At 56.8% G+C, this 55,477-nt stretch carries 60 protein-coding genes (2 of these 60 running past the window's edge); 19 read left to right on the top strand and 41 right to left on the bottom strand.

All coding sequences use genetic code 11. The annotated features are described in order from the left end of the window. Window positions 1-384 carry the 5' portion of an IS5 family transposase gene (locus tag ACXMDM_RS08405; RefSeq protein WP_499569391.1) on the bottom strand. 1,188 nt of this gene lie to the left of the window's left edge, so only the first 384 of its 1,572 coding nucleotides appear in the window; the start codon lies at window positions 382-384; its stop codon lies off the left edge, out of view. A 345-nt stretch (window positions 385-729) separates the two neighbouring features. Between ACXMDM_RS08405 and ACXMDM_RS08410 the strand changes: the two genes are divergently transcribed. The 4 genes from ACXMDM_RS08410 to ACXMDM_RS08425 all read left to right on the top strand — a co-directional run bounded on the left by ACXMDM_RS08410 (window position 730) and on the right by ACXMDM_RS08425 (window position 3,753). Continuing rightward, window positions 730-1,095, top strand: a complete 366-nt coding sequence (locus tag ACXMDM_RS08410) for a hypothetical protein (RefSeq protein WP_313772233.1) — start codon at window positions 730-732, stop codon at window positions 1,093-1,095. A gap of 265 nt (window positions 1,096-1,360) precedes the next feature. After that, window positions 1,361-1,633 (top strand): hypothetical protein, encoded by a 273-nt coding sequence (locus tag ACXMDM_RS08415; protein WP_499569393.1) that lies wholly within the window; start codon window positions 1,361-1,363, stop codon window positions 1,631-1,633. Window positions 1,634-1,685: 52 nt separating this feature from the next. Then, a complete protein-coding gene (tnpC, locus tag ACXMDM_RS08420; protein ID WP_499569395.1) occupies window positions 1,686-3,197 on the top strand; it encodes an IS66 family transposase in 1,512 nt (503 codons plus the stop codon). A 253-nt stretch (window positions 3,198-3,450) separates the two neighbouring features. Further along, window positions 3,451-3,753, top strand: coding sequence for a hypothetical protein (locus tag ACXMDM_RS08425; protein ID WP_499569397.1), 303 nt, complete (start codon window positions 3,451-3,453; stop codon window positions 3,751-3,753). 338 nt (window positions 3,754-4,091) lie between these two features. Here ACXMDM_RS08425 and ACXMDM_RS08430 read toward each other — a convergent pair whose 3' ends face one another. The 12 genes from ACXMDM_RS08430 to ACXMDM_RS08485 form a co-directional block, all read right to left on the bottom strand. Next, entirely contained in the window at window positions 4,092-5,534 is a 1,443-nt protein-coding gene (locus ACXMDM_RS08430; protein ID WP_499569399.1) for a hypothetical protein, read from the bottom strand. Window positions 5,535-5,733: 199 nt separating this feature from the next. Next, window positions 5,734-6,684 carry a glycosyltransferase family 2 protein gene (locus ACXMDM_RS08435; RefSeq protein WP_313772491.1) on the bottom strand — a complete coding sequence of 317 codons (951 nt, stop codon included), beginning with the start codon at window positions 6,682-6,684 and terminating at the stop codon, window positions 5,734-5,736. 163 nt (window positions 6,685-6,847) lie between these two features. Continuing rightward, window positions 6,848-7,660, bottom strand: a complete 813-nt coding sequence (locus tag ACXMDM_RS08440) for an FkbM family methyltransferase (protein WP_313772492.1) — start codon at window positions 7,658-7,660, stop codon at window positions 6,848-6,850. A 1,164-nt stretch (window positions 7,661-8,824) separates the two neighbouring features. Next, window positions 8,825-9,667, bottom strand: a complete 843-nt coding sequence (locus ACXMDM_RS08445) for a methyltransferase domain-containing protein (RefSeq protein WP_313772493.1) — start codon at window positions 9,665-9,667, stop codon at window positions 8,825-8,827. Continuing rightward, a complete protein-coding gene (locus ACXMDM_RS08450; RefSeq protein WP_313772494.1) occupies window positions 9,667-10,713 on the bottom strand; it encodes a glycosyltransferase family 2 protein in 1,047 nt (348 codons plus the stop codon). The genes ACXMDM_RS08445 and ACXMDM_RS08450 overlap by 1 nt, the downstream gene beginning before the upstream one ends. Beyond that, window positions 10,710-11,669, bottom strand: a complete 960-nt coding sequence (locus ACXMDM_RS08455) for a glycosyltransferase family 2 protein (RefSeq protein WP_313772495.1) — start codon at window positions 11,667-11,669, stop codon at window positions 10,710-10,712. Before ACXMDM_RS08455 ends, ACXMDM_RS08450 begins: the two co-directional genes overlap by 4 nt. 55 nt (window positions 11,670-11,724) lie before the next feature. Continuing rightward, window positions 11,725-12,396 (bottom strand): class I SAM-dependent methyltransferase, encoded by a 672-nt coding sequence (locus tag ACXMDM_RS08460; protein ID WP_499569403.1) that lies wholly within the window; start codon window positions 12,394-12,396, stop codon window positions 11,725-11,727. Window positions 12,397-12,602: 206 nt separating this feature from the next. Next, entirely contained in the window at window positions 12,603-14,783 is a 2,181-nt protein-coding gene (locus tag ACXMDM_RS08465) for a glycosyltransferase (RefSeq protein WP_313772497.1), read from the bottom strand. A gap of 617 nt (window positions 14,784-15,400) precedes the next feature. Further along, the gene (locus ACXMDM_RS08470; RefSeq protein WP_499569380.1) at window positions 15,401-16,435 is read right to left on the bottom strand and encodes an IS5 family transposase; all 1,035 of its coding nucleotides are present in this window, start codon (window positions 16,433-16,435) and stop codon (window positions 15,401-15,403) included. Between the two features lie 499 nt (window positions 16,436-16,934). Then, entirely contained in the window at window positions 16,935-17,528 is a 594-nt protein-coding gene (locus tag ACXMDM_RS08475) for a hypothetical protein (protein WP_499569405.1), read from the bottom strand. Window positions 17,529-18,007: 479 nt separating this feature from the next. Continuing rightward, complete coding sequence (locus tag ACXMDM_RS08480) at window positions 18,008-18,721, bottom strand: class I SAM-dependent methyltransferase (protein ID WP_499569407.1); 714 nt, start codon at window positions 18,719-18,721, stop codon at window positions 18,008-18,010. 415 nt (window positions 18,722-19,136) lie between these two features. Beyond that, a complete protein-coding gene (locus tag ACXMDM_RS08485) occupies window positions 19,137-20,069 on the bottom strand; it encodes an O-fucosyltransferase family protein (protein ID WP_499569409.1) in 933 nt (310 codons plus the stop codon). 209 nt (window positions 20,070-20,278) lie between these two features. On the opposite strand from ACXMDM_RS08485, the gene ACXMDM_RS08490 reads away from it, so the two are divergent. After that, window positions 20,279-21,313 carry an IS5 family transposase gene (locus ACXMDM_RS08490; protein ID WP_499569380.1) on the top strand — a complete coding sequence of 345 codons (1,035 nt, stop codon included), beginning with the start codon at window positions 20,279-20,281 and terminating at the stop codon, window positions 21,311-21,313. 118 nt (window positions 21,314-21,431) lie between these two features. Here the strand turns inward: ACXMDM_RS08490 and ACXMDM_RS08495 are convergent, their stop codons facing one another. From ACXMDM_RS08495 to ACXMDM_RS08565, 15 genes are all read right to left on the bottom strand, one after another. Next, entirely contained in the window at window positions 21,432-21,815 is a 384-nt protein-coding gene (locus ACXMDM_RS08495; protein ID WP_259722911.1) for a class I SAM-dependent methyltransferase, read from the bottom strand. Window positions 21,816-22,576: 761 nt separating this feature from the next. Continuing rightward, window positions 22,577-23,560: a glycosyltransferase family 2 protein gene (locus tag ACXMDM_RS08500; RefSeq protein ID WP_259722910.1), complete on the bottom strand. Its 984-nt coding sequence runs from the start codon at window positions 23,558-23,560 to the stop codon at window positions 22,577-22,579. Next, a complete protein-coding gene (locus ACXMDM_RS08505) occupies window positions 23,553-24,476 on the bottom strand; it encodes a glycosyltransferase family 4 protein (protein ID WP_259722909.1) in 924 nt (307 codons plus the stop codon). The genes ACXMDM_RS08500 and ACXMDM_RS08505 overlap by 8 nt, the downstream gene beginning before the upstream one ends. 262 nt (window positions 24,477-24,738) lie before the next feature. Continuing rightward, complete coding sequence (locus tag ACXMDM_RS08510) at window positions 24,739-25,680, bottom strand: glycosyltransferase family 2 protein (RefSeq protein WP_499569412.1); 942 nt, start codon at window positions 25,678-25,680, stop codon at window positions 24,739-24,741. A gap of 31 nt (window positions 25,681-25,711) precedes the next feature. Next, on the bottom strand, window positions 25,712-26,380 hold the full coding sequence (locus tag ACXMDM_RS08515) for an acetyltransferase (protein ID WP_259722907.1): 669 nt from the start codon (window positions 26,378-26,380) through the stop codon (window positions 25,712-25,714). Between the two features lie 924 nt (window positions 26,381-27,304). Further along, entirely contained in the window at window positions 27,305-27,997 is a 693-nt protein-coding gene (locus ACXMDM_RS08520; RefSeq protein WP_499569414.1) for an FkbM family methyltransferase, read from the bottom strand. 35 nt (window positions 27,998-28,032) lie between these two features. Then, window positions 28,033-29,001: a hypothetical protein gene (locus ACXMDM_RS08525; protein ID WP_259722906.1), complete on the bottom strand. Its 969-nt coding sequence runs from the start codon at window positions 28,999-29,001 to the stop codon at window positions 28,033-28,035. Then, window positions 28,998-29,531, bottom strand: coding sequence for a glycosyltransferase family 2 protein (locus tag ACXMDM_RS08530; RefSeq protein WP_499569416.1), 534 nt, complete (start codon window positions 29,529-29,531; stop codon window positions 28,998-29,000). Before ACXMDM_RS08530 ends, ACXMDM_RS08525 begins: the two co-directional genes overlap by 4 nt. Before the next feature lie 456 nt (window positions 29,532-29,987). Further along, complete coding sequence (locus ACXMDM_RS08535) at window positions 29,988-31,112, bottom strand: glycosyltransferase (protein ID WP_499569418.1); 1,125 nt, start codon at window positions 31,110-31,112, stop codon at window positions 29,988-29,990. A gap of 29 nt (window positions 31,113-31,141) precedes the next feature. Next, window positions 31,142-31,741 (bottom strand): class I SAM-dependent methyltransferase, encoded by a 600-nt coding sequence (locus ACXMDM_RS08540; protein WP_259722903.1) that lies wholly within the window; start codon window positions 31,739-31,741, stop codon window positions 31,142-31,144. Between the two features lie 154 nt (window positions 31,742-31,895). Beyond that, the gene (locus tag ACXMDM_RS08545; RefSeq protein WP_259722902.1) at window positions 31,896-32,936 is read right to left on the bottom strand and encodes a glycosyltransferase family 2 protein; all 1,041 of its coding nucleotides are present in this window, start codon (window positions 32,934-32,936) and stop codon (window positions 31,896-31,898) included. Window positions 32,937-33,336: 400 nt separating this feature from the next. Continuing rightward, complete coding sequence (locus ACXMDM_RS08550) at window positions 33,337-35,259, bottom strand: ABC transporter ATP-binding protein (RefSeq protein ID WP_259722901.1); 1,923 nt, start codon at window positions 35,257-35,259, stop codon at window positions 33,337-33,339. Between the two features lie 214 nt (window positions 35,260-35,473). Further along, window positions 35,474-35,662, bottom strand: a complete 189-nt coding sequence (locus ACXMDM_RS08555) for a FitA-like ribbon-helix-helix domain-containing protein (RefSeq protein WP_499569421.1) — start codon at window positions 35,660-35,662, stop codon at window positions 35,474-35,476. Between the two features lie 117 nt (window positions 35,663-35,779). Continuing rightward, window positions 35,780-36,172 carry a type II toxin-antitoxin system VapC family toxin gene (locus tag ACXMDM_RS08560; RefSeq protein ID WP_259722899.1) on the bottom strand — a complete coding sequence of 131 codons (393 nt, stop codon included), beginning with the start codon at window positions 36,170-36,172 and terminating at the stop codon, window positions 35,780-35,782. Continuing rightward, window positions 36,172-36,417 carry a FitA-like ribbon-helix-helix domain-containing protein gene (locus tag ACXMDM_RS08565; RefSeq protein WP_071801390.1) on the bottom strand — a complete coding sequence of 82 codons (246 nt, stop codon included), beginning with the start codon at window positions 36,415-36,417 and terminating at the stop codon, window positions 36,172-36,174. Before ACXMDM_RS08565 ends, ACXMDM_RS08560 begins: the two co-directional genes overlap by 1 nt. Window positions 36,418-36,598: 181 nt before the next feature. Here ACXMDM_RS08565 and ACXMDM_RS08570 point away from each other — a divergent pair, with 181 nt between their 5' ends. From ACXMDM_RS08570 to ACXMDM_RS08585, 4 genes are all read left to right on the top strand, one after another. Continuing rightward, window positions 36,599-37,213, top strand: coding sequence for an ISAs1 family transposase (locus ACXMDM_RS08570; protein WP_071801391.1), 615 nt, complete (start codon window positions 36,599-36,601; stop codon window positions 37,211-37,213). Continuing rightward, window positions 37,204-37,743, top strand: a complete 540-nt coding sequence (locus tag ACXMDM_RS08575) for an ISAs1 family transposase (RefSeq protein WP_259722898.1) — start codon at window positions 37,204-37,206, stop codon at window positions 37,741-37,743. The genes ACXMDM_RS08570 and ACXMDM_RS08575 overlap by 10 nt, the downstream gene beginning before the upstream one ends. A gap of 387 nt (window positions 37,744-38,130) precedes the next feature. Beyond that, on the top strand, window positions 38,131-38,397 hold the full coding sequence (locus ACXMDM_RS08580) for a hypothetical protein (RefSeq protein ID WP_071801393.1): 267 nt from the start codon (window positions 38,131-38,133) through the stop codon (window positions 38,395-38,397). Between the two features lie 113 nt (window positions 38,398-38,510). After that, window positions 38,511-38,690 carry a hypothetical protein gene (locus tag ACXMDM_RS08585; protein ID WP_071801394.1) on the top strand — a complete coding sequence of 60 codons (180 nt, stop codon included), beginning with the start codon at window positions 38,511-38,513 and terminating at the stop codon, window positions 38,688-38,690. Here ACXMDM_RS08585 and ACXMDM_RS08590 read toward each other — a convergent pair. The 5 genes from ACXMDM_RS08590 to ACXMDM_RS08610 all read right to left on the bottom strand — a co-directional run bounded on the left by ACXMDM_RS08590 (window position 38,665) and on the right by ACXMDM_RS08610 (window position 41,749). Continuing rightward, window positions 38,665-39,069, bottom strand: coding sequence for a type II toxin-antitoxin system VapC family toxin (locus ACXMDM_RS08590; protein ID WP_071801395.1), 405 nt, complete (start codon window positions 39,067-39,069; stop codon window positions 38,665-38,667). The two genes, ACXMDM_RS08585 and ACXMDM_RS08590, sit on opposite strands and share 26 nt — an antisense overlap. Then, window positions 39,066-39,320 carry an AbrB/MazE/SpoVT family DNA-binding domain-containing protein gene (locus ACXMDM_RS08595; RefSeq protein WP_071801396.1) on the bottom strand — a complete coding sequence of 85 codons (255 nt, stop codon included), beginning with the start codon at window positions 39,318-39,320 and terminating at the stop codon, window positions 39,066-39,068. The genes ACXMDM_RS08590 and ACXMDM_RS08595 overlap by 4 nt, the downstream gene beginning before the upstream one ends. 1,118 nt (window positions 39,321-40,438) lie before the next feature. Continuing rightward, a complete protein-coding gene (locus ACXMDM_RS08600) occupies window positions 40,439-40,798 on the bottom strand; it encodes a type II toxin-antitoxin system VapC family toxin (protein ID WP_071801397.1) in 360 nt (119 codons plus the stop codon). Between the two features lie 3 nt (window positions 40,799-40,801). Then, complete coding sequence (locus tag ACXMDM_RS08605) at window positions 40,802-41,050, bottom strand: type II toxin-antitoxin system Phd/YefM family antitoxin (protein WP_083544542.1); 249 nt, start codon at window positions 41,048-41,050, stop codon at window positions 40,802-40,804. A gap of 21 nt (window positions 41,051-41,071) precedes the next feature. Beyond that, window positions 41,072-41,749 (bottom strand): Uma2 family endonuclease, encoded by a 678-nt coding sequence (locus tag ACXMDM_RS08610; protein ID WP_071801399.1) that lies wholly within the window; start codon window positions 41,747-41,749, stop codon window positions 41,072-41,074. Between the two features lie 368 nt (window positions 41,750-42,117). Here ACXMDM_RS08610 and ACXMDM_RS08615 point away from each other — a divergent pair, with 368 nt between their 5' ends. Next, window positions 42,118-42,999 (top strand): N-acetylmuramoyl-L-alanine amidase, encoded by an 882-nt coding sequence (locus ACXMDM_RS08615; RefSeq protein ID WP_071801400.1) that lies wholly within the window; start codon window positions 42,118-42,120, stop codon window positions 42,997-42,999. Window positions 43,000-43,082: 83 nt separating this feature from the next. Here the strand turns inward: ACXMDM_RS08615 and ACXMDM_RS08620 are convergent, their stop codons facing one another. Further along, window positions 43,083-43,562: a protein-tyrosine phosphatase family protein gene (locus tag ACXMDM_RS08620; RefSeq protein ID WP_071801401.1), complete on the bottom strand. Its 480-nt coding sequence runs from the start codon at window positions 43,560-43,562 to the stop codon at window positions 43,083-43,085. 6 nt (window positions 43,563-43,568) lie between these two features. After that, window positions 43,569-44,699: an SLBB domain-containing protein gene (locus ACXMDM_RS08625; protein ID WP_071801402.1), complete on the bottom strand. Its 1,131-nt coding sequence runs from the start codon at window positions 44,697-44,699 to the stop codon at window positions 43,569-43,571. A 139-nt stretch (window positions 44,700-44,838) separates the two neighbouring features. On the opposite strand from ACXMDM_RS08625, the gene ACXMDM_RS08630 reads away from it, so the two are divergent. Then, entirely contained in the window at window positions 44,839-46,260 is a 1,422-nt protein-coding gene (locus ACXMDM_RS08630; protein ID WP_259722897.1) for a hypothetical protein, read from the top strand. Here the strand turns inward: ACXMDM_RS08630 and ACXMDM_RS08635 are convergent. Continuing rightward, the gene (locus tag ACXMDM_RS08635) at window positions 46,233-46,511 is read right to left on the bottom strand and encodes a hypothetical protein (RefSeq protein WP_499569427.1); all 279 of its coding nucleotides are present in this window, start codon (window positions 46,509-46,511) and stop codon (window positions 46,233-46,235) included. The genes ACXMDM_RS08630 and ACXMDM_RS08635 overlap by 28 nt on opposite strands. 145 nt (window positions 46,512-46,656) lie before the next feature. Between ACXMDM_RS08635 and ACXMDM_RS08640 the strand changes: the two genes are divergently transcribed. From ACXMDM_RS08640 to cysS, 3 genes are all read left to right on the top strand, one after another. Beyond that, window positions 46,657-47,094, top strand: a complete 438-nt coding sequence (locus ACXMDM_RS08640) for a hypothetical protein (RefSeq protein ID WP_259722895.1) — start codon at window positions 46,657-46,659, stop codon at window positions 47,092-47,094. Between the two features lie 47 nt (window positions 47,095-47,141). Further along, window positions 47,142-47,399: a hypothetical protein gene (locus ACXMDM_RS08645; protein ID WP_499569429.1), complete on the top strand. Its 258-nt coding sequence runs from the start codon at window positions 47,142-47,144 to the stop codon at window positions 47,397-47,399. 63 nt (window positions 47,400-47,462) lie between these two features. Continuing rightward, window positions 47,463-48,956: a cysteine--tRNA ligase gene (cysS, locus tag ACXMDM_RS08650; RefSeq protein ID WP_259722894.1), complete on the top strand. Its 1,494-nt coding sequence runs from the start codon at window positions 47,463-47,465 to the stop codon at window positions 48,954-48,956. On the opposite strand, the gene ACXMDM_RS08655 is transcribed toward cysS, so the two are convergent. Then, on the bottom strand, window positions 48,941-49,207 hold the full coding sequence (locus ACXMDM_RS08655; protein ID WP_259722913.1) for a hypothetical protein: 267 nt from the start codon (window positions 49,205-49,207) through the stop codon (window positions 48,941-48,943). The genes cysS and ACXMDM_RS08655 overlap by 16 nt on opposite strands. 116 nt (window positions 49,208-49,323) lie before the next feature. Here ACXMDM_RS08655 and ACXMDM_RS08660 point away from each other — a divergent pair, with 116 nt between their 5' ends. Together ACXMDM_RS08660 and ACXMDM_RS08665 are read left to right on the top strand one after the other, a co-directional pair. After that, window positions 49,324-50,565 (top strand): 1-deoxy-D-xylulose-5-phosphate reductoisomerase, encoded by a 1,242-nt coding sequence (locus ACXMDM_RS08660; protein WP_259722912.1) that lies wholly within the window; start codon window positions 49,324-49,326, stop codon window positions 50,563-50,565. Between the two features lie 90 nt (window positions 50,566-50,655). Then, window positions 50,656-51,006, top strand: a complete 351-nt coding sequence (locus tag ACXMDM_RS08665) for a (2Fe-2S) ferredoxin domain-containing protein (RefSeq protein WP_071802252.1) — start codon at window positions 50,656-50,658, stop codon at window positions 51,004-51,006. Here ACXMDM_RS08665 and ACXMDM_RS08670 read toward each other — a convergent pair. From ACXMDM_RS08670 to ACXMDM_RS08680, 3 genes are read right to left on the bottom strand one after another with little or no spacing between them, the layout of a single operon-like run. Then, a complete protein-coding gene (locus ACXMDM_RS08670; protein ID WP_499569432.1) occupies window positions 50,930-51,970 on the bottom strand; it encodes a YheT family hydrolase in 1,041 nt (346 codons plus the stop codon). The genes ACXMDM_RS08665 and ACXMDM_RS08670 overlap by 77 nt on opposite strands. Window positions 51,971-51,974: 4 nt before the next feature. Next, entirely contained in the window at window positions 51,975-52,676 is a 702-nt protein-coding gene (locus ACXMDM_RS08675) for an SDR family oxidoreductase (RefSeq protein ID WP_259722892.1), read from the bottom strand. Window positions 52,677-52,685: 9 nt separating this feature from the next. Further along, a complete protein-coding gene (locus tag ACXMDM_RS08680) occupies window positions 52,686-52,859 on the bottom strand; it encodes a hypothetical protein (protein WP_162922880.1) in 174 nt (57 codons plus the stop codon). A 126-nt stretch (window positions 52,860-52,985) separates the two neighbouring features. Between ACXMDM_RS08680 and ACXMDM_RS08685 the strand changes: the two genes are divergently transcribed. Both ACXMDM_RS08685 and ACXMDM_RS08690 read left to right on the top strand, forming a co-directional pair. Beyond that, window positions 52,986-54,428, top strand: a complete 1,443-nt coding sequence (locus ACXMDM_RS08685) for a DEAD/DEAH box helicase (protein ID WP_259722891.1) — start codon at window positions 52,986-52,988, stop codon at window positions 54,426-54,428. A gap of 168 nt (window positions 54,429-54,596) precedes the next feature. Continuing rightward, window positions 54,597-54,806 (top strand): DUF8673 family protein, encoded by a 210-nt coding sequence (locus ACXMDM_RS08690; RefSeq protein ID WP_145537067.1) that lies wholly within the window; start codon window positions 54,597-54,599, stop codon window positions 54,804-54,806. A gap of 33 nt (window positions 54,807-54,839) precedes the next feature. On the opposite strand, the gene infA is transcribed toward ACXMDM_RS08690, so the two are convergent. Then, the gene (infA, locus tag ACXMDM_RS08695) at window positions 54,840-55,109 is read right to left on the bottom strand and encodes a translation initiation factor IF-1 (RefSeq protein ID WP_071801411.1); all 270 of its coding nucleotides are present in this window, start codon (window positions 55,107-55,109) and stop codon (window positions 54,840-54,842) included. A gap of 206 nt (window positions 55,110-55,315) precedes the next feature. Between infA and ACXMDM_RS08700 the strand changes: the two genes are divergently transcribed. Then, window positions 55,316-55,477, top strand: partial view of a pseudouridine synthase gene (locus ACXMDM_RS08700; protein ID WP_259722890.1) — the 5' end (the start) only. 507 nt of this gene lie beyond the right edge of the window; the window shows 162 of its 669 coding nt (coding positions 1-162); the start codon lies at window positions 55,316-55,318; its stop codon lies beyond the right edge, outside the window.

Raw genomic sequence — 55,477 nt, forward strand, 5'->3', positions numbered from 1 at the left:
CAGCTCATTGATCTTGCGCAGGTCTTCATCTGATAGCCGCTTACGGAAATGAACCATCATCGATGGATCAAAAGGGGCTTTGCTTGAGTAGCCAGAAAAAGCAAGAAAGTACTGCATGTATGGATTTTCCTGGATCTGCAGCACAGTCTCCTCATCACTCAGACCAAGCCGCTGCTTGATGTAAAGAGCGCCAAACGCTAGGCGTACTGATTTGGCAGGAGCTCCGATCGTGGCGCTGAACTGTGGTGCGTAGGACGATTCAAGCTCTTCCCACGGTATCAACTGAGCAAGAACCACCCAGCGGTTATCTGGATCAAGTGTGCCGCCAAAAGGAAGGTGGAACTCCTCGATGGAGAGCTGGCCATTATGATGTTTCCGATACATTCGTGGCCGTTACACGATGTAGCGAGCAAGGATTCGCTCGCTCAAGGCCAGTTTAGCGCCTTTGATTGGCTCAAACCAGCTGCAGGGCAGGGGTTTTGACTTTTTCAGGAAGCCCTCATTAGAAAAACAATTTTTGTTGCCCCGGTACGTAAAAAAGAATGGCTGCAAGACCTCTACAAACAATTCGACCAGAAAGAAGGGGAAGGAACGGTTTCGCTTGATCTGGGATGTGGCGTAAATCCCAGAAATCCATTCAGATGCAGTCAATCACTGGGGGTCGATATTCGCAAGTCCGATAGCGTTATTCGCTGTAATTTAGCGATAGAGCCTTTGCCATTTGATACTTTGAGTCTGCAAGCCATCACTGCCTATGATGTCCTTGAGCACATTCCGCGAGCTGCTTTAGGGATGCCCAATGATGCGGAGGATGGGGAGGGCAGCGCTATGCGTTTCCCATTCATCGAACTGATGAACGAAATCCATCGGTGCTTGAAAGCTGATGGCCTGTTCTTTGCTGCTTTCCCGTGTTATCCATGGCCGATGGCCTTTCAGGATCCAACCCATGTCAACATCATGGCGGAGGATACGATTCGTCTTTACTTCTGCGGTGAGAACCCTTGGGCGCGGATTTACGGCTTTAACGGCAGGTTTCGTCTACTCGATGAAGGCTGGATTGATAGCCATTTCCATGTGTTGCTAGCACGTGGCTGATTCAGCGGGTCCAGCCTATCTAGCCACGCCCTATTTCATGCGTGGGACCGGTTTGGGTAATCGCCTATTTCAGTGGGCTCACTGCCGTGTGTATTGCGACAGGCAAGATGTTCCGATGGTCGCACCGCGCTGGTGGCGCCCTGCCTTGGGTCACCTTGTCCGGGGGACTGTGGGACCAGAACGATTTTTTAGCCAGATTGCCCTTGTGGGCTTATTTCAGCGGGGATCCGCTGACTTGCCCTGGTTTGCAGGGCTGTGGCCAAGGATGAAAGGACAGATCATCCGTGAATCCATGGCGCTACCAGTAGTGTCAGCAGCACCAGGATCACTGCTGCTCTTTGATTCTCTTCAATGTTCTTTTCATTCTCTCAATGCCTATCAGCCAAGCCTGACAAGTGCATTGCTGGACATCACACGCCCGGCCATCAGACGCCGCCTGAGGGCTTTACAAGAGCCTATGATCGGGATCAATGTGCGTTGCGGTAAAGACTTCCGGTACCCATTCAGGGGTCGTGACAGCGAACATCGCTACGGCTGACCCTTGACGGCGGCCTGATTGCCGGTTGTATCTCAGGTAGAGACTGCCTGAGATGAGAGCCCCTCCTGCCGGGATTTCAGAAGCGGACTGGTTGGCATGGCCGGCCAGTGCCCGTTTTCTGATCCTGCATCAACAGCAGGAGATTAAAGTGCTGCGCCAGGAGAACGAACAACTCCGAGCGGAACTCACCGCCCTGGCGACGGAACTGGCCAGCCTGCGCGAGCGGATCGGGCGAACGTCTCGCAACTCTTCCAAACCACCCTCCAGCGACGGGCAGGGTTTTAAGCAGCCCGAACGCCGTAAAGGCAGTGGCCGCAAGCGGGGCGGCCAGCAGGGTCATCCCGGCAGTGGGCCGGAGCTGCTGCCGATCGAGCGTGTCGACGAGGTGGTGGATCACCACCCGGAGGCCTGCCGCCGCTGCGGCACCCTGCTGCAGGGAGATGACTTTGAGCCGTTGCGTCACCAGGTGATCGAGATTCCACCGATCACGCCGCTGGTGATCGAGCACCGGCTGCACCGGTTGGTGTGCCCCTGCTGCTCCACCAGCACCTGCGCCCCGTTGCCGGCCGATGTGGAGCTCAGCCGCTATGGGCCTCGCCTCAGTGCCCTGGTGGGGCTGTTGGGCAGTGCCTTCCCGTTGAGTTTCAGCAAAACCCAGGCGCTGCTCGATCAGTTGCTCGGGGTAGAGATCAGCCGCGGCGCGATTGCGGCGATCCGCAGGCGACTGAGTGCAGCCCTGGAGCTGCCGATGGCAGAAGCACTGCAGGCGGCGCGGCAGCAGCCGGTGGCCTACGTCGATGAAACCGGTGCTCCCACAGGCAATGCCGACGGACGCAATCCCGATAGCAGACGCGGCTGGCAGTGGGTGATGGTGACGCCAGTGGTGACGGTGTTCCTGCAGGGCCTGAGCCGCTCCACAGCGGCGGCGATCGAGCTGCTGGGCGATGCCTTTGGCGGCATTGTGGTGAGCGATCGCTTTTCCGCTTACAACCACCTGCCAACCCATCAACGGCAGCTGTGCTGGGCGCACCTGATCCGTGATCTCACCGCTATCGCCGAACGCACAGGCGCCAGCGGTGAGATCGGTCTGGAGTTGTTGGCTTTGCAGCAGCAGCTGTTTGAGCCGTGGCACCAGTGGAAGGACGGAACGATCGAGTGGCCGCAGCTGCAGCAACGCTGCCAGCCGATTCGTCAATCGTTTGAGGCCACGCTGCAGCGCGCAGTGGATCTGGGCTGCGAGCGGGGTGAGCGAACGCCGTGGGCCCAGACGGTGCGCACCTGCCGGCAGCTGCTGCAACGACGAGAAGCCCTGTGGACCTTCCTGGAGAAGGAAGGGATCGAGCCAACCAACAATGCCGCCGAGCGTGCCCTGCGCCAGTCAGTCATCCAGCGCAAGATCAGTCATGGTGTCCAGTCCGCCAGCGGTGCCGTTTGCCGCAGCCGCCTGCTAACGGCCACGACAACCCTCAGGCAGCAGGGTCGGGATGTCTGGCAGTTCCTGGAGCAGGCCTGGATCGCCCATCACAGCGGCGGAGTGATGCCCTCCTTGCTGCCGGATCCCTGAACTTCTCAATACAGGCTGTTGCTTCTTGGGTCGAGCTGATAATCGAGCGGTGATGGATTGAAACGGCGATGTGTCCCGGCCCCTAAATGGGTACGACTTCCGTTCACCCCCCGAGGAAGGCGCAGGCAGCGAATGGGTGGGATGGTTGCAGCAGACGCCGATCAGTTGGTTCCGTGAAACCCTGTTGACCGTGCGCGGCAGGGCTGGGTACGCGGTGCCGGCCCTTGTGATATCGGATGGTGACCGCTGCCAGTTGGAAGAACTGCTCGCACTGCCGGCCGTTTCCTTGCTTCGCCCTACGAATGCCTTGCTGGACCTATGGATGTTGGCTCGCTGCCGACTCTTGCTTGGTACCGGATCCTCCACATTTTCTGCCTGGGCGGCCTTTCTTGGACAACAGACCGCGATGACGGCTCCCGGAAAACCGATGACGAATTGGGGCTTGGAACCCCAACGTGGGCAGCTGATTGGGGTGTTTAATCCACGAAAACCCGATGATTCTGTGATTGAAGCGATGCTTGGCTCACTACAGACAGCGCCGGGTTTTCTGGCTTGAGTTCGACAGTTCAAGGCTGTTTACTATGATCAAGTCTGAACCGATAATGCTAGCCTCCAGGTCAGTCAATTCAACATCCAGTGTGGCATTGATGTGCTAAGCAAAAGTTACCCATATCGGCTTACTAGTTTAGATTGAAATCAAGATTGATGGCCATGTGCTTGGGAGTTGCCGCTCTCTGCCTATTTGCATCATTAGACAGGCCCTTGCATTGCTAAGAGGAATGCAAGGGCCTGCTTCTATTTGGTTCAGTGAGAAATGGCGTTTAGGCCAAAATCTGGGCCACCATTGTCAGTCAGCACAAGTTGAATCGAATTGAGTGTAAGTGCGGAATACCCTTATAAAACCACAATAGAGCCTTTTGCAGTTTCTTCCCTGCATATTGTTTCCAGCTCCGCTTTCTGTGCCTCTTGTGCATACATCAAAGTGGGAGGAGCCAAGAATGAACCCAAACTCAGCCCCACCAGGATCAGTACGAATGGATCGCCATACACCCCGCTGGCGGCCATGAAGAAGGGCACATTGGCCAGGGCAAAGGAGACCAAGCCCATGTAAAGGTTGGCACTAGACGGTTCAAAATTGCGCATCAGGCCGACGTTGCGTACAAGAAGCCGAGAGAACTGAACAAAAATCAAAAGCAATACCACCACGCCTGGCACACCCAGTTCGCTGATCAGCTTGCCCACTCCAGACTCGCTCACCCAAGGGTTGGCCACTTGGCCTGCTGCATTGAGACCAAGCTGACCTGTCTGGGCCAAGGCTCCGGCACCAAGACCAATGACCTGAGAGTTTTCGATCGCTGGCCAGATGGCATTGATCCCCAAGCTGCTAAAGCGCTCCCACAAATCACCTGGGATCGTGGAAGCACGCCAGAAGAAGGGATTGAGGTCGACAAGTAGATTGGGGAACAGGGCCAACATTCCCAGCGTGCCAAGGCCGATGGGCACGAGCACACCAGTGAGGATGCGGTCGCGCATGCGAGTGTCGCCGCGCAGGATCTGTAGCAATAGCATCACCAGCACAAAGATCACGACAAGCACCAGTGCTTTTCGGCGGCCTGTGAGCAGGGTGAGGAAGGTGCACACCAGGGCACCTAAACCATAAATGTTGTTGGTGGAACGGCTGGGGCTTGACCAGCCATAGACCATCAGCAAGCAGGCCGCGGTGGCCAGATGCGTCGCCGCCAGCTCGCTGCTGCGCCAAAGACCGGATGCGCCTTGCTGGCTGATCGAGCCATCAGCAGTGGAGAAGTGGATCAGGATCCCTCCCCCCACTTCGCTGAGAAGGTTGCCCCATTCCACACCTTGGTGGGTAAGCCAGACGCTGAACGACCATGGAACAGAAAACAACAGATAGATGCCAACCACGCGTCGCAGGGTTGCCGGCGCGAGACCGAGCTGATAGCCCATCCATAGGCCGAGCAGAGGAGCAAGGTAAAAACCCACACCAATCATCGTGAGCGTGGGTTGGCCGAAGCGCAGCAGAGAGTTGAAAGCCTGGAAGCCAAGAATTCCCAGGAACACAGGCACCAGAGCTGCCAGCTCCTTGCTGCCGAAGAACATCCAACTCAATTGAAGGCTGCCTCGCCGCTTGAAGCAGAGCACAGTGGTGATGACGAAGAAGATGAGCACAATCCCCACCATCAGGCCCGGCTGTCCCTGGGTGATTTTGCGCAGGGGATCCTGCAAAAAACCCAAAGCAATCGTGATCGTCAAGGCCGAGCGCCAATCGGAGCTGAGCACCCACACCGCTAACGGCACTAGAAAAAGAGCAACCAGCATGAGACTCATAAGAAGCCCTCTCTTGGCGCAGTACAAAATACTTTTAACAACATAGCAAAGCCATCGCGTAGTAGCTTGTTAGATGAAACACAGAATACATAGCAAAGGATGGCTGGCGCTCATTAAATATGGCTAGCAAATAATGTATGCCTTTGGGCATTATCTGCTATGCCAATGCCGAGGAAACCATGTTGTCCTCTCAGGTCTTGATGTTTCGACTGATTAGTTTTGGTGGAGCCTTCATGAGTAATAATGCTTGAACAAGAGCCCGCAGTTCACCTATGAATTTTACCGGAATCCACCAGGGATGGCGCAAGTGAAAGCGTGTGCGAACTTCTCGAAATGGCTTTCGAAAAAGATACCAGAATCTATCCCAGCCCCGGCCACAACGCATGGCGTAGTAGCAGTCGCCTACGCCGTAACGGGGCGAGGCGCTGGTGAGATGGGACCCGCGCGAACGGGTTCCGCCGCTGGGGGAAGCCAGGTGGTGGATGGAAGCTTCGGGAGCGAAGCGAATAAGGCCGCCTGATGCCACCAGGCGTTTGGCAAATTCTGATTCGAAGCGTGCTGCTACTGGCGGTGGAAATTGCTCATCGAAACCACCGAGTTCTGTCGCTTCCTTTCGCTTAACGCTGAGGTTACAGGCGATCACGTTCTCGATCCAGACCGGCTCGGTGCCATTGAAGGCGAAATCAAGATCACGCCAAAGAACTGAACCGGTTGGACGATGTCTGTGGTATTCAGGAGACTCGCCCGGCTGTAGCACCTGTCCAACCACGGCCCAGGCTTCTGGCTGGCAGGCGTGGGTCTCTAGATGGCTGCTCAGCAACGTCGTTGAAGGAATGATGTCGTCGTCGAGATAAAGTATGATCTCACCATGGCCTTCAATTAGACCGCAATTCATAGCGCTGGTGAGATGTGGCTTGGGTAGCCGCAGCCAGCGCAGTTGGCCGTTGGCAACAAGTTCGCTGAGCTGCATTTCAGTTGCTTGCTCATGGTGCGGAGTCTGATCGATCAGCAGCAGCTCCGCTGTTGCTGATCCGAGGCGCGGTAGCGCTTTAATCAGGGGCAACAGGGCGTACACCGTATCCATCAGCACCTGTTCACGGTTGTAAGTGGGGATGACGATGCTTAGGTATGGAGATGGCATCGGGTGTTAGCAACTAGTTCGATTTTAAGTTCGCGCTAACCGTATAGACACGGCTGGCGATCAATGAGAAGGACCATGACCAAAAGGGCTATTGGTGAAATGAATTGTGATTCGTGAGGACTGCCTGCAGGAACAGCTGGTTATTTAATCTTGCTGCTTGGCCTTACGCTGGTAGAGAAACAAGGTTGCCAAAGAAATCACCGCAATCGGCTTTGTCTGTGATTTTCCGAAGAGAGCCAGAAGCTTCAATCATGTACAGATGGTAGTGAGAATAAGACAGTATTTCAAGAACCTGCGGCAATCTATTGGTTTGAATTTCTATCAATAATGCGTCAATGCGCTTGCCGTCGAGCAGCTTGCGCGCGCCAAGAAGAGCCTGAACTTCATGGCCTTCCATATCCAGCTTCCAGAGTCTTATTCTGTTGATATTGTGAGTTTCTGAGTAACTGTCAAGAGTTGTCAGCTCAATTTGCTCTTCTGCAAGTTGCGAGGATACATACCAATCGGTGCGCAAAGTTGAGCGACTCCCTGCCAGTCTAATCATGAGCTGTCGCTTGTGATCACTTAATCCAAGTGGTATCACGTTTACTTCCCAGTTTGGGTACTGCGTTAGGCAACTTTCGAGCCAGGCTCTCTCGCTGACAACTGGCTCAAAAGCAATGACTTCTACGCTTGGTAGGTATGCCAGGCTGACAACCATCTGGCCAATATTGGCTCCACTATCTACAAATAGTCCGCCAGTGGATAACCAGCTTTTGATCCATTCCATCTGAAGCGGGCCTTCATAGTCTCCATAAACTAGCCAGCGATGAGTTACTTCCGTAAGGTCTAGCTTCCACACGAATCCATTGGAGAGACTTACTGTGGCAACACCGAGGCTTGAAAGTTTTTGGCCATAGATGCGCTCTAAAAAACCTAGTTTTCGCGGCAGGGGAAGGGCGCGAAGAAATGCGAGTCCAAATGGTAAGGTATTCATTATTCTTGGTTTGAGTTGTTAATCATTTTGATTGGATTTTTAGAGCTTGAATTTTGGGCAGCACGCAAGCAGTGTTTCTTGTCAAGGGTATTCAGTGATCAGCAGCTGATTGAGCAGCCGCTGAGGCGTGAGGCCACCAAGAGCAGGGCTTAGTCTCAATGGGCTACAGATCCTGCTTAGAAAGTCGGCAACGACACGTGGTACGTACGTTGCCCTGTTCCTGCAAAGCAATTGGCCGTTGACTTCTGGTCATAGGAGAGCCCCGCCATTGATTGACATCAGCGCACTCCCCAGTGCGTTGGACTTTCTGGTGGCCAGGGATGGTGATTGCATGATTGGGATACCGTTGACCTTACGACCCTGATAAGCTCGAACTTCCTGGTGAGTTGAATATCTTGCTGGCACTACATCCTTAGGGCGTAGAAGTTCAATGGCAGCAAGTTCGGAAGATTGTTTTGTATCTTAATCGAGCGCCCTGAAAAGCCAGTTTAGGCATCAATGGTTAGGCCACTAAAACTGTGAAAGCTTGAATTAATGTGGCGGTAAACTGAAGAACTTATCGAAACCGTTGAGGCCATTTCAAGAAGAGATAAAGCCAGGGGGGAGACGCGCGAGCTTGGCTCCTTCGGTTGCTGCGAATGTCCCCTTCATCTGATTGAAGGGATTTCAAGAGATCACCGAGATCTCCAGGCACATAGGCCAACGAAGGCCAATCAGTTTCATTGAGCGGATGAAAATCTCGGACGTAGGGTTCATTGTAACGGCCTATAGACATCCAAAGCTTTAGATATTTGTCTGTGTCTAATTCATTACTGTGACCCCAGCCCATGAGCTTTGTATTCAGTCCTTGATGGCTTCGTGCCCAGCTTTGGTGCAGGAGGAGCGAGTCACTACAGATCGACAACCGGCCATCTTCGTTGCTGCGCCGATGGAAACGATAGTTGGGCTGATTGGTTGCAATCGGTGGAGTGATCTCACTGGGGGGGGGCAATGAGAAAATACCCCTCTTCAGCTTATTTGAACAGGGTTTCCCAGGTGGGATAGACATCAATCGCCTGTTTTGGAAACTTCAGTTCCAGGCAATGGAGAAAGGCAAGAAATGAACTGAAATCTGCAAAGTATTCATCCGAGTCAACCTGACCATGCCAACCTTGATGGGCCAGATCATGGACGCTTCTGATCCACTTCAATGGCTTCGGTTTGCTGCTTATCTTTGTTATTCCTAAGGTTTCGAAACAGCTTGAGCAACGTGAGTGGCTGCCTCAGGCTTAGACCGCTTTTCTGATGGTGAAGCCTTAAGTTGTGGTAGCGCTGCTCCCCCAGGTTGACAGCCACCAGTTGAAGGGTTCGATAGCGAAGCAAGGATAGTCCGTTGCTGAAAAAGCTCCCCTTGGCTTTAGGCTGAGACATCGCCGCTTCCCGGCTGATTTGGGTCAATATTTCCTGTATTGAATCAGGCAATCCTTCAGGGGATAAGGTGATTCCAGCAAAATACAGGTCACAGCTCTCTCGATTCTCAGAAAAAGTGTAAGTCGCTAAAGATCCGAGTAAGCCTGTCTTGACAAAGTCTGAAGGTGAAAGATTGCTGTAATAATCATCACCTAGTGCTGTGGCTGTCAGGGAGCCACTGATCGAAGTTCGTGATGTTCCGTGCTCCGGTCTAGCCAGCCCGGCGCAGGTAACCAGCAACGTGCCTCCTGGCCTGCACATACGGATCATATTGGCCAGGGTTTCACGCCAGAACTGATTATGCTCAAAACATTCGGTGGAGATCACCACATCAAAGGAGTTTGTGGGGAATTCAGCGTCTTGACCAGGGCACACATGATCAACACCTGGTCCTTGGCTCACATCAATTCCGATATACGTTGCATTCGGGAAGAGATAGCGGTATCCGCCCCCACAGCCAGCCCAGCTGCCAACCTCAAGCACCCGACTGGACTCTGCAGCGCCTGGGATATTTTCAACGCAAAGCGCTATGAACTTGGTTTGTTGCTCGTGAGCCACTAATTCTTAGCCTCAACAAAGAACTTTATCTGCCCCGGTAGCGGCCTGTATCGGTCTTGCGGCCACTTAAGCGTGCGGTAGGTGAATAACCATGCCCGAAGCCCCAAAACAGAAACCAATGCCCGAATCCAACGATTGGGTTCACTGCTTTTATCGGGCCGAAAAACGGGATCCAATTTGTGGATGCGAACCAGCACTTCGCGACAAGTCAGCCTGTCGAATCTGGAGAAGCAGCGCAGACCCGTATAGAGCTGGCGAACCAGCAGGCGTGCTCGCTCGGGTGTGAGGCTCCCAGTGGCCAGAAGCCGATCCATCACATCGCTGTACACATGATTCCTGATGTAAACCGCTTCAACAAAACTCATCGGGTTGTCCTTTTGACGGCCTTGTATCGAGTCGCTGTGCAGCCGCCAGAAGTAACTCACGTGATCAAGGCGGATGATTGTTCCACCACGCAGGGCATTTCGGCAAAACCAGTCGAAGTCATCATTGATGGTGCAGCAAGGATCCCAGCGTTGATCGACGATGTAGCTGCGCCTGTAAAGTACACCTGCGGTGTAGGGAACCTTTTCCCCCTGCAGGATTGCCTCGATCAGTCTCTCGGGTGCTGGAGGAACGAATACCCGGCGGCTGCCCTCCATGAAGGAGCCGGCAGGATCCACCTGGACGTCCCCCCAGCGGCACATCACCATGTCTGCTGCTGTGGCCTCTGCTGCTGCCACCTCCAAGGCAAGGGTTCCCGGTTCAAGCAGGTCGTCGTGATCGAGGAATTTCACATAAGTGCCATGCGCCTGCTGCAGGCCTGTGTTTCGCCCGTGGGCCCCGGAACCGCTGTTTTTGGGTTGCCTGATCAGCTGCAATTGAGGGTAGCGATCGGCCACACGAAGCGGTGTGTCGTCGCTTGAGGCGTCATCCACCACTATCAGCTCCAAGTTCACATCGCTCTGCTCAAGGCAGGAAGCAATGGCTTCCAAGAGCCAGTCACCACCGTTGTAGGTGGGGATGACCACCGTGACTTGTGCTGCTATCTGTGCTGTTGCCGTCATTCTGGCCAACGACCGGTACGAGCGAAATGGGCAAAGCGTGCCCCCATGGAAGGCCCCAATAGCCTGCTGATGAGGCCATACTGGCGGATTAAATTGCCGTTGCCTGGAGAGCTGAGCTCGGCCAGCTGAAGAAGTCTGTTGCCCCTAACTCCGTCGCCCAGCTGATGCAATAGCCGCGCTCGAACGAAACATTCGTCGCTGAATTGTTGCCATTGCGGCGCCTCTAAAGATACATCGGCCAGCAGGGCAGCAGCGTAGAGGCGTGGGTAGAAGATTGCAGCATCGCGCAGGGCCGCCAGCCCTGGGCCCCGGGTGACTCGATTGTCTGATTCATGGTCTACCTGGACAGAGACGGTGCTGCCGCAGTGGATCAGTCTTGGCTTGAGAGCGCCCATGCGCGCCTCCAGGTCCCAGTCTTCAGGGCGGAATGGGGGCCAGGGACCAGCGGCGTCGCTGATCCAACGGCGGAATAGGGGTGTGTGGGTATGCCACCAGCGCTCCACCAACAGCAGTGGGAACAGGTGGTCGATCTTCTGGGCTGTGCGGCGGCTGGGGTTTTCCAACACGCGGCCGTCCACATGCACATGACGTGAGGTGCCGTAAGCGATGGCGCATTCGGGATGGGCCTCCAGTGCGGCTACCTGATCGGAGAACTTATTGCTCAGCAGGAGATCATCGCTATCGAGATACTGGATGAAACCGCCGCGCGCGGCCAGGCGTCCAGTTTCACGGGCGAGGCCTGCACCAGCGTTGGCCTGGTGTATCACCCGGATCTCTTCGCCATGGCCAGCAGCAAGCCCTGCCAAGACGGTGGGGGTGTGGTCAGTGGAGCCATCGTCGACCAATAGAATTTCAATTGGCCGATGGCTTTGGGCCAGTACCGATTCAACTGCCCGAGCAACCATCTCTGGCCTGTTGTAAACGGGGATGATTGTGGAGACAAGGTTGTTTGTCATTCAGCTCAGTTGTGCCTCGTTAAGGCAAGGAAAAACCGAAGAGATACAGCCAAAGCTAAGATTTTTTGGCAACAAATCCGATTGAACCAGCACGATGCAATGCGTCAATTTGGCGTGCCTTTAGAGGCAATTTGGCTTTTTGCGGCGAAAGTTGCGGGAAGGCCACATGCAAGCGATGCAGGCTCGAGAGGGCTTTGCGAATCACTTTTGGATACCTTCCCATCCTCGCCAGCGATGCAATGGTGTCGATCGCGGCCCAAAGGCGTAGTGTTTCTAGTTCTGGATTCGCACCAAAGAGCGATAGCAACCCCCAAGCCGTGTGGTGAAAATACGAAGCATGGAATGGCTCACCCTGGGACACCGTTCCTAGATAGATCCCACCAGGTTTGAGTACACGCACGATTTCTCTTAGCGCAACTGTGGGGTCGCGGAGATGCTCAAGAACAGCGTAAGACAACACAGCATCAAAAACCTGATCCTTGAAGGGCAGGCTATGGGCATCCACGAGCAGATCAGCCGCTGAGGAATCCACGTCAACGCCGATGTATCGAAAACTCAGTGATTCAATTGGCTGTTGTTGATCGCCTGGGCCACAACCCAGATCCAGCACTGTGGCACCGGGCTTGAGTCTAACCATCAACTCGGAGAGAAAGGCGTTGGAATCCCGTGCGGCGCTTGGACCTGTGTAGTTGATCGGCGGCGGACCTGTGTCGATGATCCCCAGCAACTGGTCAGGGTCTGTGGGTGTAAGGCGTTGATGGGTGATCAGCACATCGCGTGGCGATACGGGTTGGAGGCTACGCTTGTTCTCTGAGCACCAGCTGCACTCTGTGCACCGAAACCCCTGGGAATAGGTGGTGAGGTTTGATGCACAATCGGGACAGCAGATGATTTCTTCCATCCAGGGGAGTTCTTGTCTTGTCAAGGTTGCGATCACAAGTGTGGCTGCTTTGCGGATAGAAGTTGGTTGATCTGGGTGTGTAAGGCATCACCGCAGGCCGCCCAGCTGAACCGTGAGGCCTGATGGGCATGGGCCATCGCTCCCAGCCTTGCCAGCTCGGCTGGCTCTTCGGCAAGGTGCCTGAGTGCCTGCGCCAGCTCTGTTGGGTTGTCGGGCCTGATGAGAACGCCTGCAGCACCATCATCCAGAAGAAACGGCAGACCGCCCACACGCGTTCCCACGATGGCGCGGCCAGCTGCCATGGCCTCCAACGCCACCGTGGGCAACGGGTCGCTGCGCGAGGGAATCACCACCACATCGGCCCAGCGGTAGTGATGACCGAGTTCCAGCCGGGGTACGAGCGTGCGCACATCCGGCTTGCCGGGCCCTTTGGGGATGGTGCCGCAAAGGCGGTTGAACTCACCCAGCCAGGCGGGTGCCACCGGGCCGATCAGTCGCAACTGCCCATGCCAGCCCTGCTGCATCAGCTGCCGCCAGGCTTCCAGAAGCACATCCACTCCCTTGACTGGCTCGATGCGGCCGACGAACAGCACCCGCAGATCACGACCCGCGGCTAACGGCGCTGCCCAATCGGAATCGAGGCCAATGTCAGCCGGATCGATGCCATTGGGAATCAGGGCCAGCCGCTGCGGTGATGCACCGCCGCGCTCGGCCCAGTCGCGCATGGTGGGCGAGAGGGCCACAATTAAATCGACCTGTCGGTAGGCCAGGGGAGTGGTGCGCCGGTAGAGCCAGGTGAGACCAGGCTCGTAGGTGCCGGGGGGCCGCTCGAAGATGTCGCCATGACACACCATGGCCAGCTGAGCACCGCTCAGCCAGCGGAAGGGAAGGGCCGCCAGGGCCGCCACCGGATGGCTGTGGCAAAGGACCAGATCAACCGGGCAGCGGCGATGCAACCGCAGCAGCGCAAACAGGGACACCAGGTCGAAGGCCACCTCCGCGGGGAGATGACAAAAGCGGCGCAACCAGCGGAACTGGGGGGGCCGCAGCTCAAGCCACTGGTTCCAGCCAGCTTCGGCCATGGCTGGCTGGGCACGGTCGCTCACCAGCGTCACCTGCGCCCAGGCCGAGAGCAGGCGCGCCTGCCGCAGGGCCACAGCGCCAACGCTGCCGGCTCCCCCCACCCCGGCGCAAAGCACCACCAGATGGGGCCGGGCCGGCCGGATCGCTTGTTGCCGCAAAGCCAGGCTCTGGAGCAGGCGCAGCCAGCTCAGCAGCCGCCAGGGAGCCAATTGCACCGCCCGACGCAGGTAAGGCCGGCAGCGACGGTCGCTCCGACGGCGCAACGCCTCGCCGATGAAGTGTTCACCATCACCGCGGCGGATCAGAGCCTCAAGCCAGGGCCTGGGGCCGCGCCAAGCCGAGGATTGGCGATTGGGGCGGATCGCGGCTGCGCGGGCCAGCACCGGGGCTTCGCTGCGGCCTTCTCGGCGAGTGCCATAGGCCTCGAGGCAGCAGCGGGCCAAGCGGCGCTGCTCGCGCCAGTGGCGGGAGGAAAGGCCATTTTCAGCCAGCCGGACCCGGGTCAGGATCTCGGGGACGATCCAGTAGCTGCCTTCGCCCGCGAGGCGATACCAAAGATCCCAGTCTTGGGCGAAATAGAATTGGGATCGGTAACCACCGACCCGTTCGTAGGCGTCGCGGCGGAATAACACTGAGCCATGATGCGGCACATCGCCAGACAGTCCCTGCTCCGGAGGCAGCTGATCAATCCGCAGCGGCTGCTCAGCATTCGGTGCGCCGCGCGCCACCCAGAGCGGCTCCCAGCGTGGGCCATGGATGGCCACATGGGAACTGACCAGTACGCAATCGGGCCAGCGGCGTAACACCTCCAGCTGGCGCAGCAGCCGCTGGGGAGCCATCCGGTCGCCCACATCGATGCGGGCGATAGCCGCCGCCCGGGCCTGGGCGCAGCCGCTGATCAAGGCGTGGGTGAGACCAGCATGGGGAATCTCGAGCAACCGCAAGCGCGGATCCAGGTGGCTGCGTTCCTGCAGCGAAGCCTGTAGTTCTGCAGGCAAGGGTCCATCACACACCAGCAAACATTCGAGATCAACACCCTGGCAGAGCACGCTGTCGAGAGTGTCTATGAGCCATTCGCTATCTCCATGACAAGCCAGAACCACACTCACCTCCGGCACGGAGCTGTTCATGGATTGGCCATTCTTGAAGGCTTCAATTGCCTGGTTCTCCGGCCTGAAGTTCTTTCATATTCAAGGCGTACGCAAATACTATTGTGAAACCTGAGAATGAGAATTCAGCACCATTTTAGAAGCATCATAGAGAATCAATGATAGACCTGACATGCTGAAGCTTCAGCCGACTCTCTGCACGATGCTGCACTCTGGGCAAGCTTCCGCTCCCGCCATCCGATTGGTCAACTTGTTAAGCAACAGAGCAACGTTGCTGACGAAGCATTTAGTACTGGTCACACAGGCATTACGGAAATGCAATCTCGCGATATTCCAAGGCCGCATTGCCACGATACAGCACCAGATTGCTTTTTTAAAGACCATTATTCCAATACTGCTTGCATAAGCACAGAACCAGGAGGAGCTAAATTACTTCGGATTGCCGAGGTTATATCCTCACATAAAAAACAACCCTGAGCAAACTCCAGCCCAGCAATTAACTATCGGGCACCTCGAATAATGGCCAATCTACCTCAGCTCTGAGAGCATGAAAAAGCCGCCAGAGGGCGGCGGAAAATCAGAAGCCGACAAAAAACACTGACAAGTTACCCTGCAATCAGGGTTCGTCCGTCTGCGACTTAGGCCGCTGCCACCACTTGGGTCGTGCGCTGAAGATATCGAAGGAAGTTGAAGGTCAGATTTTTGAGGCCCCACCATGCCTCGTTCTTTGGAAGTCCAATCTTTCTCGTCAGCTTTCCACCCATTGACATGGTCATGCAACCAAAGACATGCTCAACACAGGCCCTAATTGCGGACTTGACACGATTCAGGTCCTTAGCTGCCTCATTGAGCGGGTGACTGCGAGATCCCTTTGCATGGATCAGGCTTTCAAAGCCTCCCAAGCTAAGCAGTTCTTCAAAGCACTGCCCTGAATAGGCTGAGTCCGCCCATACAAAGTCGTGCTCATTTTCTGGATCAAGGAGCCGTGGAAGCATCTGACTATCATGAATATTGGCTGGTGTAATTGCATACCTGCGAATGAATCCATGGTCAACATCGATACAGATGCTGTTCTTGTAGCCGTAGTAGCTGATACCATTCTTCTTGACCCATCGAGCGTCTAAGTCTTTCTGCTGCAACCGATCTGGGCTTTCATCCCAGCCTTCCGGCAGCCTCCCTGCTTTGATTTCCTTGTTCTCTTCGCGGGTATTGCGTTGCTTGGGAACCGGGACAAGAGTTGCATCGATGATCTGACCTCCACGAGCTTGAAGGCCTTGAGTGCGGAGATACGCCTCAAACATCTCAAACAGCTCCTCTATGACCCCTGCCTTGCGGAGACGCTCCCTAAAAAAAGCCACAGTAGTTGCATCCGGAATATTGTTCATCACGCCAAGGCCGACAAACTCCTCGAAGGAGCGTCTGTCATTGACTTGGAATTCAAGCTCTTCATCGCTGAGATTAAAGAGCTGCTGGAGAACGAGCATCTTGAACAGGATCAAGGGATCAATCCTCTTACGCCCAGCATTGCTCCTGCGCTCTTGCACATAGCCCTTATCGAGAAGTGGCCGGAATGATTCCCACGGGATCGATTCAGAAAGTCGCTGGAGAACCGGTTTCTTCTCCTTGAGCTTTGCGACTCTTTGCTGTTCATCCCAGAAGCCTCTCTGACCCACTGCAGAATTAGAATGTCATCAATCTAATCTAGCTCAGACCAGGGCATAGTGCATTGGCTTGTTGATTTTTCGAGGTGCCCTATCACCTATTGCCCAGATGCATTCGACAAGTCCAAGACCAAGTTGCTTCCCTCATCTTATTAGCTACAGCCAGTTGATCGTTTATAGCCACTTCAACAGTTCCCAGCACGGAAATGAGCTCAGAATTCAGCAGGACTCGAAACATTTAAAAGGCTTAAATATGGATTTCCCCTGAAGAGGCTCACTACATGAAACACGTTAGAAGAGGCAGTCCCGAGAAAGCACCCGGAGTTTCGGACAACTTCAATCTCAGCAAGAATATCCAAGATTTCAATGTATTTCATCTTAGTGGATTTAGAATTAAAGTTCTCTTGATTGTAGCCATATGAGCATTTACTCCTTGCCCGAGAAGTGCTGAAAGTATAGATAGTACGCCCAATCGCTTCGGCTAATTGAGCTATTGCATTCATGCTGTCGCTCATCGCAAAATAGGTCGCTCACGCCATCCCTCAATCCGCCCCAAAGCTTTGACATAGCAATCCATGTCGACATAATTCGCCTCGCTGATTTTGTCACCACGACGAATATGGAGAGAAATCCAGTCAGAATTAACTTTTGGCAACTTACTAAGGCGTAAATTGATTGCTGTCGCAGTTGCTAGACTATAGTGATAAATACTCCGAAAAAAGGCATCATAATCCTGACCAGAATTAAGCTGGCTATCAATGGTAGACATCTTTGAGATCCTAGAGCGATCGAAAAGATAATAGTTGTTGGCTTGTGTTTCAAAGTCAAGCAACTTCCTTGAAACCAACCGTTGCGGTGCGCCTAATAAACGACTTAAATAGTAACGGTTACAACCCCCGAAACGTTCAACCCTTACAGTGGGGCAGGAAGGTCTGAAGTAATCATTCCAGCCCTGAAAACAGGCCACTCCTATCGGTCTTGGATCTTCTTGCAGAGCAAAAGCGATCCGAACCCTATTGCATTGATAAAGACCCCAGCTCATATCAAGGATCTCTGCGCCAAATCCCTTCCCGCTACCGAAGCGATGGAGATAACGATCCCTCATAGATTCCTCTTGGCGCAGGCAATCAGCTACAATTCTGCATGGACCTCCTCTCGCTTAGTTTCGCTGGAGCGGTAGGTATATGCATTCACTTGACGAAACACTTGAATCCACTTGAATCCACTTGAAATAGTCCGAGATAATTTCAGCGCCCAATGGAGTGATGCTCCTGTAAATCGACAAGTCATTCCGCCCCTAGTTTGTAGCTACGGTTCAGAAATGGACGTAACGATTAAGAATCTCATCAAATATTTTTTTACTCAGGCAATTAAAAACTTACAGAAATACTTATATTGAGGACCAAGCGGGAACTATGCTGACACAATATTTTTTCGAAATGCATGAATTTAACCCAATAAAAAGCAAGGGCAGAAGAACACTCTTTTAAAACTGTGATGTGGATACATGGGCTGCATGGGAAATCTCTGCAAATAGAACATCAATACGCGTAGCCATATAGCAAATAAATAATTTGATAAGGATCAAGATATCCGCGAGGCAATAGGAGGGAAGACTTTTGATTTATCGAATACGACAATCGAATCATGGATATGAATGCCGGTACACGAACTTGCTATGCTGAGATGCTTCACGCTGGAGGAGTGATGCCATCGATGCATGTCATCCATGAGTTCAGACACAAAGGCAAAGAAGTTGCCCTTTGATCGGTACGCACCACCATATGCTCGCCAGTAACAAGTATGAAGATCCTCAACAAAATAGATGCCGCCATCACTCAGCAAGGGAAATAAGACCTTCAAGGAAAAGAGAATATGTCGCATGATATGACTGCCATCGTCCAAAACAATATCCACTCCTCCCATTTCGGAAATTACTGCTTGGAGGAAGGTCTTATCATCTTGGGAGCCAATTCTAATCTGTGCGTCTTGATCATTAAACTTATAACATTGTGGATCTATGTCAATGCCATAGATAATGGCTTCACTCCCAAGATATTTTCGCCACATCGCTAAAGATCCGCCCCCAGAAACACCAATTTCCAGAAATCTTACTTTTGTTCCACGGAAAGAAGAGAAGTACTTATCGTATAGCGGAATGTAGTGATGATACTTGTGAATAGCCTTGTCCTTACTTTTCACAAATAAGTCAAGAAGCTCTCCCTTGTACCCATAGGATGTAATTATGTGAGAGCGCACGTCAGTATTGCAGTCTAATGCAAGATTGGGAATGCTCATTGGCCTAATTCCTAGGCGACTGAGGAAGGAGGCAGGCAATAGCCTCTTAATAGCGTTTTTAATTGTTTTCAATTTAGAATGGCAGCTTAGGCCGAAGCATACACGAGATTGCCGACAGGAGAAGGGGCCGGGGAACTGGTAAGATTAAATTTAAATTGTTGATTTACATGATAAGAGCCGCAAGGGGTTCACAAACTTAATCTTGTATCCCTGGGGCAATATTATATTCTTATATAATTTAATATGGGCACCTCGAAAAATCTCGGAAATCAATGAATCTCTACAAGCGCGCACTAGTTAGGCCAAGAGTTTCTCTGGGTAGGGTATTTCAAGATTGACAATTTGTCGTGGTGCTTAAGAGAAATGAAAATGAAAGAGCGGCAAGTAGGGCTGATTTTCAGGAGAAGCCCAACCATCAGTTCATGAGTAGATCTTCACTCAGGTAATCCAAGAACACAGAGTCAGGATGCATTGGATCAAATGTTCCAATGAACTTTTCAGGGCCAGATTCAAGGCCCCATTCCGTTAAGGGATGGCCGGGCGCGGTAATGGCAGGCATCTGCCCTAGAAAAGCGGCCCAAGCACTGAACGTACTCGAACCAGAAGCAAGTAGAAGCCGACAACGAGATAACGTGAGGAGATCAGTGATGGCATTGCCAGGCCGCAACAATACTACGTCAGGAAGAGATAGCAAAGGTGCAAGCTGAGCACGAGAGCCATCGGAAACGACAACAGCTGAAAGTGAAGTTCCAAGTTGTCGGCGTATCAAGGTCAGTGTCTCCACAAACCATGATAATGGAGCCTGTTGCAACCAGCCGACCCACTTATAGCCGTTTGTATCGTCTGGAGGCGGAATGAAATCACGGCCACAGCGGATATTGAGACCAATCGAATAGATAGGCTGCCTTTCAATAAAGGATAGATGCTGATGTCGAGTCATGGATCGTAGATCTTGGAGGAGCCGATAATTGAATCCCAGTATCGGCAAAAAACTATATTGATATTTATCAAATTCAATTCGAAGAGGCCCTCGAAGAGAATGATCAAATATATTGTCTTCACTGATCACTGGATAGCTGCGTGACTTCCAAATCCCATGCCAGTGGGATAGGTCGCCAGGTGCAGTCTGAAATAAGCCAGCAAGCGCAATCTGATGGAGATATTGATCTAGATTGACGGTATTCCTGATAAGATGCCCAAGCGAGGGGCGCATCCAAATCGGTGCAATCATCTGCAGCCCGTGCTTATAACAGAAGACCCTGCAGCGCCCCCACTGGAACAGCCGATTTCCCAGCCCCATGCCACGACCGAATCGAGGAATGGCAAATACGTTCGAAGGTGTACTCATCACTTGCGGGCCAGGAAGAAGTAGTGGCTACCACACCACCCCTCATCCAGCAATTCAAAGCCACCGCTGAACCCATAAATTTTACCCCACAAAGAGGGACGACAAAAGTACAGCTTAAAACTATCTTCTGGGCACCTCGAAAAATCAACAAGCCAATGCACTATGCCCTGGTCTGAGCTAGATTAGATTGATGACATTCTAATTCTGCAGTGGGTCAGAGAGGCTTCTGGGATGAACAGCAAAGAGTCGCAAAGCTCAAGGAGAAGAAACCGGTTCTCCAGCGACTTTCTGAATCGATCCCGTGGGAATCATTCCGGCCACTTCTCGATAAGGGCTATGTGCAAGAGCGCAGGAGCAATGCTGGGCGTAAGAGGATTGATCCCTTGATCCTGTTCAAGATGCTCGTTCTCCAGCAGCTCTTTAATCTCAGCGATGAAGAGCTTGAATTCCAAGTCAATGACAGACGCTCCTTCGAGGAGTTTGTCGGCCTTGGCGTGATGAACAATATTCCGGATGCAACTACTGTGGCTTTTTTTAGGGAGCGTCTCCGCAAGGCAGGGGTCATAGAGGAGCTGTTTGAGATGTTTGAGGCGTATCTCCGCACTCAAGGCCTTCAAGCTCGTGGAGGTCAGATCATCGATGCAACTCTTGTCCCGGTTCCCAAGCAACGCAATACCCGCGAAGAGAACAAGGAAATCAAAGCAGGGAGGCTGCCGGAAGGCTGGGATGAAAGCCCAGATCGGTTGCAGCAGAAAGACTTAGACGCTCGATGGGTCAAGAAGAATGGTATCAGCTACTACGGCTACAAGAACAGCATCTGTATCGATGTTGACCATGGATTCATTCGCAGGTATGCAATTACACCAGCCAATATTCATGATAGTCAGATGCTTCCACGGCTCCTTGATCCAGAAAATGAGCACGACTTTGTATGGGCGGACTCAGCCTATTCAGGGCAGTGCTTTGAAGAACTGCTTAGCTTGGGAGGCTTTGAAAGCCTGATCCATGCAAAGGGATCTCGCAGTCACCCGCTCAATGAGGCAGCTAAGGACCTGAATCGTGTCAAGTCCGCAATTAGGGCCTGTGTTGAGCATGTCTTTGGTTGCATGACCATGTCAATGGGTGGAAAGCTGACGAGAAAGATTGGACTTCCAAAGAACGAGGCATGGTGGGGCCTCAAAAATCTGACCTTCAACTTCCTTCGATATCTTCAGCGCACGACCCAAGTGGTGGCAGCGGCCTAAGTCGCAGACGGACGAACCCTGATTGCAGGGTAACTTGTCAGTGTTTTTTGTCGGCTTCTGATTTTCCGCCGCCCTCTGGCGGCTTTTTCATGCTCTCAGAGCTGAGGTAGATTGGCCATTATTCGAGGTGCCCTTCTGTCATGATATTACAATGTGTGGGATCCTGGAAAGCCATTGGGAACGGGTAGGCTGGATAGATGGCAAAAAATAAGCCATCAACAGACAGTATCCGATACACCTCATTAATTAAAGCAATAAAAGGAAAGTAACTTTCGATCACGCCTTTCTCGTTTCGAATTGCAGCTGCCCTGGGAATATGCTCCAGTACATCATAAGCAGTTATGGCCGAGATCGAGCTCGAGTCAAAGGGAAGAGCGCCTGCAAATAGATCACAAGGAATCACTCTGGGATCATTCGATAACTGGATCTCAGCACCAACTACTTCCTTGGCATGGAATGGATTGCGCTTCAATTCAGGGCCACAGCCAAGGTCGAGACTCAAACTACCTGCACTATCCCTCAGGCAATAAGTCTCATACAGTTCCGAGAGATAATGTTGGTCTCTTTGGGGTGCCTGTAGTACAAGCGCCCGAATGGTTCGCCGGATTAATTCTCGGATCGGCGAAGAATAATTACGGGTTGCCATGATGGGTAGAAATGCTTGTTTTTTTCAATCACTGCTGTTGTGGTCTTATCAGCTACAAGAGTTGATCGGCTGAGGCCAACCCACTCACTTCACAAGTAAGGATCCCCGAACAGCGGCTATGAGCTTGAACAACCAGACGGGCGATCCAGCTATGGGAGAGCTTATGATTGCGTTGGGGACTTCCTTGACTTACAGGTTTACCACCTCAAGAAGTTCACTGAGCCAAGGAATCGCCACCTCCAGGCTGGGAGTGGGTATCGAGCGGCAGAGATGCTCAAACTCAAGCCAACAAGCCGACACTGCGCGCCACACTCAGAAGATCACCAGCCCATCCACCTTTATGCTACGAAGCGCGTCGATCCAGGCCACAGACCCACTCAGCTAAAGCGGCCTGGAAGAGACGGTTTTGGCTACTCAGGCCCGGGTGAGGATCTTTTTGCACAATCCAGGAGGAAATTTCTCCGGCGAGGCAATACAGAAGGTCCCAATGTTGGGTAAAATACGACTACGGTCGATATCCGCCAACCAGCTCGTAAGCCTTACGGCGGTACATCAGCGAGCCGTCATGGGGCATATTCCCCCATATAAATCCTGCTCCAGAGGTAGCTGAGAAGCGCTCATGACGGCAGCGCGTGACATGCCTGCGGCAGATCACGCTGAAGCCAACGGGAGCGGCGCAAGCCTGGAAGCTGGCGAGCCAGACCATAGAGCAGGATCGAGCCCCGATGCCGCTGCGCCGTGTGCAGCGCCAGCTTCAGCAACGGTTTCGCCAGCTCAGGAGTGCCGAGGGCATCAAGCTGCCGCGCTGTGAACAGACACCAGCGGGAAAAGTGCTGCATTTCTGGCGCGTCCGCGGGCACCCCAGCTAACACCGCACAGGCATACAACCTGGGCAACAAGTGGGCTTCATCACGCAGAAATGCAGCCGGCGGGCCGGCAGAGACCCGATCAGGCGAGGGGTAGTGGCACTGCACTGACACCGTGGCGTCGCAATGGATGAGGCGAGGATTTAAGGCAGCCATGCGGGCCTCCAGATCCCAGTCTTCTGGGCGGAAATCCGGCCAAGGCCCGGCAGCATCCGAAATCCAGCGGCAAAACAGCGGTGTGTGGGTGTGCCACCAGCGCTCCACCAACAGGCGGGGGAAGAGGAAGTCGACCCGCTCGGCAGTTCCGCGGCTTTCAGCAGCTAAAACTGTGCCCACGTCGTCGAAGACCATCGAGGTGCCGTAGGCGATGGCACACTCCGGATGAGCCCGCAAAGCTGCCACCTGCAGGGCGAACTTGTCGGGCAGCAGCCAGTCGTCGCTGTCGAGATATTGGATGAACTCGCCCCGGGCAGCCTGGCGGCCCCGCTCTCGGGCGGCGCCAGGGCCGGCATTGGCTTGATGGAACACCCGGATCTCAGCCGGATGACTCTGGGCCAGTTGGCTCAGCACAGTGGGAGTGGTGTCAGTAGAGCCGTCATCGACGATCAGGATCTCGATCGGGCGATAGGTCTGCTCGAGCACGCTGCGCACAGCCCGCACCAGCGCTTTTGGTCGGTTATAGACGGGGATGATCGTGGATACCAGCCCCGATGGCACCGTAGCGGTATCAGCCATGTTGGACCCAGGCCAAAGCAGCCTGAAACTGATCGATGCTGTGGCCGGCATCATGGGCCTCACCCACCAGCGCGGCGGCTCTGGCATAGCGCTTGCGCAGCATCGGGTTGAGGAGCAGACGCTCCAGCGCCTGAGCGAGGGCCACGGGATCGGCGGCCGGGAACTCCACTCCGCAGCCAGCCGGCCGGATCAGCTCGGCGGCCGCACCCACCCCGCTGGAGGCCACCACCGGAAGGGAGGCCGCCAGGGCTTCGTTCACCGACACCCCCCAGGGTTCATCGACGGCAGGATGTACGAAAACATCGGACCGGCCATACCAGCCGGGCAGGCTGCTGTAGGCCACATAACCAGGACAGAAGACAGCCTGCTTGAAGCTGGCCAGTGCCTTACGCACCTGCTCACGCAGCGGGCCATCGCCCACCAAAATGAGGCGTGCAGAGGGGTGGGCAACCAGCAGGAGGCGAAAGGCTTTGATCAAGGTGAGGGGGTCTTCCCGTGGCGTCCACTTGACGATGCCCAGCACCACGAAGGCATCTGCAGGCCACCCCTGCTTAGCTAAGAACTGCTGCCGTTCTTGGCGGGCTTCAGTGGCGCCCCTGGCAAACCAGGCAGTGACGACCGCGTAGGGGAATGGAAAGCTCGGCCGACTGGTGCCGGAGAGGCGCAGCAAATAGGCCTGGGCCTGCTCACCCACGGGGTGCCAGGTGTCAAACAGACGTTGTAAAGCGCCGATCCCCCAGCGCCGCAACCGGCCGCGATACCCGGTAAATCGCGTGTGCTGGAGCGTGTTGTCGGAACGCAGGCCGATGGGCTGGCCACTGGCCTTGAGCAGCAGAGCTAAGAACAGATGGGAGCGGGGGAAGTAGCCGGCGATCACCACCAGTGCGGGGCGCAGCCTGCGGATCTGGCGGGCCATCTGCACGGCTGCCAGTAAGCCTGGACGGGAGTTCCAGATTGCGTGGTAATCGTTAGAGCCGAGATGGTCCCATTGTGGCGAGAGACCGATTTCGGGATCCACAGAAGCCAAACCCTGTGGCCTGGGCTCAGAATAAATCACTGTGAGATTGATCTGACCCTGCCGATGCATGCGCTGGTACAGCGGTGCATCGAACTGGGTTTCGTGGTTCTGAACGATCACGAGGCTGGGAGGGTTAATCTTATTTTCCGGCATAATAATTTCAGCTCGGCGCAGCTACCGAGGAATTCCGTCGTGGCATCACCAATAGCCTCGTCATCCCAATCGTGAACCGATGCTGCCGGAACAGGGCTTGGTAAGGACAGGCCCAGATGGACATGGCAAGCAAACGGGCGGTTTGGCTTTTGGTCTGAAGTCGCAGTGATTCAGCTAGATAACCCATCAAAATGCCATGCAAGGCCAAGTCAAACTTTGAGCGATAAACTTTGGGAAAGTAGCGACAGAAAGTCCTAAAAAGGTCTCGGCTTCGCTTAGCCTTCTCGAGCGGAGAAAGAGGCGCCCAGACACCACCATCATGCAGCCGATAGGCAGAAGTTTCGGCGCCAATCACGCCGGCTGCTCCCTTGGTTGCTGCCAGTAAATACAGAGGACGATCGAGACAGTATTGCTGATAAATCCAATGGGGTAGTTGGACCGCTTCGCGGCGCATTAATACAGAAGAGAAATGGAACGTGTAACTGCCGATCAGGTCCTGGAAATCCAGTTCATCCATCCCGGGTGGTGGGCCGATCCGGCCATCGGCAGGCTGCGAGCCAACTTCAGCCATTCGTCGGCTGCGCTGATCAACCACCCGGGTGTGGGAGCCGCAGAAAGCTAGATGGGGTTTCGCTTCAAGCAGGGACAGCTGTTGTTCGAGCTTGGTAGGATCAATCCACCAATCGTCGCCTTCAAGAAAGGCGACGTAAGGAGCTCGCGCCAAGGCCAGTAAACGGGCGAAGTTGCGGTGGAAGCCAAGTGGACCTCCGGGGCTTGACATCACTTTGATGCGATTGGGATCCCTATGCTGCGCCTGGTCGCAGAGTCTCGCGGTGGCATCACTGGAAGCGTCCTCACCGATCAGCAATTCGGTATGAGAAAAGATGGTCTGTCTATAAACCGACGAGATTGCATCGTTGATGAACTGGGCATGGTTGTGGGTGAGCATCAGTACGCTCACCTTGGGTGGGGCAGCCGGCTCAGAAATAGGATTCATCGTGCCTCCGAGAGCGGACCACCTTGGCGGGGCGACCGTACGCCATCACACCGGAAGGCAGGGAATCCAGCACCAGCGAGCCGGCACCAACCACCGTGTCAGCGCCGACATGTACGCCTTGAAGCAGCTGTACTCCCAGACCGAGGAAGCTCCGCGGACCGAGGATCACCCTTCCTCCGGTGATCACTCCAGGCGCCAAGCTGGCAAAGGAACCCACCTGCGTGTCGTGATCCAGCGATGCCATGGTGTTGAGCAAGACGCCATCACCAAGCTCCGAGCCGGGCCCCACATGGGCTTGGGCCAGTAACACCACGCCGGCACCGATTCGGACTCCCGTTGCCACCACAGCCGTGGGATCGATCAAAGCAGGGAATACTGCATTGGGACAGGATGCCGCAAGCCGTTGGGCCATCGCCTCACGCTGGGTGTTGTCTCCAATAGCAACCATCAAGTGGCGCACCCTGAGCTGTTCACACAACGCCGGTACATCGGCTTCTGTGCCAATGATGGGTACACCATCCAGACCAGGCCCCTGAGGCTGAAAGGAATCGATCAAACCCACGGGGGTGAACCCTCTATGGCGCAGCAGCATCGCCAATACTGAGCGGGCATGGCCACCGGCGCCAATCAGTAAGACAGGAAGGATTTCCACGGATATCAATGTGGTGAGATTTGGGAAGTGCCTTCAGCCAGGCCAGTGAATCTCCTGATTAGGCCATTGGCAAGGGCGCGTATTTGCAGATGTTCCATCCAAACCCTTTCCTGCGGATCAGGAGAACACATTCAACCACGAAAATCTCACCATCCCAGTCCTTCAATGGCAAGTCTAATCAGATATGACTTCCTATTTAGCCATGGGTAGGGACTATCTTGGCCAAACTGTCCAGCAAATCACTTGTCAAAAGAAGTCCTGTGAGACGCTATTTTCCAAGCAAGCAATAGGTAAGCAAGGGGCAATGAGTGACATCGGCAATACGGGAATCACATCATTAAAAAATCTTGATCTAAATCTCTATGGCCAAAAATGCTCAATCAATGCTATCTAGTCCAATGACAACTCAGGAGAAGATTTTATAGCACCGTATATAAGTCACGCATTTTTTTACTTTAGCAATGGCAGCTCTTTTCCATTTACCAAAGCATAGTTAAAACGACACTACTATTAACACTGAAGCTATAAACAAGAATTTAATTAAATAGTAATAAATGCATTATTTTAGGCGGATTTAATTGTGAATCTGGCTATGAAAGCAAAAGCAATCTCAACTTAGAGAACCAATTCTACATGTTGGACGAGAGATGATTTGCGTTAGATTGAATGTACTCACTAGTGTTTCTTGAGAACACTGAGTCTATGGTTGTGCTGCCTTATTGATTTCTAAATATTTCAACTACTGGTTACTTGAAGCCACTTGTGGCTTTGGTGATCGTCCAAAGAGGTAACTGTATTCAAAAATCTTAGATACCTTGGCATATGCCGCTAAAAAAAAGCGTGGATAACGACTTGATTTATTACAACAATCTAGGGGATGAATCAAGCATGATTAATCCTGGCAAAATCGGACAAGTCTTAGCATTACAAGCGTGATAACCACAACAAATCATTCCTGGCAAATGTTAAATCAAGTTGAATGGGTTTTCCGTGCCGAAATAATACTTCATTGACTGCCAGTAAAAAAAATCCTTGCTCATGCAGATAGCTAATCACTTCGGCTCCTAGTGGAGCGCCAAGATTGTATTGGCAGAGGCTGATTTCAATCATTACAAGCTTAGCCTTGGTAAGCTTGCTTGTCCCCCCTGCCAAAACGTCTAATTCAGCACCTTGTACATCCAGCTTGATCAGGTCAAAATCTTCTTCAAACTGATCTAGCGTGGACGTTTCTAGATGAATGATATTGGGACAATCGTAACCTGCTTGCAGTTCTCGGTATAATGAGGCACCAGTGTTTACAGTTTCAATGGTGGGATTAGGGAGGTAGAATTTAAGCATTTCCCCTGTGCGAGCACCCAAGCAGGCTTGCAGGCAATTAGGATTTGTTCTGCGTAATTCAGGAAGATTATGGGCATTAGCCTCAATCGATAATAAACGTGATTGCGGATAACAACGAAGAAACATCTTTGCCCACTGCCCAGTGTTTGCACCAATATCAACAGCCGTGTCAATGATGACCCCATGGCCGCGCAGTAATATAAAGATCTTTTCAAGGCTGAAAACCTCATCGACAAATAGTCGATTATTAAATAGGCGTTCTCTAGCGTATTGCCTCACTAGATCCTTAAAACGGATGACTAACTTATGAACTTTCACTCGCAAGAAGTGGTGCCAGGAGCTTGGCAGTCTATACCATAAAGCAGTGAAATTTGAGCGGCGATCGCAGGATGGCGATCATATTGATGCAAAATCTTAGGCTTAGAACCTGCCACTAAAACAATATTTTCAGCATCTATTTCCAGGTGGTGAGCAGGTACTTCTCCAACAGTTGCCAAGTCTGAATACCATGGAATCTTTTGACATTCAACAGATGAAGGATAGCGTAGAATCATATTATGATAAGCTTGATCCCAGATTGGCACTAAAAGGCTGCAGCGCAGGCAGACGGTCTTGGCAATCTCATCGCAGAATAAGTCAAGGTAGGATAAGATTGATTCACGATCACCGATTGTTACCCCAGAACATAAAACTGTTTGATTGCTTAACATATTTAAGCCATCTTCGCCATAGGTAATACGAATCCATTCGGCATTAATTGTGCTTTCGGAAATTGTTCGATATTCCATTCCCGTGTTGCAACTCTCTCCCATAGAGGCAAAGGGGTCTCCTTGAAAAATTACATCTCGGCTATCAGATAAAAGAATTGAATCCACTTTTTCACTTAGCTGCCGAATGATGGAGCGGGCTATGAAGAAACGGCGATTGAGAATGAATAGCCCTTGGCTACTAAGGCCAAACAGGCTGGGTTGTTCATCAATCAATCTTAGTGGGGCGGCGAATTTACATTGCAGGCGAAGCAACTTGGAATGTAGTCGCGCCATTATTCGCCGTATCTTTGGAACAAATCCTTGGAAATGTTGAAGAGGTTTAAGGGCAGTTTTGATAGGATGAAGTGTTAATGCAGTAAAACGAGCGCAGCATGGTTCGAGATTAATAAGATCCTGATTGCGCACGATGGCGATAATCTCCGCATCAGGGCAGTGGGCTTCCGCGGAGGCGAGGAAAGCCCAGATATCACTAGGCTGATAGCCAACCGCTGTGGTCACGATCAGATTTTTCATCGGTGGTGCCCGATTATATTTGAGTAAAGATATCTGGTTCCATTAGAATCAGCAGCCTTACGGAAAAGCTCAAAATCTGCGAAGTAGGAGTCGCTCCAACCATTGCAGTGAACAACCAAATCACGTCGGATCATTGCATTAAGTGAATCTACTTCACCTACGGTAAATCCAGGAGAAGGCATCAAAATTTGGCTTTGTACACCATGTTTGACATGGTCATAGTTAATCGGACAAAAGACAAGGTCGATATTTTCAGAGTCGAATCCAGTGACCATCTGATCCAAGGCCTCAGGATAAATCACATTATCGTCATCGAGGAAGAGCAGGAATTCTCCTCGTGATCTTACGATACCAACGTTGCGCTGAAGGTTGCCAAAGTTGCGTATCGCAGGTGTAAAATAATAATGGCGGCGGGGGTCTTGATTGGCCAAACTTAGAGAGTGAACCGCAGGAAAATACCCATCACAGACAATTAAATGCTCCCAGAGTGGATAAGATTGTGCATCAACGGAGGCGATGGCATTTTTCAAGCCCTCAATCCGCCCACAGGTAGGTGTAATCACACTTACCTTAGCTGGAAAGATTTGAACAGCCTGAACCTGCCGAAGGTAAAACATTAGAGGTCTGTTCATGGCCTCGAACCGTAGACGCCGCCAAGTCTCCGAATGTCCACTCCACAGCCGTTTGGTAATTCGACGGCTGCGTTGGAATAAATTGGTCATTTGTACGAATTCAGGTGCAGAGACTATAGAATAAAGTATTTCAATCTAAAGATGAAGACAAATATACTGCTTTCCGTGCTAATCTGCGAAAATATGCCATTAGACGGCAATCATGAATCGAAATAACATTGATTGCGCTTGCAGGGATAATCATGAGAATCAAGAAATTTTAGAGATGCTTGCATGTCATAAATAGCCTAATCAAGGCATAAGCAGAACATGAGTATCGTTGGTATCTGAATTAAGGCATTGTTTGAAGAAATTTCAATTTCTTTCATGTATAGCTGGGTGATTCCCTGCTTTTCGAATAATAGATTCCATATTGGAGATATGCAAATATAAAGGAAATAACTTAGTCGCTCGCTGCCGTGCATTTCGTCCCATCGAAGCCGCCAATTGAGGATCGTTCGCAAGTAGCAAGATGTGATTTGCCATTGTACGGATATCAAGCTCTTTACCAAGGAGACCAGTCTCGCCGTGGATGACAACATCAGGAATCCCAGCGTGGTTTGTCGCTATAACTGGCAAGCCGGCCATTTGAGCTTCAATAATTGAAAGAGGAGTACCCTCACTATCACCATCCTCTGAGACTATCGAATGCTGGAGAAATGCTCGTGCACTTTGTAGATAATCCCAAATCTTCTTGGGGGGAAGAACACCGCAAAAGTAAATATTATTTTCTAAACCAAATGCTTTAACGAGGCTTTTGCAAGGATTGAGTAGTGGTCCATCCCCGATGAAAAAGAGTTGTGCATTAGGAAATGCGGTAACAACCGTGCGAAATGCAGATATCGTTAAATGTGGTGCCTTTTTCTCAACAAATCTTCCTACAGCCACAAACCGAGTAGACGCATCAGAAGGCCGTCCCGCACTAAACAAATCGGGATCTACACCATAGGGGTTAAGAATTACTTTATGTTCTGGAGCACCTAATTCATGAAGCTTCTTTTTCATCGCCTTAGAAACAACCACAATGGCGGCTGCGTTCCTAAAAATAATCTTATAGGACTTTAAATTGGCCTCAACTGTTTGCTTATGGTAAGCATCGAAACCATGAAAGTGAACCACATAGGGTATCTTGGCGCAATCAAGAAACTTATATACGTTAACAGCCATGGTGCCAAACTCAATTAGACTGACGTCAATCCCCGATGTTTTTAGAAACTGGCTAAAACTTTGCCTCCATACCCAATGCGTCTTGTCACCTAGATGATATAATATTCTGTCTACAAGACTGAATATGCGATAATAGTTGGACTTACCATGAATAACGAATGGTATTTGTCGTCCCGTAAAAATAACCTTTTCAAAAGGTAAAAAGTTAATATGATTTGCGATAAAAGTCTCGGAATATGCATTCTGATGAGGCATGAATAAGGCTAGTTTCACTTGTACTCCTCAAGTGCTTTGTTGAAGATTTATTTGATTAGAGAGTACGTAATACTGCTAAATGGGAACATGAAGCTCAATGGTGAATTTTCAAAACTTCTTGGGTTTGCTATAGCTCTTCTGGCTGCAAGGCACATGAGTTGATTCGCAAACTTGCTAAAATCAGAGTCAAGTCTGATTTGTAATGATGAAAAGCCTGGAGAAAAGAAACCATATTGCTTAAACAGATATTTAGATTCACAATAATAGTCCATCGACATAATACTAAATGAGCGAACATGTGTTGGGTCTACTACCGCATAAGCCGATCTGAAGTAAGGTGTCTTTGCTATGAACTGACCTCCTGGCTTTAGTATTCGTTGAATTTCAGCCATTAAGGGAATTAGATTGCGAATATGCTCAACAAGTTGATCAGCCCAGACTATGTCTACGCTGCTGCTGGGTAGAGGTAGTTTGCATGACTCCATGTCTACTATAATGTCGACTCCAATATTTTGGCAATGATCAATTCCAATTGATCCAGGTACTTTTCGCTTCCCGCATCCAAGGTCAACTACCATATTTCCTCTAGAGGCAGCCTCGCAAACATCATGCCTAATTATTGAAGATTTATTAATATCAATTGTCATGTCATTATTTGAGCTTTTCAAATCGTGAGTCATAAAAAAATTGGCTATACCTTTGGACTATTCTTGGCGATATACGGTAAATACATAAAAAGAATTTTTAGAAATAGCTTTTTACTTTGTTCTTTTAAGTATTGAAGTGATCCTCATAAAGGTATCAGACAGAGCTTTTCTTGTTTCGTTTCCAAAAATAAACCACTCGCAGCGGCTGGCTAATTACATTGCTAACTAATTTGAGGAAGTGACCTGGCATCCGTAGACAAAGCCTTGGCGCTATCAGCGAGAACAAAATTTTAATACGGTATATCCACAGCTGTAATGAAAATGTTTGTGGATCGAGTTGAAGCTCCCAGCTGCAGATCCATAGCTCACGGTCGAAGAGTTCTTTGTCGTACCGATTGGCAAGGTGCGATCGCATCACATCCGTGAAGGCTTGAGCCAGCTCAATTCTGTGAAGAGTATTTGCACCGGTGTACAACCCGCCGGCGTGGCGACGGTAATAGGAGACTGTCTCATCAAGAAACCCACATCGCCCTGCTTGGCTTAATACTATACTAACCATCGATATCCAGCCGACCATGTCTGGAAATCGAGGATAGATATTGAGTGCCTTGCGGCGATACATAATTGTGGAGGTGTGTACCACAAAGCGCCGAGAGACTTCGGAAAGCCCATAGCTCTCGCTTGCAGGAAGTGGGTGAATGCGATTGAGGGTTCGCGCTCCACACCAAGCCCAGTCAGGATTGTTGTCCAAAAGTTCTATCTGACGCTCCAGCTTGTTGGCAGATGTCCAGTAGTCGTCTCCCTCCAAAAGGGCAACAAATGGTGCTCTTGCCCTGACTTGTAGACGTAGGAAATTAGCCGTGATCCCCACTTGCTTGGCAGCAGTGATAACGCGAACTGTTTTGGGATAGGCCGTCTGAAGATCGTGGCATAGGGTTATCGAGTGATCAGTGGAGTGATCTTCACCCAGCAAAACTTCGAAGCTGAAGCTAGTGACTTGGCAAAGCACGCTCTCCAATGCTTGGCGCAGGTAAGGGGCATGGTTACGAGTCATCAGAATGACTGACACCCGTGGATCTGCACAAAGTTGTCCTGGGCTGCTGATCTCCTCGGCGGGGATGGACAGCATTTCCTCAACCGTCCAGTGAGTGTATTGATGTTTCTTGGCCAATTGTGACATGTGGAATTCGACCATAGCGGGCAGCCAAGATGCTGAATGAAGACTGATGCGAACCGACCAGGAAATCGCATCGTGATAATGCCGTGAAATCAATCATCGCGTCCACTCCTGCCGAGGATTGTCTCGATCCAGGCTGAGCAGTTTGCACCAAACGATCCTGTTGCCGAATCGTTTGTACAGGGCACCGGTCTCATCGGGTGCATCAGTGCAAATCAGAAATCGGCTTCCCTGATAGATGGCTAGATGGGCCTCCATTTTGGAAAATACTTGTATTTCAATGCAATGATCAGGGAGTGATTCTTGGGAGTCGTTTTACCGTAAGCGCCTTTCAGGAATCTTTTTTCAGAATATTTTACTTGCATAATCTTAAGCCATCAAGTCTGGCCGCTTGATGTTGCTTGTGATGTGTGAGCTGTTATGTAGTCGTTCGTCCAATCGTTGCTGGGACTGCTTTCACCTGCTGCTGCCAAAGGCTCCGGTAGTTGCCCTGCCGTCCAAGGAGTTCCAGATGGGCACCATGCTCAACAACGCGCCCCTGCTCCATCACCAGGATCTGATCAGCATTCACGATCGTGCTCAGTCGGTGGGCGATCACCAGCACCGTCCGCTGCCGCTCAAACTGCTCAATCGCCTGCTGCACCAGTCGCTCGCTTTGGCTGTCCAGGGCACTGGTCGCCTCATCGAGGATCAGCAGCTCCGGGTTGCGCAGGATCGCCCGCGCCAGGCTGATGCGTTGGCGCTGGCCGCCGCTGAGGCGGTAACCACGCTCGCCCACCAAGGTGTCGTAGCCCTCCGGTAAGGCCTCGATGAACCCCGCCGCCTGCGCCTGGGCCGCCGCAGCCTGCACATCGGCCCGCGTCGCCCAGCTGCAGCCAAAGGCGATGTTCTCCGCCAAAGCGGCGTTGAACAAAAACGTGTCCTGGCTCACCACCCCTAGCCGCTGCTGCCAGCTGGCTAGATCCAACCGGGCCAGATCCAGGCCATCGATCTCGATCCGCCCGCCGCTGGGGGCATAAAGGCCCACGAGCAGATCAGCGATTGAACTCTTACCCGCTCCGCTCGCTCCCACCAGAGCCAGCGTCTGGCCCTTCGGCAGTCTGAAGCTCACCTGATCGAGCACCGGCGGCAGCTCCGGCGCGTAGCGCAGGCTCACCCCCTCAAAGCGAATCTCGTGTTTCAACTCCTGGAAAGGCACTCCCCCTTGGCGCCGGAGCTCCTTGCCGGCTGGGCTGAGGATCTCGTTAAGCCGCTCATACGCCCCAGTGTTGTTGCCCAGGGTGGTGAACACCCCGGCGATGATCCCCAGCCGCATGTTCAGCCGCTGCAAGGCCACCACAAAGGTGGCGAGGCTCGGCAGCACCCCGGTGACCCTCCCCTGGAAGGCCAGCAGGCTCAGCGCCGCGATCACCGCGATCGCCAGAATCGGCAAGAAGCGGCTGAAGGGCCCGATCACGGCCCCAAGCTGGCTCTGGCGCCGCTGCTCCACCTCCAGCTGTTGCATCTCGGCCCGCACCGTGCGATCGGCGGCCTCCAGCTGTCCCATGCTGTGCAACAGCCGCAGGCCCTGGATGTCTTCCGTGATGCGGCTGCCCAGGCGCACCTGGCTGGCCATCAGTTGCCGTGAAGCATCGCGGATGCGTGGCAGCAGCTGCTGCTGCATCAGCGTGATCAGCAGCGCCATGCCGGCCGCCCCCAGCAGTAGCCAGGGGGAAAGGGCAATCAATACGGCCAGATAGGTGAACAGCAGCAGCCCGTTCAGCAGCAGCTGAGAAAGACTATTGATGTATCTGTTGATCGCATCTGGCCCATCGGTGGCCTGGTTGAGCAGGTCGCCCACCCGGTAGCGGCTGGCGCAGGCGAAGGTCAGCGCCAGGATCCGCTGGTGGATCAGGGTTTTTACCGTGACAACGCAGCGGGCGGCGAAGTAGCCCACGCTCAGCTGGTTGAGGTAGCCCGCCAGGCTCATCAGGGCCTGCAGCAGCACCGCCAGGCCCAGCAGGCCAATAAACAGCGGCGTGCGCGGAGCTTGCACGATTACCTCGCGCAGGCCACCCAGTACCCCGATGCTGGGGTAGCGGCTCAGATCCAGCCCTGCCGAACCACCGGGGGCTGACAGCAGCTCCAGTGCCAGGAAGATCACGCCCAAGGTGGCTCCTTCGCTGAAGGCTTCCACCAGGCTCGCGCCAAAGTTCAGCGCCAGCAGCTTCCATTGTTGCCGCGCCGTTGTGCGCAGCAACTGTGCCGCCGGCTGCTGGCTGAGGAACGGCGTGAGCAACGGCCCGGCGAAGCGGCGTGCCAGACGGCGCAGCAGGGAGGACGGGCTGGAATGGCGGATCAAAATCGGGCTTAATTTCGAACGTTGGGCGGATTCAGGATGCTCAATCGGCGAAGGGATTGATCAGCCCGATGGGGGTGTCGCTGAAGTGGCCTGTGTTGCGGCTGTCCGCTTGGCAACCACACGTCTTGGCTGGGCCGGTCATCCAACCAGCACACCACAGCAGGATCCGGCTGGCTCTGCATCACAGCCGAGATCACATTGGTGTCGAGCAAGATCACGAGCTCCATGCCGCCGGTGCAGCCTCCTGGCCCCGCCATTCGCCGATGGGCTCATCCAGCTCCGCACCGCTGAATAGGGCCGCAATCTGTGAGCCGAGCCCTGCTTCTTCCATGCTGCGGCCATGGCGTTGGGCCCGTCGACGTAGCGCCTCTTTCACCGACTCATTCAGATTACGAACCAGCAACTGCGCCACCCAGCCATCCCAGATCAATTCGATATCACGCTGTTAGTGGTGCGGGCCTGCGGCTGAGAGTTTTTTCTGGGTTGCAGAGCCGAAGCGGTAGGTCCAGCAGAGCTCTGCTCAGGGCAGCACCTGAGCCGCGAGGCTCTGTAACCGCCGATCAGCCGTCAGCAAGGTGGCCGCCTCCCGCCGGGCTAGCGCCAGGTAGAGGCAGTCGTAGACCGGGTGATTCAGATGGCAAGCCAGAGCCAGGGCTTCCACCTGCAAATGGCGGTCCGGCTCAATCTGGTCGACCAGATCGCGTGCATCAGCGAGAAGCAGCTGGGGATCGAGCCCGTTCAGGTTGCCGGCACGATGCAACTTCCAAAGTGTGTTGGCCACTTCGGAGAGCATCAGCTCTGGTGCCAGCACCAGAGCCGCCTGCTGCAAGGACTCAGCCCAAGCAGCAGCGCTGGGATCGCAAGTGATGACCCTCAGCGCCGCCGAAGCATCGAGCACAGCAGCGGATGCCATCAGCGTTCTCGATCGGCGCGGATTAGGGCCTCCGGCAGTTCTGACCACTGCAGGGGTGATCGCTGGCGCCAACGCTGTTCGATCCGCTCTAGGGCCTGCTGACGCCGCTGACGCGGGTCGCCACCGCTGAGCACCTCAAGGTCGGCGAGGGCCTGCTGGCTGAGGCTGCGCTTGTGTTCACGTGCCCGACGCTGCAGCAGACGATGCAAGGGCTCCGGTAGGTCTCGGATCTGCAGAGATGGCATCAAGCCTGGGACAGCGCACTTAGATAATTTACTCAAACTGCAGGCGTTGCGCAGCTCACACCGTCAGTCGATCCATTGGCAGGGAAGGCTCAGGGCATCGGCCAGGGCTGACTGAAAGTCAGGCACAAGGGTCGTTGTGCGGCCAAGCTGGGCCTGGTTTTATCGGGACTGCTCTTGTCCATTGGCCCAGCTTGCTGCCAGTCCCGATCTGATCGCCTTCCTGCAGGCCTTGCCGGAGGGCCGTAAGCGCCGAGGGGTCCGTTACCCCCAGTGGTTGCTTCTGTTGATGGCGATCCTGGGCATCCTCAGCGGCTGCCGCAGCGCCAGGGATCTGGAGCGTTTTGCCAAGCGGCATCACCAGGCGTTCGGCGCGGCGCTGGATCTGGAGTTGCCCAAGGCACCTTGCGACTCCACCTTCCTCTACCTGTTCGAGCGCGTGGAGCTGGAGGAGCTCTTTGGGTTGCTCAGGGACTGGATGCTCGCTCAGATCGCAGATCAGGACAAGGATTTCGACCAGCTGATCTGTGACGGCAAGACCCTGCGAGGCTCAGCTGCTCAGCCTGATGGCGCTGATGGGGCGACTCGGTTTGTCACCCAGGTCACGCTCTACGCCCGGGAGCTGGGCGTGGCGATCGCCCAGACCTCCTTCGATACCGGTGAATCCCACGAGCGCGCGGCTCTGAAAGCCCTGCTGAGCACGCTGGAACTTGAGGGTGTGTTGATTCAGGCGGATGCGCTCCACACCTCGCCAGTGTTTTTCAACTCGCCGCCGAGCAGGGCGCCGACTTGCTCCTGACGGTCAAAAACAACCAGCGCCGGCTTTACCAACAGATCGTCTCCCAGTTCCGCGGCCACCGGCATTTCCCTGTTGAAGTCAGCGATGTCGAGGCCAGCCATGGCCGCCAGGTGCGCTGGCAGCTCAGAGCCCGCAATGCCACAGACACCATCCGTGAGCGCTGGGCGGGTGCCAGCTGGATCATCGAGCTGGTGGTGAGCAGTGGGTTGCGCGACGGCAAGCCGTTTCACCACGTCCACTTGTTCATCACCACCCTGCGCACCAGCCCAAAAGCAATGCTGCGACTGGTGCGGCAGCGCTGGGCAATCGAAAACCAGTGGCACTGGCCCCGCGACACCCAGCTCGGTGAGGACGCTCACCGCTACGCCCAGCGCAACGGTGTTCAGGTGCTGGCTCTGCTGCGGACCTTGGCTCTCAACTTGTTGCGCTGCAACGGTTTCCGATCGATCCGCACTGGCCTGATGGCCGTGGCGCATGACATCAGCCGCATGCTCGGCTGGGTCGGCATCAGCCTGGCGGAGACGGGATGAATGGACTTTCAGTCGGCCCTGGGGCATCGGCTGCCCTGGCCAGGTTTCGATCAGCTGTGGCGATCAGGAGATTGTGCCGCTTCGCCAGGGCCAGATGCAGAGTATCATGGTGCCTTCCTGGTAAGACTGCTGTTCTTCGGGCACAAGCCGGGCCACAACCCGACCGCGCCGGGTTGATCTGGGATGCGCTTCAGCTTGCCCAGATCTCTTCAAGATCCAGCTGCAGGCCTGGAAACTCAGGGCCTGCTTCGAGATGCGTGGCCTGTTCCTTGCGCTGCGGGTCGCCGTTGGCCTGATAGGCGGCCATCTTGCGGCGCAAAGCGCTGACGCCACGGGGGCCATCATCGCTGGGGCTGGCAGGCGGGCGACATCACGATTCAGCGGGTGATGCACGACAACTACGGGCCGGTGATCTGGGATGCCAACGACGGCGGTGAGGAGTTGCGCCGCAGCATCCGCGAGCAGCTGGTTGCACGGGCCAAGGGAGCCGGCCCGGAAACCAGCAGCGCCTTCATCGCCTTCAGCCGTTCCGCCGTGATGCAGGCCCGTGGCGATCAGCTGGCGGTGGAGATCGATCGCAACGGCACCTCATGGGCCCTGGCCGCCGACCTGCTCGGCCTCTATGAGATTCCCTACGAATGGGACCCACGTTAGCGGCGCCTTCTGATCGGCAGCAGCGATGTGGCCTCCACCTACCGCGACGAAGTCTGCAGGACACCAGCGGCCAGCCGATGTTCGAGATGGCCCTGCTGGGCGGCTAGTCGCCCGTGATCCTGCGGGGTCTGGTGATCGAGAACCGGGCCTGGTGCCGGGTGCTGGAATTCGCCGAGGAATTCGGCATCACGGCCTTCTTTTCTCCCTTTGCCTTGGGCGAACGCCGCGGCGGCCGAGGGGGTTCGCCCCGCCCAGATCTCAGCCAGCTCAAGGCTCCTCAACGGCAGGTGTGAGGCCGAGGCCGGCAGCACAGCGGGCCAGGGAGCGATCAAAGCTGATCAGGGCACGGCAGCCCTCGCTGCGGGCCAGATGCAGGGAGTCGGCAAAGTCGAGCCCATGGCGATGCCACTCCAGGGCATTCAGCACCTGATCATCATGCTCGAGATGCACCTGCGGGATGGCCATCAGACCTTCAAAGGCACGGATGACCACCTCGGGCGACAAGCGATAGGCACCACGCAGCACCCATTCCAGCTCAAGCGTCACCGTGATCGGCACAAAGCAGGCGGAGCTGCCATCGATCAGATGCGCTGCCCGCTCGGCCTGCTCTGGATCATCGTTGGTGAGCAACCGCACCAGGACGTTGGTGTCGAGCGCCAGCGGCAGACTCATGGGTGCTCTGGGCGCTTGGCGAACAAGGCTGGATCCATCTGCTTCAGGGAAACGGTGGGTCCGTGGTAGCCCGCAGCGCCGATCAGGGCGCGGGCAGAGCCGGGTCGCCCTGCCCCCTGGGGTGTGAGGCGCAGACCATCCGGTTCCAAGCTGAGAGCCAGGCGATCGCCCGGCTTCAAGCCCAGTAGCTGACGCAGCCGGGCCGGAATCACCAGCTGCCCCTTCGAGGAGAGGGTGAGGATGGCGTCCATGGTTCAACTCCAGCACGTCTTACCAGAGTAAGACAGATCACTGCGCCCTCGCTGATCGCCTGCGGCAGGCTCGCGCCCAGGCTCACCCCAAGGAAGCGCCACTGCTGCCCACGGCGGCTGAGGCAGCCGTTGCAGAAGCGTGATGGTGAAGCGAAGAATCACGCGGGAGTCTGGATCTACAAGTGGGGTGGGAGTGATGGAGCGGTGTTACTCGCGACACAACCCCAGCAACTGTCTCAGCCGCGCCGGAATCACAAACTGACCCTTCGACAAGAGGAAGAGAATCGCATCCACTGGAAGGCCTCGCCGAGCTTCTTAGTGGCGCCGGGGCCTTGTAGTCGCGTTGTCCTCAAGACCGGCGGAAGCCCAGGCAGACACACTGGGGGAGTTGGGTCTTCTGCAGCCATGGCGGAAGCGGATGTGCGCTGGCTGCAACGCCTGGACAATGACTGCCGCGTCCTCTGAGTGAGCTGGAGGAGCAGGGGTTGATTCAGGCCTTTGAATTCCCCATGAACTGAGCTGGCAGCTGTTGAAAGATGTCCTGGTGGACCAGGATGTGAGTGGCATCAGCGGTTCGCGGGATGCGGTGCGGGAGGCCGTGGTGAGGGATCTGCTCAGACCAGGCAAAGCAGCATTGAGCGCATCCACAGAACTGATCGAGATCGCCATCCCTGGTCTTCCGGCGGATCCGACATTGACCTGTGCCTGGAGGCCCCGGCCCTGGGGCTGGGCGAGCTGCTGCTGCTCGGCGCCCAGCTGGATGATCTTCTGCTGCCCTGGCGGATCGATCTGCCAGGGCAGGGGTGCTGCTGTGGGAGCAGCCAAGGCAGCGAATCGCCAAAGGGAAGCTGCACTCCGAAGGCGACGTCACTTAATAACCCAGGACTGATTCAGGCCCTGCTCCAGGGAGTGACGGCGCTGACAGCTCGTCCGCCACACATCTTGGCTGAACTGATCAGCCAACCAGATGCACCATCTCGATCATCAGCTGCTCCACCACGCGTTTCGGCTCCTGGAGGCTCTGCTCAGGGCAGCACCTGAGACGCCTGCTGCAGGGCTCCGGTAGGTCTCGAATCTGCAGAGATGGCATAGAACGGGGGCTAGCGCAGCTCACGCCGTCAGTCGATCCATTGGCAGGGAAGGCTCAGGGCATCGGCTGCCCTGACCAGGTTTCGATCAGCTGTGGCGATCAGGAGATTGTGCCGCTTCGCCAGGGCCAGATGCAGAGCATCGCCGCTGCGTAGCGCGACGGCTCTGAACTCCTGAAGCCAATGACGAGCCTGAAAGAAATCGCCGCCACGGGGCTCGATCAGGCTCAGCCGTTGCTGACGAAACAGCTCTAACTCAAGCAGAACCCAGTGACTGACCCAAAGCGGTTGATCGCCCTGAAGCAGGAGCCACGTCTCAGCAGCGCCATAGCCGCCATCGCCGAGGAACAGCGACAACACCAAACAGCTATCCACATAGGTCGGTGTCATTTCTCATCCCTCCTCCCGCAGCTCATCCACCAGATCCACCGCACTGAGAGCCAAGCGGGGCCGGTCCGCATGGAAATGTCTGATTCGCTCAGGCCAGGAGATGGTGGCTTCCTGGTAAGACCGCTGCGCTTCGGGCACAAGCCGGGCCACCACCTGACCCCGTCGGGTGATCACCACCTCATCACCTGCTTCCACTGCATCCAGCAGCGCTGAAAGCTGAGCCTTGGCCTCCGCCAAGCCCACTGTTCGCATGGTCAACAGGTCAGCTGGTCATCAGCAGCCTAGGGACGGGTTGACCTGGGATGCGCTGCCGGCTGCCCAGATCTCTTCAAGGTCCAGGCGCAGGCCTGGAAACTCAGGCCCTGCTTCGAGAGGCGTGGCCTGTTCCTGGCGCTGGGGGTCGCCGCTGGCGGGCCAGATTTCGACGGCCCGTTCGTCGGGGAGCAACAACCAGCCAAGGCGAGCGCCGTTGGCTTGATAGGCGGCCATCTTGCGGCGCAGAGCACTCACGCCGCGGGAGCCCTCATCACTGGGGCTGGCCAGCTCCACCACCAGATCGGGGCAGAGGGGCGGGAAGCCGTGGCGCTGTTCGGCAGTGAGAGCCTGCCAGCGCTCCAGGCGCACAAGCGCCGCATCAGGACTGAGGATGGCTCCATCAGGCAAACGGAATCCTCCCGAGCTGTCGAGAACAGTCCAGCCGCCTTGCTGATCCGCCCACACCAGGAGACGCATCAACAGACGGGAATTACGGACGCTGGTGTCACCACCTGTCGGGGTCATCGTGATCAGCTCGCCATCGGCGCTGAGTTCGAGCACCGACTCAGGGTTGGCGGAGCAGATCCGCTCAAATTGTTCAGGTGTGAACCGCAAATCATCAGGCCATCGCAGCGGCGCCAGGACGTCCATCGCAGCTGAAGATGATGAAGTGGCTGGGCTGGTAACCAGTGTCATGGCCGTACTCGGGCTCATGGCTCCAAAGTAGCGGCGATCTGAATGCAGCATCCAGGGGCTTTGGCGAAGCCCATGAGCTGAAAGACCAGCCCGCTGTTGCAGGTACCCGTTTCAACGCCTGTTGGGGTCCTGTAGATCAATCAGCCGTGGGCGCTGAGCTCGGGCACTGCCTCAGGGTTAGCCGCGCACACCAGATCAAACGGGGCAACGCCTCAAATCACGCTGACGGTGGCTATGGAATCCATGCAGCACTGCTGCTCCTTGATTGGACTTGTGCGTATTAAGTACAACTAAAATACTTTATCTTGACGTGATGCTTTGGCCTGTATTCAATTCCAGCCATCGCTCCCTTTCGGCTCGCCACGCTGATGCCAGCCACCATCTATCTGCACTGGGCCGCCACCCCTTACACCTGGGTGCGCTCCGGCCTGTATCACACCATCATCAGCGGCGATGGCCGTCTGCGGCGCCTGCACGCCTACAGCATCGATCTACCGGCCCACACCTGGCGACGCAACAGCAATGCGGTGGCCCTGTCCTGCGCCTGCATGGGTGGCCGCCCCGATCCCTGGAGCATTCCTCCCACCGAGGCCCAGCTCAACGCCATGTGCCGCGAGACCGCTGCGATCGCCCGCAGCTGGGGCTGGGGTCAGGCCGATATCACCATCGAGAAGGTGATGACCCACGCCGAGGCGGCCGCCAACCGCGACGGTCGCTCGATGCACGACAACTACGGCCCGGTGATCTGGGGTGGTAGTGGCGAGCGCTGGGATTTCCTGCAACTCAGCAAAAACGGCCCGCCCAGCGGTGGCGATGCATTGAGGCAACGCATTCGGGGCTTTCTGGCTCAAGCCAAGCCTGAATTTGAGCCGCTCGCCTTCCGTCGCCCCACCAGCATCCGTGCCCGCAGCCAGGAGCTGGCTGTGGAGATCGACGCCAATGGCAGCTCCTGGGCCCTGGCCGCCGAGCTGCTTGCTCTCTACGAGATTCCCTATGACTGGGACGCCAATCGGCGCCGCATCCTGATCGGCAGCCTCGATGTGGCGCCCACCTTCCAGGAGAACCAGGTGCAGCCCAGCGTCGGCTGGCCTTTGTTTGAGATGACCCTCCAGCACGGCAACGCGCCGGTGATCCTGCGCGGCATCCTGCGCGAAAACCGCGCCTGGTGCCGCGTGCTCGAATTTGCCGAAGAATTCGGCATCAGCACAAGCTTCGAACCCTTCACCCTGATCGAACGTCGTGGCGGCTGAATCAAGACACACGAATCGCCGAAAGTCGGGCGGTCGCGAGCGGAGCTCCAGCGACTCGATCCCTTTGCCGTTCTACAGCTGGCTCAGGCTACTGCTGGCTGCTGGAATCGCATGGAAGCCGTCAGCAATGGCAAGCCTCTCAGCACCGCCAGCTGCTCGGGCAAAGGGCTCGTGCCGGGATGGGTTTGCTGCACATACTCCAGGGCCGCCTGCCAGCCCATGCGGCGGCTGTGCATCAACCAGGCCATCGCCACCAGGGGCGAGCGTTCCACGCCGGCCACGCAATGGAGATAAACCGGGCCATAGCCGCGCAACCGGCTCAGTTCAGCCAGCACCACAGAGATCTGCCGGGCCGTGGGGACGCAATCGTAGTGGTGATCTGGCAGCGGTAGGCGAACCCACTCGAAACGCTCGGAGATTCCGTCGCTCAGCTTGATCTCCTCAGCTGCGCAGAGGCTGATCAGCGCCTTGACGCCCTCCTGCTCGAGCTGATCGAGATCTTCGCTGCTGCAGGGTGCCGTTCCCACGGCCAATTCATCGCTCAACAGCCAGGTGATGCGCATTCAGTTTTAATTGTTGCTGTCGAGCAGGCGGAACAAGGTCAACACATTGACCAATCCGCTCAGGGGCTGGCTGACGGCCCCGATCGCATCCGCGCTGATCGCATAGCGGCTGCGATTGACGATCACCGTGTCGCCATCCACCAGCGGAGGGTTGCTGGCCGTGGAAACTCCCTGGTTGTAATCAAGGCGATATTGGCGGCGCATGGCCGAGCCGTTGCGGTTGATCCGCACCAGTTCAAGCTGTGACGTCTTGGCGCGCCAGGTTTCCACGCCCCCGGCCGCCAGGATCGCCTGCATCAAGGGCGTGCTGGCAGGAACCTGCAGCCGTCCGGGTGATTTCACTTCGCCAATCACGTTGACGGTGATCTGCGTCGGAGCCAGGGTGGTGACTGCCAACTTGGCCGAATTGCTGGCATCTTCCTGGGCAACGCGCTCCAGCTTGATCGTGTCTCCATCGAAGAGCAATGGATTCTGGAGCTGGTCACCGTCGCGCACCAGCGCCAGCAGGTCCACACGGGTGCGCTTGAAGCGGGAGTCGGCACCGGGCAGACGCCGCTGCACCACCACCCGCTGCAGGTTGGCCATCGATGTGATCCCACCCGCCTTCTGGATCGCATCCACCAGCGTGGGGGGCCCACTGATCGACACCGACGCCTGGGTCGTGGAGGCTTCTGAGGTGGTGAGGGTGTAGAGACCAGGGCGCTCCACCTCGCCGACCACAGCGATGCGCAGGGGGCGTGGACGCACCACGCTCAGCAACAGATCCGGGCGCTGCAGCTGATTTTTGTAGAGAGTTTCCAGCCAGAGACTGGCCTGGGACAGGGTCAGGCCCGAGAGCATCACGCTGCCCAGCAGCGGCAGGGAGGCGGTGCCGTCATTGAGGATCTCCAGCGGTCCGCTGAGGTCCTCTACGGCCAGAAACCTCAGGCTCAACCCATCGCCAGAGCCCAGGATGTAGGCGTCGTCCTGAAGGGTTGTTTCAAATCCAGTGGAGCTTGGACCTGCCTGGGCGATCGCTTCACGCCGCAACTCGGCCGCCGCAATGGGAAGCGTGGGGCTGGAGAGGCCTAAGGCCAGCAGGAGTGGCAGCGGCGCGACCCAACGCTTTCCCACTGGTTTCAAGCGCAAGAGCGTCATTGAGGCAATTGACAGTGAGGCGGTTGGTGCCATGGGGCGAATGTTGCCATGAACCGTGTAAAAAAGTGGGTGTATGGGGCCAGTCATCAGCTGGCCATCGCCGATACATTGGCGCAACTTAATCGCCACGGCCCTCAACGTGTCATTTCGGCTGTTTGCGTCCAGCTTCACGCCTTGGCTCAGCCTGCTGACGTCGCTTGGCGTGGTGGCGGGCTCGGCGGTCGAAGCCCAGATCTTGCTCTCGGAGCTGCCCGAACCACCGCCCCCCGTGCTGGCCGTTCCTCTGCCGCCTCCACCAGTGGCGGCTGTCCCGTTGCCACCACCGCCCGTACCCATGTTGCGGGCCCAAGCTGCTGAATCACGTTCTGAATCAGGCCCTGAATCTGAGCCTGAGCCGCAGTCCACAAGCCTCGTCTGGGAATTGGTTCCGCCCAGCCCCCAAAGCCCCCAACCCCTTCAGCCCACGCCGCCCCCGCCAATCGCTGCCACGCCGGAGCGGTCCCTGGCCTGGGAGCTGGTTCCCTCGCAAGACAACCGCCTGGCCGTGATGTCTCCGGCGCAACCCGCCAGCCAGGACGTTCAAATGATGGGCCAGATGCTGGCCAGGGACAACAGCCTGCGCTGGTTTCTGGTTCCTGAGGATGAGGTGTTTCGGCCTTCTGCTGCACTGGCCAGAGGCGAGGTCAGGCCGGACCCGCCTTACCTTCCCGAGCAGCCAGCTCCGCTCTGGCCCAAGGTGCGGGGCCTGGCTCGGGGCATCACCGTCAACGGCGACCCCTACCCCGACACGGGCTTGAACGTGCCCAACGGTTTTGCCCAGGACAGGGAATTCACCATATCCACCACACTCACAGCCACGAGCCGGACCCGCGCCTGCCGCGTTCCAGCAGGAGGAGATTGGATCGACTGCGCCGAGAGCGAGGCCTACCTCGACTTCACGCCCTTCAAAGGTGAGTACGCCAGCCTGGGCTTCCAATACACGATTCAGAGCCTCACCAGCCGCAATCGGGGAACAGGCCAGTTCGCCGGCCAGAGCATCGGCTTCCGCACCGCCTTCAACCTCACCCCTACCACCGGGATTGCCTTCGGCGGTGAACACATCATCCAGCTTGATGACACCACGGATCTGGGCCGCAACTTTTACCTGGTGCTTTCCCAGGCCGTGCCGATCAGCCGTGGCCAGAACCCGATCCTGTTGGTGGCCACCGCAGGCATCGGCTCCGATTTTTACGGCTTTGGCGGCAATGGCACCTTGGGATCCACCAACTGCCTGAGTGGCAACAACGTCACCAGCCTCAACTTTCCAGAAGGCACCGACTGTTTCTGGGGCCCGATCGGCGCTCTCAGCCTTCACCTGGGTAGCCAGGTCTCGATCGGCTACGAGTGGTTCGGCTTCGGCATTGGAGCAGGCGTGTCCGTGCGTCCGATCAAAGACCTTCCGCTCACGTTTTCCCTCTACGCCACCGACTTTCTCGGCAACACACCCGGCTACATCGAGGGGCTCTGCACGACCAATCCCTGCGAACCGCGCTACTACGGCAGGGTGACGATGTCGTTTTGATCTTGCCCTTTTCGGATAAGTTCAGACTGACGCTCGAGGCTCCGAATACCCATGCAGATGGTCTGGTAGACAGTTTTCGATCTGGTTTGCGAGCTGTTTCTGTTCGCCTTTGCCTGTGGAAGTAAGTTGACAACCATTCCAGAATTCTGAAAATTTTTCATGCGTTTCACCGTTCCTCTGGCGTTGGCCACGGCCACGGCAATTTCTGTCAACTCCTTGCCCGTCAGGGCCTTTCCAGGGGGCAGCGTCAATTTGGTGCGAGTCAATGGTGATGGTGTCACCGCGCTTCCAGGCCTTCAACCGCCTACCTCCCAGAAGCCCTCTTCAGTTCCAGGAGCTTTTGAGCTGATCAGCCAGGCGTCTGGTGACGTCCAGTCGACCAGTGATGTCACGGTTATGCCGGTCGGCAGCAATGAGCTGGAGATCACCTACGAAGGCGCCTTGCCCCGGTTCTCGAACAGCGAGTACATCTCGGTTCGCAACAAGGTCACCGGCGAAGAAGTGGAGCGTATCTTGCTCAATTCTGACCGTGTCTCCTTCTCCAGCGACCGCCGCAGCATCACGATCAATCCCGAAACCACCCTCACCCCGGATGAGGTGCTGTGCGCCCTGCTGCCCGATTGGCCCGGCACTCTGCCGGCACGCAGCGCACCCTGTTTCTTCACCGCAGCCGCTGCCATTCCTGCTCCTCCCGCAGCCGTTGTGCCTCCAGTTACCAATCCTTTCCCCTGGTGGATTATTCCCGTGGGTCTAGGCGTTGGCCTGGGAATCTGCGCCGCAGCTGGCTGTTTTGACGGTGGTGGTGGTGGTGGCAGCAACAACGTGTCGCGTTAAGGCAATTCTTTCGGCTTACGATTCATCCAACTCAACGTAGTTTCCTCATGCTCAAGCTCTTTACCACTGGTGTCGCACTCGCCGTCGGTTCTCTGGCAGCCCCAGCCTTCGCTGCCGATCTGGCTGACAGGCCCAGTTGCCTGAGGCCCCGCACGCTCGCTTCGGTCACCTCCACCATCACCCAGGCCAGCGTGGTCAAAGATCCTTTGCTTGCCCAGGGATTCAGGATTTCAGATCCAGCCTGCACCTATCAGGTGGCACGCCCGGCCCCAGTCGAATCTGTGCCCATTCGCGGCCTCTGGTGATCGGCTCCAGGCAAGCCGCCGCCGCTGAACCCTTACGGTTCCTTCAACCTGAGCCGGCCAGCCTTGACCCTGCAGTTCACCAACACCCTCACCAGGCGCACCGAGGCGTTTCAGCCACGGGTGCCCGGTGAGGTTTCGATTTATTGTTGTGGTGTCACGGTCTACGACCTCTGCCACCTGGGCCACGCCCGCAGTTACATCGTCTGGGATGTGTTGCGCCGTTACCTGATCTGGAGTGGTTACCGGGTCACCTTTGTTCAGAACATCACCGATATTGACGACAAAATCCTGAAGCGGGCCGCTGAAGAGGGTTCATCGATGCAAGCGGTGAGTGAGCGCAACATCACGGCCTTCCGTGATGACATGGCTGCCCTGAACATCCTCCCGCCTGACAAGGTTCCCTGCGCCACCCAATGCCTTGAGGGCATCCGCGCCATGATCGGCGAACTCGAAGCCTCTGGTGCCGCCTATTCCGCCGCTGGCGATGTCTACTTTGCTGTGCTCGGCCAGCCCGATTACGGTAAGTTGAGTGGCCGCAGCCTCAGCGAGCAGCAACAGGGTGCCAGCGGCCGCCTCAACACAGAAGAGGAATCGCGGAAACGGCATCCTTTCGATTTCGCCCTCTGGAAAGGGGTTAAACCTGGAGAGCCCAGTTATCCCTCCCCTTGGGGCCCCGGTCGGCCGGGCTGGCATATCGAATGCTCGGCGATGGTGCGTCAGGAACTGGGCCTCACCATCGACATTCACCTGGGTGGATCAGACCTGATCTTTCCCCACCATGAGAATGAAATAGCCCAGTCAGAAGCGGCCAATGGTGAGCCGCTGGCCCATTACTGGCTGCACAACGGCATGGTGAATGTTGACGGCGAAAAGATGTCTAAATCGCTCGGCAACTTCACCACGATCCGATCACTGCTCGCCAGTGGGGTATCAGCCATGACCCTGCGCTTCTTCGTGCTCCAGGCCCATTACCGCAAACCCCTTGATTTCACCACTGAAGCGCTCGCCGCCGCCGCCGCCGGCTGGCAGGGCCTCAACCAAGCCCTTGGGCTGGGCCTGAAGCCCAGCCTGCAATCGCTGCTGGCCTGGGATGGTGAAGTTGTTTCTGAGGAAGCAGAGGATGCCAAGGAAGCAGAGGATGCGCTGCTGATCTGTCGCGCTGCCTTCGTTGCGGCCATGGACGACGACCTCAACACCTCAGCGGCCCTGGCGGTGCTGTTCGATCTGGTCCGCCCCCTGCGAGCCCTCGCGCGCAGGCTGGAGCGGGGGGACCAACTCAGCGCCGAAGACCAAGATCTGCAAGGGCGCTGGCAATTGCTGCAGGAACTCAGCGGCGTGCTTGGCCTGGAGCAGGAGGCCAGCCCTGAGCCTGATCCGGACGCTGAAGCCGGCCCGGATCAGGCCGAGATTCAGACCCTGATCAGCGAACGCCTCGCCGCTCGTCAAGCGAAGCGCTATGGCGATGCCGATGCCATTCGCGATCGTCTGCGGGCCAAGGGCATCGAACTGATCGATCGTCCCGATGGAACCACCGAGTGGATTCAGCGCGGGGCCTGATCGCGCATCAAGGCCTCAATCCGGCGGATGCGGATCCTGGTGGTCTCCCACACCTCAAGCCTGAAGGCTTCCTCGCCAGCGGCGGCTGGTGACACTGGGCTCTCTGCTGAACCCTCTGTTGGGCCCTCCTCCAGTGCGCGGCGCAAGGCTTCCACCTTGGCCTCGATGTCCTCACCCCCCTCGAAGGCATCCCAGAGCTCGCGCTCCAGCCGTGCCCGCTCGATGAAATTCCAACGCTTGAGCCAGAGCATCGCGGCCGCCAGGGATGACACCATCGCTGCGCTCAGTGTGCACGACGCCCCTGCCCTGCCACGCGGGCCGCTTGGATCGATGGGAGACTGGCAGCCAGCAGATGCGGGCCAGCCTGATGAAAGCGATCAGTGTGCTGGGCTCCACCGGCTCGATCGGCACCCAGACCCTGCAGTTGGCCGAGGAGTTCCCGGATCGCTTCGGCGTGGTCGCCCTGACGGCGGGTCGCAACCTGGCCCTGCTCAGCGAGCAGATCGGCCGCCACTCCCCCGAGGTGGTGGCCCTGGCCGATCCCCAGCTGCTGCCCGAGCTCAAAGCCAGGCTCGACGCCCTTGAGCCCTCCGCTCGGCCCGCCCGCCGTCCCGAGTTGCTCGCCGGCAGCGATGGCCTCTGCGCCGCGGCCGCCTGGAGCAGCGCCGAGCTGGTGGTGACCGGGATTGTGGGTTGCGCTGGCCTGCTGCCCACCCTGGCGGCGATCCGCGCCGGCAAAGATTTGGCTTTGGCGAACAAGGAAACCCTGATCGCCGCAGGACCGGTGGTGCTGCCCGAGTTGAAACGCAGCGGCAGCCGCCTGTTGCCCGCCGATTCCGAGCATTCCGCCATCTTCCAGTGCCTGCAGGGCACCCCCTGGGCCGATACCGCCCGCCTCTCCACGGGCATTCCCACCCCGGGCCTGCGCGGCATCCAGCTCACCGCCTCCGGAGGCGCCTTTCGTGATTGGCCCGCCGCCGATCTGGCCAAGGCGACGGTCGCCGATGCCACCAGCCATCCCAACTGGAGCATGGGCCGCAAGATCACCGTCGATTCGGCCACGTTGATGAACAAGGGCCTGGAGGTGATCGAGGCCCACTATCTGTTTGGCCTCGATTACGACGCCATCGAGATCGTCATCCATCCCCAGAGCATCATCCACTCGATGGTGGAGCTCGCCGATTCCTCGGTGCTCGCCCAGCTCGGCTGGCCCGATATGAAATTGCCGTTGCTCTATTGCCTCAGCTGGCCGGAGCGCTTGCCCACCCCCTGGCGCCGCCTCGATCTCACCGCCGTGGGCCAGCTCAGCTTCAAGGCCCCAGACCAGAGCAAGTACCCCTGCATGGCCCTGGCCTACGCCGCAGGCCGCAGCGGCGGCACCATGCCGGCGGTGATGAATGCGGCCAACGAGCAGGCTGTCGCCCTGTTCCTCGACGAGCGCGTTCACTTCCTCGACATCCCGCGCCTGATCGAGCGGGTCTGCGATCGCCACCGGGCCGAAGTGAAGGCCGATCCCAGCCTCAGCGACGTGCTGGCCGTCGATGCCTGGGCGCGCCAAGCCGTGCTTGAGGCCTCAGCCAGCCTGGCGCCGAAACTGCTGCTGGCCTGATCGACCAGCTCAACACCACTGCCTTGAAATGGCTTTGAGACTGCCTTGAACCTGCCCGCAAGCATTGGCCATCATCTGCTGCTCTGTGCCATGCCATCGAATCCGCTCTGCGTGGATCCCGTGCTCGGGGCAGCGAGCTGGAGCCGGCTGAAGGAGCTGGTGCGGGAGCTGGGCCTGGAGGACCCAGCCCGGCCAGGCGGGGTTGTGCTGCGCAGCAAGGCCGACTGCCTGCGCATCTGTGCCGCGGGGCCGATCCTGCTGATCTGGCCTGAGGGGATCTGGTACGGGGGCGTGACGCCCGAGCGGATCGAGCGGATCGTGCGGGAGCACGTGGTGGGCGGCACCCCGATCGAGGAGTGGATCCTCAGGCGCACTCCGTTTGTGCCTGCTGCTTCAACCGCTGCTCTGCCAGCACCTGCTGCTTCAACCACCGCAGCGTGAGCTGATCCGACCAGCTGCCGCCTGGGGCATGGAAGCCGTTGTGGCCGCCGCCGCCCGTGAGCACGACCTGCAGCCCAGGAGGCGCTGCCTGGGCCAACGCCACGGCCGGGGCGGCCGGCACCCAGGGATCGTCAATGGCCTGAACCACAAGAGTTGGCGGCAGGGGAGCCTGTGCCTCTGCCGAGCCGGGCCCACCGCTGGCCAACTCCAGCAGCTGCGGCAGCGGACTGGCGGTGGCGTAGTAGGCCTCGGCTGAGGCGAAGCCCCAGCGCGGCGCGGTGATCAGGGCGTCGAAGTCTCGGATGCTGCCCACGTTGGACAAACCCCGCCGCTCGCTGGCGCTGATGCCATGGGGATCCGCCAGGGTTTGGCGGCGCAGGGCCCGCACCAACCAGCGTTCGTAGAGACGGTTGCGCGGCCGGCCGATCGATGCGGAGCAGGCCGCCAGATCGAGCGGGCTGCTGATCACCACCAACCCATCCAGGCCGCTCTGCGGCGTGGAGGCACCCAGAACAGCGTTGAGCAAGACCGTGCCGCCCAGGGAAAATCCCACCCCGAACAGGGGCCGCTCGCCCGCCAGCTGCCGGGCGAGCGCCAGGGCAGGCTGCAGGTCGCTGTTGCAGTGGGCGGCGTAGGTGCCTCGGGCCAGGGCCCGGCCGGCGCCAGCCCCGCGCAGATTCAGGCGCAGCACCGCAAAGCCAGCCTGTTGCAGCGCCAGGGCCAGGCGGCGCACCCCGGTGGCCTGGCTCGATCCGCCCAGTCCATGCAGCAGCACCACCAGGCCAAGGGGGTCAACGGCGGCCGGCAGATCATGCAGGGCCAGCAGCTGCTCCCCCGCTGCGATCACGATCGGTAGGGGCACCCCTCGATCGATCGGGAACGTTGGCGGCCAGACCGTGTCGCGCAGAGTCTGGAGATCCGCCCCCCACCAGGGCGGCCGCGGGCGGAAGGCTGGGACCAGCAAGCGCTCAGGCACGGGCGGGCGTTGCCTCGTGCTGCAACCACTCAGACAGTTGGATCGATTCGAGCTCCGGGCTGCTGGTCACCTCGATGATCCGGCCGATGGCGGCGGGTTGCTCCAGGGCATCCAGGCAGACCCGGGCCACCAGTCGGCGCGGAATGCTGTTGCTCTCCTGCTGGTCGGGGCCGCTGAAACGCAGGCCTTCGCTCTCGAGCTGCTCCTCAGACTCCTTGAGTCCGCCGGGGCGCACCACGGTCCAGTCCAGGCCGCTTTCCTGCAGCCAGCGTTCGCCCAGCCGCTTCCAGATAAGGATCAACCCGAACAGGTTGAGGGGGTGGAAGAGGCGGCCGCTGCAGAGGGAGCTCACCAGCACCGCCCGCTTCACCCCACTGGCCTGGCAGGCGGCGATCTGGGAACGCATGGCCAGGGCATCCACCTTCAGGGGGCCGCTCAGATCGATCGATGGGCGTGCCCCGGTGGCGATCACCAGGGCCTCCACGCCCTGCAGGGCCTTCTCAAGGGCGGGCCCATCGCTGAGTTCGAGCCGAATCAGGTCGGCCCCCTTCAGGCCTTCGGGCACGGCGGAGCTGGGCCGCAGCAGCGCCCTCACCCGATAGCCCCGCTTCAGGGCCTCCTGCACCACCCGCCAGCCGGTCTTGCCGGAGGCCCCACTGACGGCGACAACGCCTTTCGCTCGTGGATCAGTCATGGCTGGGATTCAAAGCAGCGGAAGCAGCTCCTGTTCTAGGCATCGGGCCGGGCCCAGCTGACCGACGCTGCGCAACAGCCGTGCGCGCAGGATCAGCGGATCGAGGTCACATTCCAGGCGCAGACAACGCTGCAGGTGGAGGCGACATCCCGGCGCTGGTGGAAAGGCTGAACCCTGGGCCATGGCCGGAAGTTAAAGAAACCCCGGCCCCTCACGCCTGACGAGAAACACTCATTCATTCATTCATTCGGCCGCCATTCGGCCGCACATTTCATTCGCCAGCACAATGGCGGTCTCGGGTCCGTGGCCATGGCTTTCCCTTCCTTTGACCTGGCCGCCGGGCCATCGCCAGCGGGGGTGCCTGCTCTGCCCAGGCCGCGCCAGTGGCAGAGCCAGATGATTGCCCTGCTGCGCCGCCGGCTGGAGCGCGGCAGCCAGGATGTGCTCATCCATGCCGGTCCCGGTGCGGGCAAAACGCTCGGGGCCCTGCTCAGCTTTCAGCGACTGCAGCGAGAAGGGAAGCTCAGCCATTTGCTGGTGTTCTGCCATCGCAGTTCGATCGCCGATCAGTGGCGAACGGCGGCCCGCGGGCTCGGCATCGAACTGGCGCTCTGGCAGGGCGAGGCTGCGGATCTGCCTGAGGGCGGTGGTCTGTTACTCACCTACCAGGGAGCGGCCCGGCAGCTGGAGAGGGTCGAGAATGGGCTGGCCTGGGTGAGGGCTGCCAAGGTGCTGGCGATCGCCGATGAGGTCCACCACCTGGGGGTGGATCCGGAAGAACCGCAGTCCACCGCCTGGGGCCATGCCTTTGAGCGCCTCAGCCAGGCCTGCGTGTTGCGCCTGGGGCTGAGCGGCACGCCGTTTCGGGCTGACAACCTGGCCTTCTGCGCTGCCAGTCGCGTTCTTGAGTGGGAGGACGGTGAGCGGGTCGAGCGGATCGCGGCGGATCTGAGCGTCGAGCCCCGGCAGCTGATCGCGGCCGGGGATGTGCGCCCCCTGGAGTTCCGCTTCCAGGACGGCTGGGTCGACCATGGCCGCACGGGTGAATCGGAGCGCTCGGCGTTGTCGCTGGAAGGGCGCGAAAGCTGGCGAGCCCGGAACCTGCGCCGGGCGATCCAGCTGGGCGACCCCAGCAGCATCGCCTTGCGGGTTCTGGTGTTGGCCCGTTGCAAGCTGGCCCAGTTGCGCTCTGGCGAGCATCCCGGAGCGGGTGGCCTGGTGATCGCCCGGGACATTGACCATGCCAGGAGGATCGCCGGGCTGCTCGAAGAGGAGGGGGATCGGGTGTTCCTGGTCCATTCCCAGGATTCCGAAGCGGCTAATCGCCTGGAGGCCTTCCGCCGTGGCGAGGCTGACTGGCTGGTGAGTGTGGATATGTGCGCCGAGGGGTTCGACGCACCGCGCCTGCGGGTGGTGGCCTACCTGACCACGGTGGTGACCCGCAGCCGCTTCGTGCAGGCGATCACCCGGGCCGTGCGCATGGAGGCGGAGCGCTGCGCCGTTGAGGCAATCCCTCGCCACGCCTCCTTCGTGTTCGCTCCCGCCGATCCCCGGCTGATCGGCTTTGCCCGCAGCTGGTCGGTGGCCGAGCCCTACCTGATCCGGCCCAAGCCCGGGGCGGTGGCCGATCCGCAGGCCGGCGGTGCCGGTGGCAGCGCGGCGCTGCCCCTGCAGGCGCTGCGCGAGGGGGTGGGTGAGCTGATCCGCCTCAAAGGCCCCCAGCTTCCCCCGTTCGTGGCTCGCCAGGCCTGAGCTGCAGCCTTGACTACATTGCCGTTCTCAAAAAAATGCGACGTTCGCTTCACAACACCACTGAAGGTCTGCTTGGCCGCCAGTTTGGTAATGATTCGGAGTTAGGCCATGGACCATGCGTCTCTCCAACGCCACTTGTCTCCCTTGGTGCATTGGGCGATCTCTCGGATGGCCCAGCTCGACGCTGAGCAGCGCTACGAGGAGAGTTTTGCCTTGTCCGAAGAATTCCGTGACTGGATCGTCTGCCTCGACGACCATGCCGAACGCCTCGACGTTCTGATCACGCCCTTCAGAACGCCGTTTGACCCCAAGCAGCCACGAAAGTGCTCGGACGGTGCTGGCACTTTTCAGAGAACGGAGCAGCAGGCCGCGGATTGAACGCACAGCTTGAACGCAGCGCAGAGCGCTGACTCAGCGGCGCCTGGGGCCACCGGGTCGGTTGCCGCCCGGGCGGGGGCCGGTGGTGCCGGCGTTGCGTTCGCGGTAGGTGATCCGGCCGCGGGTGAGGTCATAGGGGCTGATCTCGACCAGCACCTTGTCGCCAGCCAGCAGCTTGATGCGGAACTTGGTGAGCTTTCCGGCGGCACGGCAGAGGCACTGGTGACCGGAAGGCTGATCGAGGGTGACCAGGTAGAACCCATTGCCCTGTTCCTTCTCGATCACACCCGAGGTTTCGATCATGCGGGACTGGTGCTCAAAGCGGAGAATTGATTCAGCTTAAATTGACGCCTCGCCAGCCCAGGCGGTGGCTAGGGTCACCCCTCGCCTGAGGCCTTCTTTTGATCACTCCGCCCCTATCGCTGGATCTCGGTCTGCTGTTGATCTCGATCGGGGTGGTGAACCTCTGGAAAGCGCGCCAGAACAGCAACCCCAGCTGAGCAGCGCCGTTGGCCGTTCTGCTGTTTCACAAGCCCTATGGGGTGTTGAGCCAGTTCACGCCTGAACCCGGCAGTTCCTGGGCCAGCCTCGCTGCGTTCATTGATGTCCCCGGCGTCTATGCCGCCGGCCGCCTCGATGCCGACAGTGAGGGCCTGTTGCTGCTCACCAGC

This window comes from Synechococcus sp. CS-603 (genome assembly GCF_977929215.1).

Coding starts and splice junctions, on each gene's coding strand:
- ACXMDM_RS08620 (WP_071801401.1), bottom strand. CDS start 43,562: ATGCGCATCACCTGGCTGTTGAGCGATGAATTGGCCGTGGGAACGGCA.
- ACXMDM_RS08680 (WP_162922880.1), bottom strand. CDS start 52,859: ATGGCCCAGGGTTCAGCCTTTCCACCAGCGCCGGGATGTCGCCTCCAC.
- ACXMDM_RS08665 (WP_071802252.1), top strand. CDS start 50,656: ATGCCATCGAATCCGCTCTGCGTGGATCCCGTGCTCGGGGCAGCGAGC.
- ACXMDM_RS08645 (WP_499569429.1), top strand. CDS start 47,142: ATGCTCAAGCTCTTTACCACTGGTGTCGCACTCGCCGTCGGTTCTCTG.
- ACXMDM_RS08505 (WP_259722909.1), bottom strand. CDS start 24,476: ATGGCCCGCCAGATCCGCAGGCTGCGCCCCGCACTGGTGGTGATCGCC.
- ACXMDM_RS08540 (WP_259722903.1), bottom strand. CDS start 31,741: ATGACAATTGATATTAATAAATCTTCAATAATTAGGCATGATGTTTGC.
- ACXMDM_RS08440 (WP_313772492.1), bottom strand. CDS start 7,660: ATGAATACCTTACCATTTGGACTCGCATTTCTTCGCGCCCTTCCCCTG.
- ACXMDM_RS08430 (WP_499569399.1), bottom strand. CDS start 5,534: ATGCTGGTTGCTCTTTTTCTAGTGCCGTTAGCGGTGTGGGTGCTCAGC.
- ACXMDM_RS08465 (WP_313772497.1), bottom strand. CDS start 14,783: ATGAACAGCTCCGTGCCGGAGGTGAGTGTGGTTCTGGCTTGTCATGGA.
- ACXMDM_RS08675 (WP_259722892.1), bottom strand. CDS start 52,676: ATGACTGATCCACGAGCGAAAGGCGTTGTCGCCGTCAGTGGGGCCTCC.
- ACXMDM_RS08595 (WP_071801396.1), bottom strand. CDS start 39,320: ATGGACGCCATCCTCACCCTCTCCTCGAAGGGGCAGCTGGTGATTCCG.
- ACXMDM_RS08565 (WP_071801390.1), bottom strand. CDS start 36,417: ATGCCATCTCTGCAGATCCGAGACCTACCGGAGCCCTTGCATCGTCTG.
- ACXMDM_RS08435 (WP_313772491.1), bottom strand. CDS start 6,684: ATGCCATCTCCATACCTAAGCATCGTCATCCCCACTTACAACCGTGAA.
- ACXMDM_RS08580 (WP_071801393.1), top strand. CDS start 38,131: ATGCACGACAACTACGGGCCGGTGATCTGGGATGCCAACGACGGCGGT.
- ACXMDM_RS08475 (WP_499569405.1), bottom strand. CDS start 17,528: ATGAGGGATCGTTATCTCCATCGCTTCGGTAGCGGGAAGGGATTTGGC.
- infA (WP_071801411.1), bottom strand. CDS start 55,109: ATGATCGAAACCTCGGGTGTGATCGAGAAGGAACAGGGCAATGGGTTC.
- ACXMDM_RS08655 (WP_259722913.1), bottom strand. CDS start 49,207: ATGCTCTGGCTCAAGCGTTGGAATTTCATCGAGCGGGCACGGCTGGAG.
- ACXMDM_RS08560 (WP_259722899.1), bottom strand. CDS start 36,172: ATGGCATCCGCTGCTGTGCTCGATGCTTCGGCGGCGCTGAGGGTCATC.
- ACXMDM_RS08690 (WP_145537067.1), top strand. CDS start 54,597: ATGGCCCAGCTCGACGCTGAGCAGCGCTACGAGGAGAGTTTTGCCTTG.
- ACXMDM_RS08525 (WP_259722906.1), bottom strand. CDS start 29,001: ATGAAAAATCTGATCGTGACCACAGCGGTTGGCTATCAGCCTAGTGAT.
- ACXMDM_RS08590 (WP_071801395.1), bottom strand. CDS start 39,069: ATGAGTCTGCCGCTGGCGCTCGACACCAACGTCCTGGTGCGGTTGCTC.
- ACXMDM_RS08415 (WP_499569393.1), top strand. CDS start 1,361: ATGAAAGGACAGATCATCCGTGAATCCATGGCGCTACCAGTAGTGTCA.
- ACXMDM_RS08685 (WP_259722891.1), top strand. CDS start 52,986: ATGGCTTTCCCTTCCTTTGACCTGGCCGCCGGGCCATCGCCAGCGGGG.
- ACXMDM_RS08545 (WP_259722902.1), bottom strand. CDS start 32,936: ATGGTCGAATTCCACATGTCACAATTGGCCAAGAAACATCAATACACT.
- ACXMDM_RS08455 (WP_313772495.1), bottom strand. CDS start 11,669: ATGACAAACAACCTTGTCTCCACAATCATCCCCGTTTACAACAGGCCA.
- ACXMDM_RS08660 (WP_259722912.1), top strand. CDS start 49,324: ATGAAAGCGATCAGTGTGCTGGGCTCCACCGGCTCGATCGGCACCCAG.
- ACXMDM_RS08610 (WP_071801399.1), bottom strand. CDS start 41,749: ATGACACTGGTTACCAGCCCAGCCACTTCATCATCTTCAGCTGCGATG.
- ACXMDM_RS08500 (WP_259722910.1), bottom strand. CDS start 23,560: ATGGCTGATACCGCTACGGTGCCATCGGGGCTGGTATCCACGATCATC.
- ACXMDM_RS08480 (WP_499569407.1), bottom strand. CDS start 18,721: ATGAGCATTCCCAATCTTGCATTAGACTGCAATACTGACGTGCGCTCT.
- ACXMDM_RS08640 (WP_259722895.1), top strand. CDS start 46,657: ATGCCGGTCGGCAGCAATGAGCTGGAGATCACCTACGAAGGCGCCTTG.
- ACXMDM_RS08450 (WP_313772494.1), bottom strand. CDS start 10,713: ATGACGGCAACAGCACAGATAGCAGCACAAGTCACGGTGGTCATCCCC.
- ACXMDM_RS08600 (WP_071801397.1), bottom strand. CDS start 40,798: ATGACACCGACCTATGTGGATAGCTGTTTGGTGTTGTCGCTGTTCCTC.
- ACXMDM_RS08485 (WP_499569409.1), bottom strand. CDS start 20,069: ATGAGTACACCTTCGAACGTATTTGCCATTCCTCGATTCGGTCGTGGC.
- ACXMDM_RS08625 (WP_071801402.1), bottom strand. CDS start 44,699: ATGACGCTCTTGCGCTTGAAACCAGTGGGAAAGCGTTGGGTCGCGCCG.
- ACXMDM_RS08510 (WP_499569412.1), bottom strand. CDS start 25,680: ATGCTCACCCACAACCATGCCCAGTTCATCAACGATGCAATCTCGTCG.
- ACXMDM_RS08615 (WP_071801400.1), top strand. CDS start 42,118: ATGCCAGCCACCATCTATCTGCACTGGGCCGCCACCCCTTACACCTGG.
- ACXMDM_RS08605 (WP_083544542.1), bottom strand. CDS start 41,050: ATGCGAACAGTGGGCTTGGCGGAGGCCAAGGCTCAGCTTTCAGCGCTG.
- tnpC (WP_499569395.1), top strand. CDS start 1,686: ATGAGAGCCCCTCCTGCCGGGATTTCAGAAGCGGACTGGTTGGCATGG.